Source organism: Hymenobacter sp. BT491 (assembly GCF_014349165.1).
In the GTDB taxonomy this organism is placed as follows: Bacteria; Bacteroidota; Bacteroidia; order Cytophagales; family Hymenobacteraceae; genus Hymenobacter; species Hymenobacter jejuensis.
The window spans coordinates 749,727-807,397 of record NZ_JACSJJ010000002.1 but is presented as its reverse complement, the minus strand read 5'-3'; the positions used below and the strand labels follow the sequence as shown (position 1 = coordinate 807,397).

The following is a 57,671-nucleotide window of genomic DNA, read 5'->3' as shown; positions in this document are numbered from 1 at the left end:
TACTCAGGGCCACCTCTTTACCGTCCGGGGCGGCCAGTTTGATTTCGGGTGCTACCACGCCCAGTGCCGTGCTGCGCAACGGATCGAGGCGGGCAGTTAGCTCTTTAGTATAGCGCGAGTCTGGCAGCGTTTTTTTGAATTGCGTAGCCATCGAATCGGCAAAGACGAACTGCTCGTCGGGGTTCAGCAGGTTACCCACGGCAAACGCCGACACCACCGAATTGGGGTTCTGTCTCACCAGTTGTTTCACAGCGGCCGCGTTGCGGGCCTGGGCGGCAAAGAACTGCTTTTCAATGACTTTCATTGAGTCAGGCCGGTTCGACGACGCGGCTTGCGTGTAGCGCTGCTCCAGCTTCTGCATCTCACCTTTCGACTGTTGCATGGTGCGGCTCAGCTGTTGCAACAGCTCCGAATCCTTAGAACCCTTCACCGTGTAGTTGGTGCCCAGCGAAGTAGCGTCGCCGCTGAGTTCCAGGTTGCTTTTGTTGTCGAGCGCCACCAGCACCTGGTTGGCATCAGTTAGCTTGACTTGGTAGAGGCCGGCTTCGGGCGCGGTGCCCTTGAAGCTGAAGTGGCCTTTCTCGTCGAGGGTGGCCGTATCGCGGGCAATAAACTGGGTAGTACCCAGCTCAGAAAGATACACTTTGCTGCCAGCCGGCGCGTTGGTCAGCTGACCATTTATCTGATAACCAGCACTATCGGAACCGGTAATGCTGGTGGTGGGAGTTGTTGCTTTGTTGCAAGCATTGGCCATACCGAGTACGGCTCCAATCAGCAAAAAACTCTTCATGTTATATTTCATCTCGGGTGACGGACAGGCTACGGGCCTGCAAACCGTTAGGCAAAGAACAGGAATTGGAGCTGCAAGTTGCCAAATTTGGGTGGGAATGGCGAAGTAACGGACATACTTACCGTTTCGTACGCGGTTGGGAATTTCTACTCAAAACCCGAAATCCAGCCATAGGTTCCCGACAAAGGAGCGAAACATCCTATTCAGCAGCCGGCAACAGCGCCGCCAACCTATCCCCTAATTCTTTGGTAGTCAGGTTTTTGGCTACAATTCTACCTTGCTGATCAAGGAGCACGGCGAAGGGAATGGCTTGCACGGAATAGGTCTGGCAGGCTTCGCTTCCAAAGCCTTTTAGGTCGGAAACGTGGTGCCAAGGCAGTTTGTCGGCGGCAATGGCCTTGACCCAGGCCTGCGGCGAATCGTCGAGCGACACACCGTATACGTCAAAACCACGCGCGTGGTACTTGTGATAAAGCCGCAGCACTTCCGGATTTGCCTCCCGGCATGGCCCGCACCACGATGCCCAGAAATCAACCAGCACGTAGTGGCCACGCAACGCCGAAAGAGCCAAACGTGGCCCCGCTGGCGTGGGCAGATTAATCTCCGGAGCCAGGTGCCCGACGGCAGTGGCGCGTTGCTGCTGCAACTGCCGTACGAGCTTTTGGGTGTAGCGCGAAGTCGGGCGCTGCTGCTCAAAATGGCGCGTCATCGAATCAGCGAAGGCAAAATCCTTTTCCTGCGAAAAGTTTGTCAGCACTAGGTATGGGGCTACGTACGAATCGGCGTGCGCACGAATCAGCTGCTTGGTGTCGCGCGGAATTTGGTCGTAAATGGCTTGCGTTTTCTTGGCCGAAGCCGCTTCGGCCGCAGCCGTATCGGCCGACGAGGCCAGATAGCGTTGCAGGTTGGCATTGCGCAAGTTGTCGTACTGGGCGTACCAATTGCGGTATTGCTGCGCAATTTCTGCTTCCGGCGAGCTGCTCAGGTGGGCCGTATTGTAGAAGTGTTCGGCGTCGGCCACAAGGCGCAGGTGGCTGCTGTTGTCGAGCGGCACCTGAATAGTGCCTTGCAACTCCCCGCTGCCCAGCAGATAGACCACCGGCTCCTGCACCCGGCCGTGCAGCGTAAAGTGGCCGCCAGCATCAAGCACGGCCGAGTCGATCTTGGTGTTGGTACCGTTCCAATAATCAAGCAGATACACTTTCGCGCCGGGGAGCGCATGCGTTATCGTCCCGTCCAAGGAATAACCACCGGCATCGGCTTTCGCACTTCCTTCGACGGCCGGAGAAGTGGTCCCCGAATGACAAGCTGCGGCCAGCCAGAGCAACGGAACAAAGACGAAGAAGCGCATTGATATTTTATACATTGAACAACGGCAAAAATGAAAAACCACCGACACAAGAGCCGGTGGTTTTTCTAAACTAACGCAGCAAGCGCATCTTAAGCTTCCAGCTTCTGACGCAGCAACTGATTGGCCAGCTTCGGATCGGCTTTGCCGCCGGTAAGCTTCATCAGTTCGCCCATAAACATGCCGGTCAACGATTTTTTGCCGGCGCGGTATTCCGCTACTTTCACCGGGTTGGCATCCAGCACCTGCTGAATCATGCCTTCCAGTTCACCTGCATCCGAATTTTGCACAAACCCTTGACTTTCAGCTACTTGTGCAGCCGTCATTTCCGGGTGTTCGAGCAGGTACGGGTACAGCTGCTTGGAGGCGACCGAATGGCCCACCTTATTTTCGTCGATAAGCTGGATAATGTCCGCGATGTGCTGGGGGTGCAGCGGGAAATCTTCCATGGTCAGGGCGCGCTCGTTCAAGAACGATTTCACGGGGCCTTGCACCCAGTTGGCGGCAGCTTTGGCGTTGGGCGTGAGACGCGAAAGCTCATCAAAAAACAGCGCAACCTCCTTCTGGTCAGTGAGTACCGTAGCGTCATAGTCCGACAGGCCCAGCTCGCCGGTAAAGCGCGTATAGAGCTGCTGCGGCAACGCCGGCAACTCGGCCTGCACACGGTGCAGCCACTCGTCATCGATGACCAACGGCGGCAAATCGGGCTCCGGGAAGTAGCGGTAATCGTTCATTGTTTCCTTCGAACGCTGGCCGCTAGTGGTACCCGTAGTTGCGTCGAAACCGCGGGTTTCGCTGTCCACGGTGCCGCCAGCTTCCAGAATCGCGATCTGGCGCTCGATTTCGTACTCGATGGCGCGCTGCACGTTGCGGAAGGAGTTCATGTTCTTGACCTCCACCTTCATCCCGAACTTATCGGCGCCTTTCAGCATCACCGACACGTTGGCGTCGCAGCGCAGCGAGCCTTCTTCCATGTTGCCGTCGCAGATGCCCAGGTACACCACCAGCTTCTTGATCTCGCTCAGGTAAGCATAGGCCTCATCTGAGTTGCGAATGTCCGGCTCCGATACAATTTCAATGAGCGGCACGCCGGCACGGTTCAAGTCCACGAGCGTCTCTACTTCGCCTGCCAAGTGCATCGACTTGCCGGCGTCCTCTTCCATGTGAATGCGCGTCACGCCGATTTGGCGCGTCGAGCCATCGGTGAGGCGAATTTCGACGTGCCCCGCGGTGCAGATTGGCGTTTTGTCCTGCGTAATCTGGTAGCCTTTGGGCAGGTCGGGGTAGAAATAGTTTTTGCGCGCAAACAGGTTGTCGCGCCGAATCTGGCAGTTGGTGGCGAGGCCCATTTTCATGGCGTACTCCACTGCCGTCCGGTTCACCCGCGGCAGCGTGCCGGGGTGACCCAACGTAATGACGGACAAGTTATTATTTGGCAACGCACCGTATTCGTTCTCGTCCGACGAGTACATTTTGCTGCGCGTAAGCAGCTGCGCGTGCACTTCCAAACCGATAACGGGCTGGTATTTGGCTTTGATGGTTTCGTCCATGAGTATCTTGAATCAGAGATTTCTGCTTGTAGCGGCAGATTTCACTAGTTTATTCAGGCTAAGGCCAGTTATTGAAAAGCGAAGGTAAAGGGAAGTGTAAACAACACATCCACGGCCTCTGCGTCTAATTTTCCGAGCATTCACCCACGTAAGAAACAAGCTGCTCCCTATAAATACTTCTTTATCGGCAGCATTTTCATTAGGCAGAACGCATTACAACGTCTTGCTTACCAATTCTTCCGCCTTCCCAATGGCCGCATCAAGCCCGGCTACATTCTTGCCACCGGCCGTGGCGAAGAACGGCTGGCCGCCGCCGCCACCCTGAATTTCCTTGGCCAATTCGCGTACCAACGTAGAAGCGTTGAGTTTGCCGCCTTTAGCTAGCTCATCGTCCAGCATTACCGCTAGTTGCGGCTTGCCCTCGATGTCGGCGCCGAGCACAGCCACTAGGTTGTCAACGGTCTGGCGCAGATCGTAGGCGAGCTTTTTCAGGCCATCAGCCGACGAAGCGTTTACCTTAGCAGCCAGGAAGTTGACGCCGTTTAGCGGCTTTACTTGCGAGGCCAGTTGCTGTTTCTGAGCGTTGAGGCTTTGCTGCTCAAACTGCTCGATCTGTTTGCGCAGAGCGGCCGTTTCTTCGCTGAGACGCTGGATGCTGGGCAGCAGGTGCTGCGGATTGCCCAAGGCCTCGCGTACCTGCTGGAGCAAGTCAAGCTGCTGATCCACATAGAGTTCGGCGGCTTCACCCGTTACAGCTTCAATGCGACGGACGCCGGCACCCACGGCGCTCTCCGAGGTGATTTTGAAGAAGCCAATTTCGCCGGTGCCGCGCACGTGCGTGCCGCCGCAGAGTTCTACTGAGTAGTCTTTGTCGAAGGTGATGACGCGTACAAACTCGCCGTACTTTTCACCAAACAACGCCATGGCGCCCAGCGACTTCGCCTCGTTGATGGGCACGTTGCGGCGCTCGTCCAACGGGATTTGCTGCCGAATGCGCTCGTTCACAATGCGCTCAATATCACGTAGTTGCTCATCCGTTACTTTCGTGAAGTGCGAGAAGTCGAAACGGAGTAGCTTTTCATTTACCAATGATCCTTTTTGCGCAACGTGCGAGCCAATTACTTGACGCAGAGCGGCTTGCAGCAAGTGCGTAGCGGTGTGGTTCTTCCGGATCTGCTCGCGGCGGGCGTGGTCGATGCGGCCGAGGAAGTCAGCTTCTAAGTCCTCGGGCAAGTCGAGCACGGTGTGCACAATCAGGTCGTTTTCCTTCTTGGTGTCCAGCACACGCACCTTCGACAGCTCCGATTCGAGGAAGCCCGTGTCTCCTACCTGCCCACCCGACTCGGCGTAGAAAGGCGTCTGGTCGAGCACGATGTGGTACTCGGTTTTGCCTTTTTGCGTGGTTTTGCGGTAACGCAGGATGCGAGCCGGTGCTTCGTCCAGATCGTAGCCCACAAACGCCGGCTGCTCCTCCGACGGCGTCACAATGGTCCAGTCGCTTTGCTCGGTTTCCTGGGCGTTGCGCGAGCGGTTTTTCTGCGCTGCCAATTCCTTCTGAAAACCGGCCTCGTCCACGGTCAGGTCTTTTTCGCGCGCAATCAGCGCCGTTAAGTCCAGCGGAAAGCCGAAGGTATCGGACAATTCAAACGCCGTTTTGCCGTCGATTACGCCGCCTTGCGCTTTCACGGACTCCTCCAGGGCGTCAATGCGGCGCAGGCCGTTCTCCAGCGTTTTCAGGAAGGCAATTTCTTCTTCCTCAATCACCCGCTGTACAAACTGCGTCTGTTGCTTGAGCTCCGGAAATACCCCGGCCATCTGATTGGCGAGTACCGGCACCAGCTTATAGAGGAACGGCTGTTTGAAGCCCAACGACGAAAACGAGTAGCGCACGGCGCGGCGCAGAATACGGCGAATTACGTAGCCGGCCTTCACGTTGGAAGGCAGTTGGCCGTCGGCAATCGTGAAGCTGATGGCGCGGATGTGGTCGGCAATAACGCGAATCGCGATGTCGGTTTTCTCCATCTGGCCGGTGTATGCAACCCCGGCTTCGGCAGCGATAAACTGAATCAGCGGTTGGAAAACGTCGGTGTCGTAGTTCGACTTGACACCCGACACGGCCATCATCAAACGCTCGAAGCCCATGCCCGTATCTACGTGTTGCTGAGGCAGTTTTACGAGCGACCCGTCGGCGCGTCGCTGGAACTCCATGAACACGTTGTTCCAGATTTCCACCACCTGCGGATGGTCGGCATTCACGAGTTCACGGCCCGATTTTGCGGCTACTTCGCTCTCGTCGCGAAGGTCGATGTGAATCTCGGTGCAGGGGCCGCAGGGGCCGGTGTCGCCCATTTCCCAGAAGTTGTCCTTCTTGTTGCCGGGCAAGATGCGGTCGTCGGTGGTGTATTGGCGCCACAGGTTTTGGGTTTCGGTGTCGGCCCCAAGGTTGTCGCCCGTATCGCCTTCAAAATAAGTCACATACAAGCGGTCTTTCGGCAGCTTGTACACTTCCGTCAGCAGCTCCCAAGCCCAGGCAATGGCTTCCGTTTTGAAGTAATCGCCAAACGACCAGTTGCCCAGCATTTCGAACATGGTGTGGTGGTAGGTATCGTAGCCTACTTCTTCCAAGTCGTTGTGCTTGCCCGACACGCGCAGGCACTTTTGGGTGTCGGCGATCCGCTTGAACGGGGCCGGTTTGTTGCCCAAAAAGTAATCTTTAAAGGGTGCCATGCCGCTGTTGATGAAGAGCAGCGTCGGGTCGTCTTTGAGCACCAGCGGCGCCGAGGGCACGATGTGGTGGCCTTTGGAAGCAAAGAAATCCAGGAATTGTTGGCGAACGTGGGCGGCCGTAGGAAGTGACATGGCGGATCGGGTTGCGGCGCGCCCGCAGTTGGCGGCGGCCGGGATTTTGGCTACTTTTTGGCCTTTCCAACTCAACGATCGGGTGTGGAAGGCACTTCCGACAAAGGTAGCCACTTCAACTGTAAGTCGAAACGGCGGTTGATTCACTACTTTGCCTCCTTCACTTTCCTTAATCTGCTTCCCACCATGTCTGGTTTTCATTTCGCACGCTTTGCGCCTTCGTCTTTAGCTACCCAGGCAAGTATCTGGTTTACTGGCATTTGCCTCTTGGGCAGTTTGTCGGCTGTTGGGCAATCCGTCAAAGCAGCGTCCGTTTCTGCTTCAGCGCCCGGTAAAACGGTGGTTAGAAAGATCGACGGGAAGATACTGGGGGCCGACATTTCTTTTTTGCCGCAGTTGGAAGACCGCGGCATCAAGTTTCAGGACAAGGGCGTGCAGAAGGATGCCATCGAGATTCTAAAGGACCACGGCTTCAACTACGTTCGCCTGCGCATCTTCAACAACCCCGCCGCCGACAGCGGCTATTCGCCCAAGCGCGGCTTCTGCGACCTGGAGCACACCAAGCAAATGGCCGCCCGCGCGAAGAAAGCGGGCCTGAAATTGCTGCTCGACTTCCACTACAGCGACACCTGGGCCGATCCGCAGAAGCAGTTTAAGCCGTCGGCGTGGGCCAACCTGAGCGGCGCCCAGCTCAACCAAGCCGTCCACGACTACACCCGCGACGTGCTGCTGGCCCTGAAAGCGCAAGGCACGACGCCTGACATGGTGCAGGTGGGCAACGAAATCAACCACGGCATGATCTGGCCCGACGGCGACGTGCAGCAGGCCGACAGCCTAGCGAAGTTCGACGCGCTGGCCGATTTGCTGAAAGCTGGTATTTCGGCCGTACACGAAGTTGCGCCTAAAACGCTGGTAATGTTGCACATAGCGCTTGGCGGCCAAAATCTGCATTCGGTAACCTGGCTCGACCGCATCCGGGCGCGCAATGTGCCGTTTGATGTGATCGGCGAATCGTACTACCCTAAGTGGCACGGTACCATCCCGGAGCTGCGCAACAACCTGACGGACTTGGCTAAACGCTATCCGCAGGACGTGGTGGTGGTGGAATACTCGGAGCGCAAAGCCGAGGTCAACGACGCCGCTTTCAGCTTGCCCAACAATAAGGGCAAGGGTACTTTTATCTGGGAACCGCTCAACACCTGGGAGGCGATTTTTGACAAGCAAGGCAAGTCCAACGAACGCATCCTGGTCTATGACGAAATCAGTAAAAAGTACAAGATTAAGTAACACTTTACCGCCAAACTAGTTAAAAAGTGCAGTCTAAGCTTTAGCTTGCGTGTTGTTGGCGCGGTTCGAACATTGCCTGCAACCCGCAGCTTCTAAGCCTCCAAAGCGTACGACCATGCCTTATAAAGAGCGCGATATAGAAAAGCAGTATTTCACCATCGGCGAGGTGGCGGCCCAGTTCAAGGTGGCCCCGTCGCTGATTCGCTTTTGGGAAACCGAGTTTGAGGAATTGCGTCCGCGCAAGAGTAAAAAGGGCAACCGCCTCTACACGCATCAGGACGTTGATATTTTCCGCACCATCTATCATTTGGTGAAAGAGCGCGGCTTTACCATTCCCGGCGCCCGCGACCTGCTCAAGCAAAAAGGCCCACAGCTCAAGGAAAAAATCGACGTAATTCAGTCGCTGGAAAAGGTACGCACCTTCCTTACCACCATGCGCAAAGAGCTGGATGCCATCGCCAAATCGCAGGGGTAGGTGGACCCTCATCATAGGAAACACCTAAATGCCTTTGGTGTAGTTGTATCAACAACTGCGTTGGTGCTACTGATTGACATCGTAGCAGCGTTTGTAGCTCTTCTTCCTATAATGGGAGACAAAACCAATGGAGATTATTCGTCCGAAGAAACAGTAAGCAGGTTTATCTTAGCTATTTATCTACTTTGTTTATTAGGATTGGGGGTGCGCTTGCAAGTTAAACATCACCAAACAGCACGCTTTATTGGAGTCTTACTTGGCGCTATACCTATGCTTTGGGTAATGCGAAGGTTTCTTTTTAAATCTTATTCAGAATAATTATCAACAAAGTGCAAGTAATTAATCAGGATCTATTTCACGAGGTTGCTCTTACGCTTTTCCCCGGTATCGGGCCGCAGCTGACGCGGCAATTAATGAGTTATGGCGGCTCGGCCAAAAACGTGCTGATGGCGCCACCCGGCCGGCTGCGCAAAATTCCGGGCGTAGGCCCCGCGATGGTGGCCACGCTCACCGGAGGCGAGCGCACCCTTGCCCTCAACCGCGCCGAAACCATCTTGCGCCAGTCGGAAAAAGATGGCGTACAGCTGCTTTTTTACACGCACAAAGCCTTCCCTGCCCGCCTCAAGCAGATTCCGGATGCGCCGGCGTTGCTGTACTACCAAGGCACCAGCAACCTGAACCATCCCAAAACGGTCGCGCTCGTGGGCACTCGCCAGGCTACCGACTACGGTCGTGAGCAGACCGAGCGCATCGTCAAAGGTATTGCCTCGCATAATCCTTTAGTTATTAGCGGATTAGCCTATGGTATCGACATTGCAGCCCACCGCGCTGCCCTGCAGGAAGGATTGGAAACCATCGGCGTGATGGCCACTGGGCTGGATGTGATCTATCCACCGACGCACCGCAAAACGGCCGAAAAGATGCTCACCCAAGGCGGCCTGCTGACGGAGTTTACGTTCGGCACCAAGCCCGACAAATACAACTTCCCGGCGCGTAACCGCATCATTGCCGGCCTTGCCGACGGCACGGTGGTAGTGGAAGCGGCAAAAAAAGGCGGCGCCCTGATTACGGCCGAAATCGCGCTGGGCTACAACAAGGATGTGCTGGCTGTGCCCGGCAACATCGGGCAGCCCGCGTCTGAGGGCTGCAACGCCCTGATCAAAGACCACAAAGCGGCTCTCTATAGCGAACCCAAAGACTTGGAAGAACTGCTCAATTGGGATGCGGCACTGCATCAGACCGGCAAGTTCAAGCCCACGCCCACCTACCAGGCCGCCGACTTTTCAGAGGAAGAATTCCGCCTCGTGGAGGTGCTGATGGCCGCCAAGGAAGAGCTCATGGACAACCTTAGCTGGAAAACCCAACTACCAGTCAATCAAGTAGCTAGCTTATTGTTGGGGTTGGAGTTTCGCGGGGTGGTCAAATCGCTGCCGGGCAAGAAATACGTTTTAGTATAGCGGAAGCTTTAGCTTGCGCAGGTACCAAGCCCACAATTTATTGCTATGTATCTGCTCCACAACGGCCATTTGGTGCCGGAAGCTACGTTTGCGTTGCCCCTGCCCAACCGCGGGCTGCAATTCAACGACGGGTTTTTCGAAACGCTGATTTGGGACGACTACAAAGTACAGCTTCTACCTTACCACATGGCCCGCATGCGGCAAGCGGCGCAGGCTTTGAGCCTACAGTTGCCCACTGCACTAACCACCGAAACTGATCTGCAGGATATGCTGCGCGCCCTCGTGGAAGCAAAACAGCTTACCACGGCGCGGCTGCGGCTGCAATTCTGGCGGGCCGGCGGCGGGTTATACGCCCCTACAACGGCGGAGGCAGAATTTGTGGTTACGGCGCAGCCCTTTCAGCCCGCTGAATCAGTGGTGAACAAGGCAGATTTTGCGCAGCGTGTGCGCACTGCTTTTTCAACGGTATCTTTTTGCAAAGGGCCCAACGCACTGCAGTACGTGCTGGCGGCACAAGAGCGGCAGCAGCGCGAACTGGACGAATTGATTTTGCTGGACGGTGCTGGCTGCGTGGCCGAGTGCGTGTCGGCCGCAATATTCTGGGTGCGTAACGGCTGTTTGTACACGCCATCCCTCGAAACAGGATGCATAGCGGGCGTACGCCGGGCTTACTTTCTTCAGCGTGCCCGTGAGCTGGCTATTCCGTGTGCAGAAGGACTGTACGAGCCAGAGGCACTTCTACAGGCCGAAGTTGTATTTACAGCTAATATTGCTGGAATACGTATTTTAAAGCAAGTAGGTAAAGTGCTATTTTCAAGCATCAATCATAGTGTACTCAACGCGCTCTTGGCATAATTCTATGCACAGACGTGCGCTAGCTCTTGATTCCGGAACCGCATACGCAACCAGCTTTCCTCAAATTCGAGTAGGTCGGCCTCGGTTACGTTGTTGAGGTGCAATACCTCATCACGCGCTTGAAACGTACCGTCGAGGGCATATAGAGCGATCCAGGCGCGATGTTTCCGCGAAAGAATTGAGTTCAGAGGGGAGGGTTTTTCGGCCGATGACCATTGCATATGGACAAACATAACAGCTAAAATGAATATCCCCTATAGTTGCACTTATTAAAGTTTATTTAATTTTTCAAAGCCACCAATCGTCGTTTATTAATACATATATGAATAATTATTGTACTATTTATCGCTAAAATAATGGAAATATCAATCAACTCAACTATGCAGAATACTATTTTTGATAATGCTGTATAACCTCATCAAATATTTCAAAACCAAGTATACATAACTACTTGAGCAGTAGCCTTTAGCCAATGATTTATGGTACAAGTGACTCTACTGCAACGAAAAATTTGCCATCAATTCTTCTTCGGTAGTCTTGGTGGCGGGCTCAAAGCGTAGCATCTGGAACACCCGTTGTGCCTCTGAGGCAAGCGCTTGCATGGCTGAAGCCGGAACCTTGTTGTCCCACCCTGGCAGCGAGCGTGGCTCCATGGCCACTACCGAAGTACTGCTCACCTCTCCGCTTGGTGCAATTTTCAGCTTGATAATTACTTTGCCTTGGGCACGGGCCTGAATGGCGACGGGCGGGTACTCGCTGTTTTGGGCGAAAAAGACCATTGAAACGCTGTCTTCAGACAACGGACGGTTTTCCCGCATCCGCATGGTGAGTCCGCGCTTAAGCAGCTTCGATTGTTTTACCACCGGCGTTGAAGCAACCGGAGGAGCCGCTGCTAGCGGGGCGGCCGCAGGAGCCGGAGGAGGCGTAATGATTGGAACAGGCGCCGTTTTGGGTGCCGACCGCTGTTTTTTGGCCAAAGGCGTAATGGGTGCGGGAGGGGCAGCCGTCCACTGATTGAAACTGTTCTGCGCCTGCGCTGCGTGGTCTGCCAACATCATGGCCACCCCTATCACAACGATAAACCTCTTTCTCATGCTTTTCGTGAGTTAGCGTTGGTTGTGCTTTGTTCTGCCGGACCAGCTTATGCTGGGGACGCCTCAACAGGACATAGCATCGTTAGAATCAAGCAATTACTGCCTCAACCGCTTCTTGGGGTACTTGGTTGCATTTGCCGGACACAATCGGCGTTTACGCCTTCAGGGTGCGCTACGGTAACACACAGCCCGGCAGCAAGACCAGTTTTCCATCACCCGGAAGGCTGCCCATGCAGACCCACTATTAATCCTGAGCGTTGCAGTCGTGTCGCCGGAAGTTCTTTGGCGATCTGCTTTCGGCTGGTATTCGTAACTTCAACTTTATTTACATAAATACCTTATGATCAAGTATTTATGTAAAATTACTGCAACACATACCGAACTGGTATTTCCTCCTGAGTAGCACCCGAGGCAGGTTCGAAGCGCAGCCGCCACAGCAACTCTTTGGCGCTGCGCTGCATGGCTTCCTTGCCAGCCGCGGCCGAGGCACCTTTGTCAGCCTGGCTTTCCTGCTGAATGCTCGTGCCCGTCACTTCCGAATTGGTTACGTCGCCGGCTGGGCTCACGTTGAGGCGTACCATCACCTGCCCCGCCAGGCCAGCATGTAAGGCCGCCGATGGGTAGTGTAGATGCTGCCACGTAAACATATAATAGGCCGAATCGGCTTTGCTGTAGCGGTTTCGGCGCAACCGCTCGCCTAATCCCCGGCGCAACGTCATCGAATAGCCTTTGGCTACCTGCAACGAATCTTGGGTTTTGCGGCGGGCTTTCGGCAATGCTTGAGCGTTGTTAGGAGCCGTGGCCGCCGCGGGGGCGAATGCCGGAGCGGGCGTAGCCGCGGGAGCAACCAACGGGGCTGCAGCCGGCGCAGCTTTGCGAGCCGGCCGGGCGGCCGGTTCAGGCTTGGTAACGGGCTTGGCTTCCCAGACGTTGAATGAGTTTTGGGCCTGACCGGCATGCGCTGCCAGTAGCAAGGACCCGACCGCCAGCATCCGAGCCGGGTTGCAAATCGCTGTAAGTAAAGATTTTACGTTCATAACCTTCGAATACGTCAACACTGTCCAACGGGCTGGATACGCCCTTTTTACTGTGATAACGCACGAAGGTTGCCGGTCAGTATGTGCGAACCGACCGACTTATACCGCGACTGGCGCCTTGATGGCCGGCCACGGATCGTAATTCTTCAGCTTAAAGTCGTCGTATTTAAACTCAAAAATATCCTTTACCTCGGGGTTCAGATGCATCTGCGGCAAGGGGCGTGGCGTGCGCGTAAGTTGCAAGCGGGCCTGTTCTAAGTGATTAGAATACAGATGCGTATCACCGCCCGTCCAGATAAACTCACCGGGCTGCAAATCCGTGACTTGCGCCATCATCAGCGTCAGCAGCGCGTAGCTGGCAATGTTGAACGGCACGCCCAGAAACACATCGGCTGAGCGCTGATAGAGCTGGCACGAAAGCTTACCGTCGGCCACGTAAAACTGAAACAAGGCATGACACGGCATCAGGGCCATCTGGTCGAGCTCGGCCACGTTCCAGGCCGATACCAAAATGCGGCGCGAATCGGGCGACTGCCGCAGCTGGCGCACCACCTCGCTGATCTGGTCGACGTGGGAACCGTCGGGCCGAGGCCAGTTGCGCCATTGCTTGCCGTACACAGGGCCCAACTCACCGTTGGCGTCGGCCCATTCGTCCCAGATGCTTACGCCGTTCTCCTTGAGGTACTGCGTGTTGGTGTCGCCGCGCAGAAACCACAGCAGCTCGTGAATAATGCTGCGCAGGTGCACTTTTTTGGTGGTTACCAACGGAAAGCCTTGCTGCAAATCAAACCGCATCTGGTACCCAAACACGCTGAGCGTACCCGTGCCGGTTCGGTCAGTTTTCTGGGTGCCGTGGTCGAGGATGTGCCGGATGAGGTCGAGATATTGCTGCATAGTAAGTAGGAACCGGGATCGAGTGGATATGAATCAAAAATAGAAAAAGCAGCCATAACGAAGGCTAATTTTTCTATAGTCCTCTGATAAACAAATACTTATAAAGTACTTGAATGTCAATACTTACCATTAATTCATGCGCTTAAATAGATGTTCACCGTCATCTCCTGAGATAACAAGAATGTCATCACCCCTGAGCTTGAATGAAAAATTTCCGTCAAAATCATCATACTTTATTCTGAGGCTGTCTCCTAAGATAGCGTACGTATAAGATGCTGAATGCTCCGGATAATAGAATGCGTCTTTGGTGATTTCGAAAGACGCATTTTCTGATCCTTCGGCCGCCCAAATACCAAGTAACTTCCTGTTTAAGCTGTCGCCCAGCGTTTTGCTCTTAGACTTAATATTGTGTGATGTAGCCTCTTTACTTGTTGTGGCGGAAGCCACCTTTGACGAGGTACTTGTATTTACTCTATTATTACTGAGATTATTACATGACAATAGAATACCCAATAACGAAATACTGATAAGCTTTTTCATTTGTATCCTTATTTCTAAGCAAGGCACTATATCAATTTTCAATACCTAATAGAACAGCACTAGAACAAATAATGCTGTCAAGAAAAGACCACCTAGTTGGAAGTGGTCTTTTCTTGACAGCATTAAGATTACTGATACTTACAGTGACTTCGCAGCAGCCGTTTCCGTAGTGGCGGCTTTGGCTTTTACCGCGGCTGTTTTGGTGCCTTTCTTCATGCAGCAGGCGTCGGTGCCTTTCATGGCGCAAGATTCCTTTTTGCCTTTTTTGCCGTCTTTGTCGCCGTGGGCGGAAGCGGTGCCAACGAAAGCGAAAAGTGCGAGGGCCAACAGAACGTTTTTCATGGGGAATAATCTAAGGATGAGGAAACAAAAGCCGGCGGGGCGCGGTTGGCTTGACTACGTCTTCGTACCGGTTTTCCGCCGACCCTAAAGTACGAAACGCCCCGCGATTTCAACGCTCGCGGCCCCATCCGTGCGGCTCCTGCCGGGCGGAAGAACCGTTACTTTTTACCCGCGCGAAGCACTGCTTCGCGGTTCCGTGCTCATGCCGCTTCGCAAACTCAGTCATCTTACTCTGCTCGTGCTGGTGCTGCTCACCGGCCTGAGCGTCTATTTTGTGGCGCAACTGCGCTTCAACTACAATTTCAACGATTTCTATCCGGCCGGCGACCCCGATCTGGCCTATTACGAGAAGTATTCGGCGCGCTTCGGCAACGACAACGATTACGTGCTGCTGGGACTGGAAGCGCCGGCGGGCCGCACCGTCTTCGATTCACAATTTCTGACGCGCGTTGATTCGCTCACGCGCTTTATTCAGCAACGGCCACATATTGAGCATGTTACCTCGCCCACCAACGCTACCAATCCGGTAGTGGAAGGGTTGGGCATGTTCAACGTGCCGTACCTCCACCCTGCCGAGCCCGCCCGCCGCGCCGCCGATTCGGCGCTGGTGTACCGCACGCCGGGCCTCGTCGACAACCTCATTGCCCGCGATGCCCGCGCCGTCACGATTTTGTTCCAGACCTCGCCTAACCTCAGCAAGCCGCCCGGCGACTCCATGCTCGCAGCCGTGCGCACCGAGTTGGCGCGGCAGGGCTTCGCGGAGAATCAGTACCACTTGGCCGGCAAGCTGGTTGCCCAGTCCATTTTCGTCGATAGGCTGCAACGCGAGCTGGTGGTGTTTATGTCGCTGTCGGTGGTGCTCGTGACGGTGTTGCTGTGGTTTACTTTTCGTACGTGGTGGGGCGTAGTGTTGCCGCTGGTAGTAGTGCTGGGCGCGATTTTGTGGGGGCTGGGGCTGATGTCGGCATGCGGCGTGAGCATCGATCTGATGACGGCCCTGTTGCCGGTTATGCTGTTCGTGGTAGGCATGTCCGACACCATTCACATCATCACGCGCTACGTAACGGAGCTGGGCTATGGCACGGCCAAGCGCGAAGCCCTGCTGATTACCTTAAAAGAATCGGGGTTTGGCTCGGGGCTTTCGGCTCTGACCACCAGCATCGGCTTTTTCACGCTGATGACCAGCACGATACGTCCGATTTACAACTTTGGCCTGTTTACGGGCATTGCCGTGCTGCTCACGTTTTTGCTGTCGTTTACGCTGCTGCCGGCCATGCTCATGCTCCTGAAAAAGCCGCAATTGCGCGTGCCCCGGTCGCAGGGCCACAGCTGGGATGGCGTGCTGGGGCGCATGTTCCGCACGGTGCTGGCCCGCCGCCGCTTGGTGGTAACGGTAAGTGGCTTAATATTAGCCACTTCCATTGCCTCAGCCATGCAAATCCGGATTAACTCGGCGCTGCTAGATGATCTGTCGAAGAACGACCCGGTGAAGCTGGATTTCCGGTTTTTTGAGCGGCATTTTGCCGGCGTGCGGCCTTTTGAGCTGGATTTACAGCCCGCCGGCGACCGCACCGTGTACGACCTTGCTGTGCTGCGCCAAACCGAGCGCATCGGAACCTATTTGCAGCGCGACTACGGGCTGAACTTCCTGGCCTCGCCGGTTACCATCGTCAAATCGGTGCGGAAGGCGCTCAACGGCGGCTTGGTGGAAGAATACCGGCTACCGGATTCGGAAACGGAGCTGCAGCGTATCGTCAACAAAATCAAGCTATTCCGTAAAAAGCCAGAGTTCCGCGCGCTGGCGCTGCCCGACGGTCACGAGGGTCGCATCACCGGCCGCATGCCCGACGTAGGCAGCATCAAAGCCGATGCGCTCAACGCCAATCTGCGCCGGTTTCTGCGCCAACAAACCGACTCGACCGTCGTGCGCACGCGCCTCACCGGCTCGGCCAACCTCATCGACAAGAACAACGAAAACCTGACCCTGAACATGATCTCGGGCATGAGCATCGACATTGTGATGGTCACGATCATCGTGCTGGCGCTGTTTCGCTCGTTACGCATGACCGCTATCGTGCTCATTCCCAACTTAGTACCCATTCTGATCGTGGCCGGGGTGATGGGCTTGGCGGGCGTAAGCATGAAGGTCAGCACGAGCATCATCTTCACCATCGCCTTTGGCATTGCCGTCGACGATACCATCCACTTTATCAGCAAGTTAAAGCTGACGTTGCAACACGAGCCCAACCTGTTCAAGGCGGTGCGCAAGACTTACCTGATGGCCGGTAAAGCTGTGATTGTTACGTCGTTGATTCTGGTAGGCGGCTTTTCGACGCTGATCTTTTCCTCCTTCGACGGCACATTTTACGTGGGCCTGCTCATCGGCCTGACGCTGCTCTTCGGCGTAGTAGCCGAGCTGACGCTGCTGCCCATCCTGATTATTTATTTCTACAAGCACAAGGTCAAGGAGATGCGCCAACCGGTGCCCGCGCTAGGTGGGTAAGCGGCGATCGCGAGAGGCAGCGATGCCTAGCGCTTGGCAAATTGGATGGTAGCTTGATTTTTTTGTGTCAAATTTGGGGCCCCGACCGTTTGGCTTTCCCCACTCCTATTTTGGCACCCTATGAAACGACTGACCCCGCTGATCCTGCTGGTTTTATGCATTCTGGCTGGTTGTGGAGTCGCGGCGGTGCAGTCGGCGGTGGCACCTCCGGCTTTTGCGGCGGGCGCCGACGAGTTGCCGGTAGAAGGCTTGGCGCAATGGACGTTTGAGCACAAAGTGTCGTTTGGCGACTTCCAGACCGATCAGCTTCGCCGCGGTTGGTCGCCGTCGCGGCCGCTGGGCGGGCCGCAGTTGCGCACGGGCACGGGCGGTTCGCCGGTACTCGATGTACTGGATTTGCCCTACGTGGCGCGGCTGAAAAATGCGCCCAATAAGCTGCAATTCTCCATCCACGACCGCACAACGCACTGGGCGGATTTTTACGGGGCCAAAAACGTCAGCAACCGGGAGCTTCAAACGCTGTCGCCGCTGTGGGGAAAGGATGCAGCCACATTTGCCAGGTCGCACGCCGAAGCCTTCACGGGCGTTATTCTGGGCCCACGCCTGGACTCCACGAACGTCTGGAACATCCTGCTGGGCAGCGACATACCCACTCCCGAAACGGCCACCAGCGTACCGGCCACGGTAGGCCTCGTCGGCGACCAAGACCGCGTGCTGCTGGCCATCCGGCAGGATGTGCGCCGCACGGCCCCGAATCCCCAAACGGGTGCCCCCGAACCTTTGCCCGCTCCGCAGTTTGTGGGTTACGAAATCATCTACCACAACGAGCCCATTGCGCTGGTCGATTTGCAAACGCCACAGGGTAAAATCTGGCTGAAAAGCGGTTTGCAGAGTGATTTGCGCTTTCTTACGGCCAGCACCGCCGCGGCGGTGCTGCTCTGGACGCGCCCGTTCGCGCCGGCCCACAAATAAGGGCTGAAGGCAGCGGCGCGAATTTGCCGCTTCCATTCGTTCGATAGGGCCCCAACGCCCCTTGGTTGCGTGCCACAAGTGCGCGACTAGCCGCTTCCATGTTACTTTGCGTCATGATGCACCGTTTTTTGCCTTTGTTATTCCTGTTTTTCACCGCATTTACCGCGGCGGCCCAGCAGCCCACCCCGCCTACCGAAGACCCCGTGCCGCGCCTGATTCGGGAGCGCGAAGCCCTGGTGCGGCAGTACGAAGAAGCCAATGCCCAGCGCAACAGCCTGTTCGGCAACAAGCCCTCCAAAAAGGATTTGCAGGACGTGGTTGATGCCCTCAAAGGCATCATCCGCAAGGATACCGAAGTGGTGCAGGCCGTGAAGGAAAGCGCCCTGCGCCGCACGGCGGCCATCGTCGCCGAAAAAACACAAGCCGAACAACAGATTTCGGTCGCCCAGGGCGACCAAACCTCCACGCGCCAGCGCTTCTACGACCTGCAAAACCAGATCGACAACCTCAAGGAACGCGATAAACAGCGCGAGGCCAAGCTGCGCGAGGCCCAGGAAACTGCCGCCGAAGCCACCCAGGCCCGCACCAGCCGCGAACTACTGGCCGCGGTGCTGGCGTTGCTGTGTGCGGCCTTGCTGCTGTACGTATACCGCCTGCGCAGCAAACTACCCGCCCGCCGAAATCGCCGGTAGCAGGCACTTCTGCGTTATTACATAAATAATTGACAATCAATTATTTATAAATATACCTAAAAAATGCTCGTCCCGGCTGCCAATTACCTGACTTACGCCGAAGCGGTGGGGCTGTACAATCAACTGCTCGACGCCGAGATCGTGTCGTTGGTCAAGACGTGCGGACCGCCGTCGCTGCCGTTTGGCGACGGGCTGTATTACCAGCTTCTGATTGAAGCCGACGAAACGGTGGCCGCCCAGGAAATACTGGCGGAGTTTGAGCGCAAGCGCACCGAGCCGTTGCCCCAACGTTGCCCCCGCTGCGGCTCGCCCGACGCGTGGCCCGTGCCGCGCACCTCGTGGCTGAAACGCCTTTTTTACGCCGGCACGACCCTCTACCAATGCCGAAATTGCGGCGAGGAGTTCTCGGAATAACCTTTTGCTTCCCCATGGAAAACACTTTCCCTTTCAAAGTTTACCGCCTTCCGGAACACCTGCGCACGGAAGAATTTCTGTGGGGCATCACGGCCGACGTCGAAGCGGATGCGGCGCTGGAAGGGTATTTCTACCTGTTTGAAAAATACGGTTTTGGCGGCAGCGGCTTGTCGTGGGAAGAGCACATCACCACGATGCTGGAGGAAGAAGCACCGGAGCTGCTGGACCACGTAAGCGGCTATTCGACCGCGGCGCGCCTGCTGTTTTTGGCCGATGATGAAAAAACCGTGCAGCACTTTCTTCGCATTGTCGGCCCCGTTTTCGCGGATCTAGGCACGCTGAACAAGTACTTCAGCCAAACGGATTCGAGTGATTTTTTTGAGTAGAAACGTACCCTTCAGGCAGAAATGTACTCATTCTGAGCATTTTGGTGAATGCGTGGCTGGGATTAACTTAAGCTGTTTCAGTTACAATTCGAACCAGAATGCTCAAAAGCCTAGGTTGGTATTTGGCAGTTATGCGCTCAAGTTTCTCGTCTAAGCTCTGCAATGTGTTAGGTTCCCAATAAGTTCTTTCCTGCTCAATAGGAAATTCTTTAATGCGAGAACAATAAGCATTTACAGTTTTCAATTCTTCATCGCTCAGGGGCCTGATATCGTACTGCGCTAACCAGTATAAATTTCTCTCTAACCGCATAATGCCAAGCGGTAAGCTAACCTGCCCCGTAGTGACTGAGCGGGCAGTTGAAACAAATTTTCGTAGTAATCCAATTGATTTGGGCGGATTCATTGGCATAACTTGCTAAGGTTCCAGACGCCTCTGCGCAGAACTCGCTTAGGTAGCCAAAATTAATTTTCTCCTCGACCTTAAGCCACCCTTTTGCCGTTTTCGTTGTTACCAACGAATCCCAACTACTCATTCTTTTGTCCGAAACCACATACACCGACCCTTACGCGCTGGAAAAAGAGCTGCGTAAAGTGCAGGCCTTGCTCAAACTTGAGCAGCAGGAAGACCTGGAGCAGTTCAAGATTCGCAGCGCCAAAACCACCATTGCCGAGCGTCAGCACCGCGGCCTGACGTGGTACCCGGTTACCATCACCAAAGAAGACATTGGCTTCGGGGGCAAGCTCGTCCTCGAACTCGAACGCCCGGCCTCGCAAAGCAGCCTGCACTTGTTTCAGGTAGGCAAAAACGCGGCACTTTTCGGTAATATTCCCAACCGTGCCGGCTCCGACCGCCCCACGCTCAACGGCGTGATTACCAGCGTTAAGCGCAACAAAATTCTGCTCGCCACCAACAAAGAAGATCTGCCCGATTGGGTAGATGAGGGCAAGCTGGGCGTGGACCTGACCTTCGACGAGGTGAGCTACCGCGAGATGGAATACGCCTTGGGCAAGGTGATGGGCGCCTACGAATCGCGCTTGGCGGAGCTGCGCGACGTGCTGCTGGGTGCCCGCCCAGCCCGTTACAAGCCCGCTTCGGAAGCCACGCTGTATTACCCGAGTCCGCTTAATGAGTCTCAGCTGGCGGCGGTGCGGCACGTGCTGGCCGCGCAGGATGTGGCCATTATTCACGGCCCGCCGGGCACGGGCAAAACCACGACGTTGGTGCAGGCTATTCTGGAAACCATCCGGCGCGAGCGCCGCGTGCTGGTGTGCGCGCCCTCGAATACGGCCGTGGATTTGCTGACCGAAAAACTGGCCGAGCGCGGCGTCAACGTCATCCGGATGGGCAACCCGTCGCGGGTGTCGGATTTGCTGCTGCAACACACGCTCGACGCCCAAATTATGTCGCACAAGAGCTACAGTGAGCTGAAGTCGATGCGGCAAACGGCGGAGCAGTACCGCGAAATGGCCAGCAAATACAAGCGTCATTTCGGCTACGAAGAGCGCGAACAGCGCCGCGTGCTCAAGGAACAGGCCCACCAGATGCTACAGGAATCGGATCAACTGGAGCGCTACATCACCGAAAACCTGCTGGATCAGGTGCAAGTCATAACATGCACATTAGTAGGCGCTTCCAACCGCGCGATCCGGCATCTGACGTACGAAACGGTTTTCATCGATGAAGCGGCCCAAGCCCTGGAGCCTGGCTGCTGGATTCCAATTACGAAGGCCAACCGCGTGGTGCTGGCCGGCGACCACTGCCAGCTGCCGCCCACCGTGAAAAGCGAGCAAGCTGCCCGCGATGGCCTGCGCGAAACCTTGTTTGAAAAATGCATTCTGCGCCAGCCCGACGCGTCGCGCATGTTGCAGGTGCAGTACCGCATGCACGAGCAGATCATGGAGTTTAGCTCGGAGCAATTTTACGACGGCAAGCTGGTGGCCGCGCCCAGCGTGGCGCACGCCGACCTGCCCGACTACGACCTGCGCTTCGCCCCCGACCTGGCCGTGGAGTTTCTGGATACGGCCGGCTTTGGCTTCCAGGAACTGGGTATTGCCGAAAGCCGCTCCGTTGCCAACCCTGAGGAGGCCGACTTGCTGTTACGCCGTCTGTCGGAATTGTTGCGCGTGTACGTACCCGAAGATCACCTGGAAGATTTGCTCACGGTGGGCGTCATCGCGCCGTATCGCGCCCAGATTAACTACCTGAAAGACAAAGTGGAAGAGATTCCGGAGCTAGCCGAAATGGTAACGCACCGCCTGCTGTCGGTCGGCACCGTCGATTCGTTTCAGGGCCAGGAGCGCGACATCATCTGCATCACCATGACGCGCAGCAACGACCAAGGCGACATTGGCTTTCTCTCCGACATTCGCCGCATGAACGTCGGCATGACGCGCGCGCGCCGCAAGCTGCTCATCGTCGGCGATTCCGGCACGCTCGGCCGCCACGAGTTCTACAAAAACTTTCTCGACTATGTCGAGAGCATTGGCGCATACCGCACGGCTTGGGAGATGCAGTAGGGTTGCCACTCTATGTTACCCGAACTCGCTCACTATAAGCGATCAATATAACGCATTGACAATCAATTTATTACAAAAAAACCCTAACCAGCAAGGTTAGGGCTTTTTTGTAATCTGATTTTCTGACGACAATCCCTTGCACACTCAGAAACCACCAAAATCTATCGACCTTTAGCTAAGTATCTAAAACTCAACAGGTTGCAGGCCGGCCGTGCTGTTTTGGGCAGACACCCAGCCATTGATATTGTGCAAGTGGCTTAAGTTGTGGAGATGGCCTGTAAGCTCAGTAATCATGTAGCACTGGGCTTAGGCTCCGCCGCTAAATCGGTTTCGGCGGTGGAGGCAGCAGGTGTAAGAGAGCTGCATTGGGTTGAAATCAGCCTTAAACTTGTCAGCAACAGAAAAGTAGTCGAGAATGCACGCATGATAACCGGCCAAACACCTTGCTATAAGTCCGGCAATACTACCGCTTCCGGATAGGCTTTTACTGGAGTTGCAGAAACGTCAGGGCGGCTAGGGCGGCCCCTATCACCGGCCCTACGATGGGAATCCAGGCATACGACCACTCGCTGGAACCCTTGCCACGGATCGGGAGCAGCGCATGCGCCAAGCGCGGCGAAAGGTCGCGGGCGGGGTTGATGGCGTAGCCCGTCGTGCCGCCCAGCCCCAACCCGATCGCCCACACCAGAAACGCCACCGGCAAGGCTCCTACCGAGCCCAGCCCTACGGCCGCATGCGTGGCCGTAAGTTCGGCGCCGGTGATGTACAACACGGTCAGCATCAGCACGAACGTGCCAATTATTTCGCTGATCAGGTTCAGGCGGTGGTTGCGGATGGCTGGGCCGGTACAAAACACGGCCAGTTGCAGGGCCGGCTCGCGGGTGCGGTCGAAGTGATCTTTGTAGAGCAGCCACACCAAGCCGGCTCCCAGCAAACCACCCGCAAATTGCGCCCCGATGTATTGCGGCACCAGCGCCCAGGCAAACTTGCCGGCCACCGCCAGCCCCAGGGTCACGGCCGGGTTGAGGTGGGCGCCGCTGTACGGCCCCGCCACCACCACTCCCACATAAACGGCTAGTGCCCAAGCTGTTGTAATCACGATCCAGCCGCTGTTGTGGCCTTTGGTATCCGTTAGCACGACGTTGGCCACCACGCCGTCGCCAATCAATATCAGGAGAGCAGTGCCCACAAATTCGGCGGCGAAGGGCGTCATTTAGTTTCAGTAAGTACTTGTGAAACAATGGGTTGCGAAGCACCCGACCAGACTTGCAGCGCCTGCACAGCCCGGTGCCAGTTGCTGATGCCTGCCGCAATGCCGTCGCGATCGGCTTTGGGGTTGAAAACGGTGTCGGCCTGGCCGAGCTGCTGGATTTCGTCCGCGTCGCGCCAGTATCCCACGGCTAAGCCCGCGAGGTAAGCGGCACCCAACGCAGTCGTTTCGGTCATCTTGGGGCGCACCACCTGGGTATCGAGCACGTCGGCCTGAAACTGCATCAGCAACTCGTTGACTGTGGCACCCCCATCGACGCGCAACTCCTTGATCGACAGGCCTGAATCGGCTTCCATAGCCTTGAGCACATCCATCGTTTGGTAGGCAATGGCTTCCAGCGCTGCCCGGGCCACGTGGGCGGCTTTGGTGGCGCGCGTCAGGCCGAAGATGGTGCCGCGGGCGTAGGGATCCCAATAAGGAGCGCCCAGGCCGGCAAAGGCGGGCACAAAATATACGCCGTCGGTGCTGCTGACCTGGCGGGCCAGCTTTTCAACTTGTGCCGACGTGCGGATCACGCCCATGTTGTCGCGCAGCCACTGCACCACGGCCCCGGCAATGAAAATGCTGCCCTCCAGCGCATATTGCACTTGCCCGTTGAGCTTCCAGGCCACCGTGGTCAGCAGGTTGTTGCGAGAAGGCTTGGGCTCGTTGCCAATGTTCATCAGCATGAAGCAGCCCGTTCCGTAGGTATTTTTGACCATGCCCGGACTCATGCAATGCTGCCCAAACAGCGCCGCCTGTTGGTCGCCGGCAATGCCCGAAATCGGAATTTTGGAGGCGAAAAGCGTCGTGCTGGTTTCCCCATAAATTTCGCTGGACTGCCGCACTTCGGGCAGCATGCTGCGCGGAATATCAAAAAGGGCCAGCAGCTCGTCGTCCCACTCCAACGTATTGATATTTAACAACATAGTACGCGAGGCATTGGTCACGTCAGTTACGTGCCGCTGGCCTTGCGTCAGGTTCCAGATCAGCCACGTGTCCACGGTACCGAAGAGCAGCTTACCGGCCGCGGCCTTTTTACGGGCCCCTTTCACGTTATCCAAAATCCACCGGACTTTGCTAGCCGAAAAATAAGCGTCGAGCACCAAGCCGGTCTTGGCCCGGATCATTTCTTCGTGGCCATCCGCTTTGAGTTGGTCGCAGTATTCGGCCGTACGGCGGTCTTGCCACACAATGGCGTTGTAGACGGGCTTGCCATCTTTGCGATCCCAGACTACCACTGTTTCGCGCTGGTTGGTGATGCCGATGGCTGCGATGTTGCTGCCGTTGTGCCCGGCTTTCACCGTCGCTTCGGCCGCTACTCCCGCCTGCGTCGACCAGATTTCGCGCGGATCGTGCTCTACCCATCCCGGGCGGGGAAAGATTTGGGTAAACTCTTTCTGGGCCTGCGAAACGATATGCCCTTTTTGGTCGAACAGAATGGCTCGAGAGCTCGTCGTTCCCTGATCCAAAGCCAGGATAAATTGCTGCATACAAAGCGATTGAGAGTGGGAAGCTGCGGAATCGCTAAGGAAGAAGAAAAAGTCGAAAACCCGTGATATGCAGGCAAGAATCTGTTGAAGTTGGCTATAGCCAAGATTGTAAATCAGGGCCACCACCCCTAACCCCTCCTCAGCTGAGGAGGGGTTAGGGGTGGTTGGCAATTATCAGAACGAATTCTAGTTCTAGATTCTAATTCTAACCTTTCAACCACCCCTAACCCCTCCTTAGCTAAGGAGGGGAACTAGCTTGTAGCTCTAGTAAAGCAGATTTTAGTCTTCCACGCCCACCGCTGCAGCTTGTTCCTGCAATACATAGTGGCGGGCTACCTGGGTGAAGGTGTCTACTTGCTGCCGTTGCCACTGCGCATCGTGGCCTAGCTCCTGGGCCAGCAGCGCCGCGACTTCCGGAGCCGCGCGAATAGCTGCCCTGGCATCCAGAAACAGGATGCGCACGCGACGAGCGAGCACATCTTCTACCGTGCGAGCCATTTCGAAGCGGGCCGCCCACACCACTTCCGCCTTTAGAAATTCCAGCGCGGCGTCAATCTTCTCGCCCCATGCCGGCTCATCTGTAATCAATTGTAGCAAAGGCACTTGGTCGCTACCGTATACGGCGAGGTGCGGGCTATGGTCGGCGGTCGGCAGGGCACCGTGAATGGGTAGATGCGCCGTCTGGCTGACAGCAGCGGGCAACTTACCCAAGGCAATGGCTTTGTCGATAGTATCCTGGCCCATGCGGCGGTACGTCGTCCATTTGCCGCCCGTGATGGTGATCAGCCCCGTTTCCGACACCATGATTTTGTGGCTGCGCGAGATTTCTTTCGTCTTCTGCGAGCCGTTTTGGGAGGCCGCCAGCGGCCGCAGCCCGGCGTACATACTCAGCACATCGCTGCGCTTCGGGGCACGAACCAAATAGCGCCCGGCCGTGCGCAGCACAAACTCAATCTCTTCCTCCAATGCCTTGGGCTCCTGGCTGTAGGCGTTGAGCAGCGTATCGGTCGTGCCCAGCACCACCCGATTATGCCACGGCACGGCAAACAGCACCCGGCCATCATCGGTTTTCGGAATCATAAGCGCCTCGTTACCAGGCAGAAACGATTTATCTACTACCAAATGTATCCCCTGGCTAGGGCGTACCAGCTTCGGCGTACCCGGCTGGTCCATCTGCCGGATTTCATCCACGAAAATACCGGTGGCATTCACCACGGCCCGCGCCTGCAATTCGTACGCGGTGCCCGTTTCTTGGTCGGTGGCGGTTACTCCGGTTATCTGGCCCTGCGGGTCTTTCAGCAGACTTTTTACTTCGAAATAATTCAGGAGAGTACCGCCCTGCTCAATGGCCGTTTGGGCGAGGTTGACGGCGAGACGTGCATCGTCAAATTGGCCGTCGTGGTAGAGCACGCCGCCGCGCAGACCCGCCGGCTGCAGCGTACTGAGGCGCTCCAGTGTTTGCTGTCGGCTCAGGTGCACCGAGGCGCCCAAGCTCAAGCGCCCCGCGAGCACGTCGTACATCTTCAGGCCGATGGTATAGAAAGGCCCACCCCACCAATCGTAATTCGGAATTACAAAATCTTGGTTTTTAACCAGATGTGGCGCGTTTTGCAGCAACAGCCCCCGTTCGTAGAGCGCTTCGCGCACCAGCCCTACGTTGCCTTGGGCCAGGTAGCGCACGCCCCCGTGCACGAGTTTGGTGCTGCGGCTGGAGGTACCCTTGGCAAAGTCTACCTGCTCCAACAACAAGGTTTTGTACCCCCGACTGATGCCATCCAACGCGACACCCAAGCCCGTCGCGCCCCCTCCGATTACAATCAAATCCCAACTGGGGGTGCCGACCATTTGCTGCAACAGGGTTTCGCGGGCAAAAGAAAGGGCGGTCGCTTGGTGCTGCATCGGTACAAGGGGTTATAACCTGCTGAAACTTACTTGTTTCAAGATAACAGCTTATCCGTTACCTATCACCTGAACCGTAACCGTCTGCTTTTGTCAGCGCGCAAAGGATTTCCCGGCCGCGTACTCTTGAGGTTACCACAAGTGCATAGAGTCTACACAAACCACAGATATACAGAGGTTTACAGAATAAATGATGAGTATAAGCATTACCCCGTAGTTGCGTCTACTTCTGCACGTCGATGTAGGACATCGTGTGCGGGGCATCGGACTTCTGGTTGACGAACTTCTTTTCGGGCTTGTCAAAATCACTGATATACAAACGGTTGCCCTTCAGCAGCACTTCGGCGGGCTGATCGAGCAAGCCGTTCTGGCCGTCGGTGTCGCCGTTTTGGGCCAGCGTCGTGACGGTGCCATCGGCCAGATTGATGATTTCAATGGCGTTTTCGCGCGAATTGCAGACGTACGCCTTATCGGTTGTGCGGTCGATAATGAGGCCATCGATGCAGGGTATCTTCTTGCCTTTCAGCGCCATAGCTTCCTTTTTGGCGAGGCTGCCATCGGGTTTGAGCGTGACTTTGTAGAAGGTGCCATCGCCGAAGGAGCCGGTGTAGAAGTTGCCTTTGCTGTCGTAGTCGAGGCCGTCGGCGCCGTTGTCCACGCCGGTCTCGTTCACGGCCGTCGTGAAGGTAGTCAGCACGTGCGGGTCCATCATTTTGGGCTTCAGGTGCACGGGGCCTTTGTTCAGTTCGGCGAGCGTGAAACGCAAAATGGCGCTACCCTTGTCGTCGTTGGGCATATCCCATTGACTATCAGTCACATAGATCGTATTACCTTTCCACACCACAGCGTTAGCCAGCGCGAAGTTGTCGACCACGGTTTCTACGGCGCCGGGCTTGCCGTTTTGCACGCGCACGCGCATCAGCCGCGATTTGAAATTCTTGTCGTTTTCGTACTGATTTTCAGCATAATAGAGGTTACCATCGGGCCCAAAAGCCAAGTCCATGGGGGCGGCGTGCTTGGTATCGGGCTGCACGGGCAGGTTGGTCAGATAGGGCTTGATGGTGTCGTCGGTCATTTCGAGCAGCACCGCCGGGTATTTGTTGTCGGCCAGGTTCGGAACGGACAGGATCAGGCTGCCGTTGGGCGCCAGCGCGAGGCCATCGGGCGTGTTGTATTGGTCGGGCAGCGTGTGCAGCAATACCGGCTTGCCCACGCGGGCGGCCGCGTCGGTTGCGGCCACCGCCGAATCGGTAGCGGCGGCCTGGCTGGCTTGTTCGGGGGTGTTTTTCTTTTGCTGGCAGCCGGCCAACAGAGCGCCGCCCAGCAGCAGCGCGGTCAGGGTTTGGTTCATGGGTGTAGCGATTGATACTCTGCGCGTTATAGTAACGCAGCCTAACAGATTGTTAATCAGTTTTAATGTTCTGCTTAACGCAATAGCCGTGAGCCAGTTAGCCAAATGCCAAAATCTTGCGTAGGAAAACGTAAGATTTCCAGGTTCTTATCTAACAAGGACAGGATGCCCACGAATCCGGCGTCATTTCCGTAACTAGCCGCCCGAAACCTTTCTTTCAACCTCTCACCCGGACCGCGGTCCACCCCTATTTATGGCCCAAATCAGCCCCAACAAAGTCGTCACGATCACCTACGACCTGAGCGTGACTGACGAAAACAACCAGAAAGTGCTCGTCGAATCGGCGGAAGCCGACAGTCCCATGGTCTTTTTGTTCGGCCAGAGCGGCTTACCAGAAGAGTTTGAGCATCAACTAGATGGCAAAAGCGACGGCGATGCCTTTAGCTTCTCCCTCACGCCCGAGCAAGCCTACGGCGACTACGACGAGCAAGCCCTAGTAAAAATCCCGAAGCAGGTATTTGAAATCGACGGCCAGATGGACGAGGAAATGCTGCAAGTAGGCAACTACCTGCCCATGGCCGACAACCAAGGCAACCACATGCAGGGCAAAATTGTCGCCATCGGCTCCGACGAAGTGCAGATGGACTTCAACCACCCCCTCGCCGGCATGGTCATGCACTTCGACGGCCAGGTGCAGTCGGTGCGCGAAGCCACGCAGGAAGAGCTAGAGCACGGACACGTGCACGGCGAAGGCGGGCATCACCATTAGAAGTTACTTTCGTGAGTTGAAAAAACGGGGCTATAGGCCCCGTTTTTTATTCAAATTCTCTAGAAGGAATATGACACTAGATGCTGCCGCTGGGAGTCTAAGTATTTACAATATCGTGCTTTCCAAGCACGAAACTTTGCTGTCGCTGACCGATAAACTAAGCGGAAAAGGAGCACTACGCCCGTTAACCCAAAACGGAGAATGGGAAAGACTAGGCTTCGTTCCGACCCCAAACCAAGCAGATGAGAACTTGGTGCTCTCAGCGCTTTTCCGGAGCCACAGCGTGCAGAGTGTCTCCATAATCCTTAACTCAAGTGATTTGGCTACTGGTCCGCCCCGTAGTGAGCAGCATACGCAATTACGTACCATACTGGCTGCAATGGGACTGCAAGCGAAGAACACCTTCGCGTGGGGTGAGGCCACCCTGTACGAAGATCCCAGAAACGACTATTGGTATTTCTTTATCAAATGGGATAAGAATTGATGCATGCAAGAGTATGTATACCCCCATCACTAGCGCGGGTTTAGCGCAATGTTATTCACACAAGAATTCTTGCGATTAAGTAGTTGAACCTCTTAGCTCAACCTCTGCCTGCAATTCCGGGAAAAACTCCCGAAAATCCGCTTCATAGGCTGCGTACTGTCGCTTTAGCTCTTCCACGGCTGTTTCCATGCCGGAGCCCGGCGAAGCGCGGCGGCTCAAGCCACGAAGAGAGGCCGCAATACCTTCAAAATCAGCGTAGTGCAAGAGCCAGTTGTGCTGCACCATGTAGGGCAAAAAATACTGCACCCGCTCAGGCATTTCGGCGGCGCGGCGCGTGAGCAGCGCATACGCGCGCTGGCAAAACTCGGCCAAGGGCACGCGGGAAAATTCGCTGAAGTTGCGAGCCAAAAAATGGTCGAAAAACACGTCGGAAATAACACCGGCGTACTTGCCGTAGCCCGCCTCCCGCAGCCGCAGCGTGGCGCGTCGTACCACTGGGTGCTGGTCGGTGAAGGTGTCGATGTGGCGGTGCAGCCGAATGCCGCGCTGAATGCCGGGCGCATATTTTTCGAGTTGCCGGCCGGGCACTGAGTCAGCAATGAAGTTGCCGAGGAGCAAGTCGGGGTCGTCGGAGCCGGAAAGGTAGAGGTGCGCCAGAAAATTCACGGGTTCAAAGGTACTCTACCGGCGGCGAACCCGCTGAAACAGAACCTTCAGGCAGCAGGGCCGTACTTCTGTGGACTATCCTCCACTACCAAAACACCCCTGTCATGGCCGAAAAAGTTGCTGTCAGCAATGATGTCACGAAATTGATTGAGAGAATCAAAGACATCAAGATTGCGATGCTGACCACCTACGACGAGGACGGCACCCTGCATAGCCGCCCGATGTACACCCAGGAGCCGGAAAAAGACGGCACGCTGTGGTTTTTCACCGAAAAAGACTCCGCCAAGATTTACGAGGTTCGCAAAGAAAACCACGTTAATCTGGGCTATTCCAAACCCGACGATAACCTGTACGTGTCGATTTCCGGCAAGGCCACGGTCACATCCGACAAGGAGCTGATCAAGAAATACTGGTCGGAAGGCCTGCGGGCCTGGTTCCCCAAAGGCCAGGAAGATCCGAACATCGCTTTGCTGCGCATCGACATCGACCGCGGCGAGTATTGGGATCAGCCCAGCAGCCTGTTGGTGCGGGCTTTTGGCTACGTAAAAGCCGTGACTACCGGCGAGCGCTACCAGCCAACCGGCGACGAGCACGCAAAGGTAAATCCATAAGTATTTGATTTATTGATGATTACAAAAGGATCGGAAGCAATTCCGATCCTTTTTTGTTGCATTAGCAGCAAACCGGCTTCGTTTGAGCAGCCCTTGCAAAGACGCGAGTCTGCCTTCCTACATTTGCCTACACTTTGGTATAACGCCCTTCCTTCTTGCCTTCTCCGCTCACCACCCTTACGCTTTTTGGCTTAGCGCCTGGCAACGTCCGTTGGGGATTGGCCCAGATGGGTACTTCGCCGCCGCAGCTGCAACGAGTGCCGGGGCTGCGTTTTTTTAAGCTGTTTGGCAGCGGCAAGGGACAAGGTTTTGGCCTGACGCCCAATTTTCACCGTTACGGGATGATGGCCGTGTGGGAATCGGAGGAAGCCGCCGCCGCTTTTTTCGGCGGCCATGCCCTGTATCAAAAATACGAGCGGCGCTGCCAAGAAATCTGGACGGCGTATCTGGCACCGCTTCGCTCCCACGGCCTCTGGGACGGCGTCAATCCCTTTGAGTATCAAGCAGAAGCAATGGCCAAGGATTCTGCTGACGGGCCCGTTGCGGTCCTGACGCGGGCTTCGATTCGGCTGCTGAAGGCCCCGCGCTTCTGGAAGTTTGTGCCCCAAACGAGCACCGCGCTGGCCGAAGCTTCGGGCCTGTTGGCCTCGATCGGGCTGGGCGAGCTGCCGTTGGTGCGGCAAGCGACGTTTAGCCTCTGGGAATCGGCGGAGGCCATGCAGCAGTATGCCTACCGTGGCCCTTTGCACCGCGAAGTCATTCAGCGCACGCGCGCCGAGCAGTGGTACAAAGAAGAGTTGTTTGCCCGTTTCCGGGTGCTGAAAACGGAAGGCACCTGGAACGGCCAACGGGTGCTGTAAGAGCTTCGGCAGAGCCGCCCTACCACGCTACGGCAATTACCCGTAATTTCGCGATCCATATACGAATGGACAAACCCTAGCCCCATGCCCGCATACCGTCCGGAGGAAATTGAGAAAAAGTGGCAAGCCCACTGGAAAGAACATAATACGTTTAAGGCTGATAATCAATCGGATAAGCCCAAGTACTACGTCCTCGACATGTTCCCGTACCCGTCGGGCGCTGGCCTGCACGTGGGGCACCCGCTGGGCTACATTGCCTCCGATATTGTTACGCGATTCAAGCGCTTGCAGGGCTTTAACGTGCTGCATCCCATGGGTTTCGACTCGTTTGGCCTGCCCGCCGAGCAGTACGCCATCCAGACCGGCCAGCACCCCGAAAAAACGACCCGCGAAAACATTGCCCGTTACATCGAGCAGTTGTCGTCGCTGGGTTTTAGCTATGATTGGAGCCGCGAAGTGCGCACCTCCGACCCCAGCTACTACAAGTGGACGCAGTGGATCTTCCTGAAGCTGTTCAACGCCTGGTACAACCTCGACACCGACCGCGCCGAGCCCATCAAAACGCTGCTCGACAAGTTTGAGCAGAACGGCAGCGCCGGCATCCGCGCCGCTGGCGACGAGGAAGATCGCCACGAGTTTTCGGCCGGCCAGTGGCAGATGATGAGCGAAAAGCAGCGCCTTGCAGCGGTGCATCCGTATCGTCTTGCCTATCAATCGGATACGTATGTAAACTGGTGCGCAGCGCTGGGTACGGTGCTCTCGAACGACGAGGTAAAAGACGGGCTTTCGGAGCGCGGCGGCTATCCCGTCGAGCGGCGCTTGATGCCGCAATGGAACCTGCGCATCACGGCCTACGCCGACCGCCTGTTGCAGGGCCTCGACATGATCGACTGGCCGGACGCGGTGAAGGAAATGCAGCGCAACTGGATTGGCCGCTCAGTGGGCGCGGAAGTGATCTTCCCGCTTCAGAACGACCCAAACCAGAGCATCAAGGTTTATACCACGCGCGTCGATACCATTTATGGCGCCACGTTCATGGTGTTAGCCCCTGAGCATGAGCTAGCTGCACAGCTCACCACGCCCGAACAGCGCGAAGCCGTAGAAGCCTACGTGACGCAGAGCAAGCACCGCTCGGAGCGCGACCGCATGGCCGATACCAAAACCGTTTCGGGCGTATTTACGGGCAGCTACGCCCTGAATCCCGTCAGCGGCGAGCCCGTGCCGGTGTGGCTGGCCGACTACGTGCTGGCCGGCTACGGCACTGGTGCCGTGATGGCCGTTCCTTCCGGCGACCAGCGCGACTACCTGTTTGCCAAGCACTTCGACCTGCCCATCATTCAGGTAACCGACGCCCAGAAAGACATTGAGCACCAGGCCGATCCAACTAAGGAAGGCCGCTACATCAACTCCGGCATTATCAACGGCCTCACCTACAAAGAGGCTACCGACAAGCTGATTAGCTGGCTGGAAGAGCATAACCTCGGCAAAGGCAAAGTTAATTTCCGGTTGCGCGACGCCATTTTTGGCCGCCAGCGCTACTGGGGCGAGCCCATCCCGATCTATTACAAAGACGGCACCGCCTACGGCGTGGCCGAAGCCGATTTGCCGCTTGTGCTGCCCGAAATCGATGAGTACAAGCCTACTGAAACCGGCGAACCCCCATTGGGCCGCGCCAAGGACTGGAAGTACAAAGGCCAATACGATTACGAGCTGAGCACGATGCCCGGCTGGGCTGGCTCATCGTGGTACTACCTCCGCTACATGGACCCGCACAACAACGAGCGTTTCGTGGGCCAAGAAGCAGAACAGTATTGGGGCAATGTCGATTTATATATGGGTGGCGCAGAGCACGCTACGGGTCACTTGCTCTACTCCCGCTTCTGGTATTTGTTCCTGAAGGACCTGGGCCTTGTGAGCGGTAACGAGCCGTTCCAGAAGCTCATCAACCAAGGGATGATTTTGGGCCGCTCGAACTTTGTGTACCGGGTTAACGGCACGAATGAGTTTGTAACGCTTTCCAAGAAAAATCAATACGAAACCACTGCTTTGCATGCTGATGTAAGCTTGGTAGATAGCAACGACGTGCTCGACGTAGAAGCCTTCCGCAAGTGGCGCGAAGACTACGCTGATGCGGTGTTCATCACCGAAGAGGACGGCCGCTATGTTTGTGGCTGGGAAGTCGAGAAGATGTCGAAGTCGAAGCACAACGTAGTCAACCCCGACGACCTCATTGAGCGGTACGGCGCCGACGCGTTGCGTATGTACGAGATGTTCCTCGGCCCGTTGGAGCAGTTCAAGCCGTGGAATACCAGCGGCATGAGCGGCGTTTCGAATTTCCTGAAGAAGCTCTGGCGCTTGTTCCACCCCGAAGACGGTGCTTTGGCTGTAACTGACGAAGCTCCATCCGCCGCCGAGCTGAAGGCCTTGCACAAAGCCATTCGGAAGGCACAGGAGGATATCGAGCGGTTCTCCTTCAACACGTCGGTAAGTACATTCATGATCTGCGTGAACGAGCTCACGGCCCTAAGCACGCACAAACGTGCGATTTTGGAGCCGCTGACCATCATCCTGTCGCCCTATGCGCCGCACTTGGCCGAAGAGCTGTGGCAGGAACTGGGCCACGAAGCAGGCAGCATTAGTACGGCGCAGTTCCCGGTTTTTGAGGAGAAATACCTGGCCGAAGACACGGTGGAATATCCCATTGCGTTCAACGGCAAGATGCGCGGCAAAATGACGTTCGCCGCCTCCGCGCCCGCCAGCGACATCGAGCAGGAAGTACTTGCCTCTGAGGTATTTGAGAAATTCGGCGAGGGCAAAACCCCGAAGAAAGTAATCGTAGTTCCCGGCCGCATGGTAAACGTTGTTCTGTAAGTCATTAATAATCAATAATTTACAATACAAGAACGTCATGCAGAGCGGAAGCGAAGCATCTTTACCGCTTCGTTGAGTTGGTAACCTGATGTCAGCGAGCAAGATGCTTCGCTTCCGCTCTGCATGACCGCCTTTTTGTCTGTTCTGCCGTGATAAGGTCCTTCGCAAGCTCAGGATGACAGGCGGGCGGGTTACAGGACAATGCTCAGCAAGTGAGGTACTGACAATAGAAAAAGCCCGCGGCAGCAATGCCACGGGCTTTTCTATTATTCGGATAATCAACGCTTTATTCCTCGGGGCCGGCGGCGGCTTCGCGCTTGGCCTTGGGCAAGGATTTCAACACCAACTCGTAGGAATGATCAACCCATTCCCGCAACTGGCGGTCGCTGACACCAGTGCCGATGAGGATGGTGTTCCAGTGTTTCTTGTTCATGTGATAACCCGGCAGCACGTAATCGTACTCCTCACGAAGCTGAATGGCACGCTCCGGGTCACACTTCAGATTAACGCTTCCAAATGTGCTAATGTCGGTGAGGGCGAAGATCTTACCGCCGACTTTGAACACGAGCGTGTCCAGGTCGAAGGGGGTATCTTCGACAACACCGGGTTTCAGCAAGCAGTAGTCGCGGAAATCCTCAATGTTCATTGCCAGAGAGACTTAGCGAATAAACCAACGATAAATCAGCACCAAGAAGCCGACCAGGAACATGGCCATGCTCAGCTTGTTGATGAAATGCATCGTGCGCAGGTTGAAGTTGCTATGCCGGTTCGGATCGTTTTTGCGGAAGAAATAACCGAAAACGGGTCCGAGGTTAAAAAGGCCTTTGGTACGCATGGAGTGGGCTTTTGGTATGAATCTATAACACCCCGGAAGGCAGAAAGATTTATGGAAAACTAACAATATTCCGGTGAATATCCGTTTTGCCCGCATGCCCAGGCTAGCCCTTTGCAACCCCAACCCAGCCCGCGTGTCGTTGAGGCCCACCCAGTAAATCGTACGCTGTTCATGATCAAAATCTTACTTTCCGGCCTGCTGCTAACCACGAGCGCCAGCGCGTTCGCCCAGGCAACTTCCGCCGAAACGGCCGCGGTGAAAAAACCGTCACTACCTTCTTCGACGGCATGCGCAAGGGCGACAGCACCTTGGTACGCAGCGCGTTAGCGCCGGGCGCAGTACTGCACACCATCGCCAACCGCAACGGCACCCCGCAACTCCAGGTCGAAAGCCCAAACGAGTTTCTGAAAGCCGTAGACACGCCCCACCCCGACGTGTGGGATGAGCGCATCAGCTTCGATAAAGTGTTGATTGATGCGAACTTAGCCAGTGTGTGGGCTCCTTACGAATTCTATTTGGGCAACAAGTTCAGCCACTGCGGCTACGATTCTTTTCAACTGGTGAAGCTGGCCGGGGGCTGGAAAATCGCCTACATCATTGATACGCGACGTAAGGAGACGTGCAAATAAAACCCTTCCTGTGTATAAGTATTTGATTATTAAATACTTATACACAGGAAGGGATAATGCTCTGGTATCGCGTTTCGGCAGCTAGAGCTGCTTCACCAGCAGCAGGCCGCTGTACGAGTGGCCCTGAGGCGTCAGGCCCTGAATGGGCAGCACGCTCAGGCCGTTGGAGGCCTTTTTGTGCAGCTGCGGCACCAAAATGCCCGCCGTAGCTCCGACCACGTACCCCACAATGTTGTCGGACAGGAAGTGCTTGCCGGCCTCGATGCGGTAATACGCGACGGCCGCCGGCACCAGCGCAGCCGCGCCCCATACAAAGGGTTCGGCAGCCGAACCGGGGTTGAAATCGTGAAAAACCTTAGCGGCGAAAAATGTAGCCGTGGCCGTGTGGGCCGTGTGCCCGGCAAAGAATGAGTTGGTGGAAATCTTGCTGTTGCGGCTGGCATCGCCATCGGGCCCGTACAAAAAAGGCCGATAGCGCGTCACCGAGCCGACCGTGAGGGTAAACACGGCGTCGGTGGCGGTGAGCGTTTGCACGTACAGGCCCAGCACCTGCCCGTAGCGGCTGCGCACATCCGAATTCAGGGCCAGCAGAGCCGGCGCGGCCACCAAGCTCCCGTAGCACAGGAAGTCACTGGCAGTCTGGGCCTTTTGGCTGTAATTGCCCGCCGAAAACCGGTCGAACTTGGGCACGTCGTTCTTATCCAAAGCCGCTAGTTCGGCGTTGGTCAGCCCTTTCTTTTGCTGAATCAGATAAAGGCCCAGCCCACTGGCCGCCCCGAGGCCCACCGTAATGGGCGCGTCCACGGCGAAGCGGGTTTTGTAGGGCGAAGGAGCTTGTTGGGCCGTAGCAGCCGGGCCTGGCGAGGCCCACAAAGCCACGCTCAGAAACAGACAGGAAAAATACTTCATCGGGAAAAAGCGAACGGTGGTTACGAGAATGTCAGAAACCGCCAAACCTTCTTCCAAACGCAGATTTTCTGGAGAAGAAGGCAGTTGGCCCACCGCTTAACGTTGCGCTTCGCCCGAAGGTTAAGGCTTTTCGATCAGCCGCTTATTGGGCGGGTGCCAGCCCCATAATAGTGGCGGCATCGAGCTGGCCGAGGCTGGAGACAACGAGGTCGGCCAGGTGCAGATCCTGGCCCGTGGAGTGCTCGCTGCTGTAGCCGATGCAATACATACCGGCCGCTTTGGCTGCCGCTACGCCATTGGACGAATCCTCGATTACCACGCACTCGGCGGGGGGCGTTTCGGCCAGTTTGGCGGCTTGCAGGAAAATAGCGGGGTTCGGCTTCGACTGCGGAAAATCTTCGCCGCTCACGATGTGGTCGAAATACGGATAGAGCTCGAAGCGCTTGAACACGCGCGCAATGGTCTCTTTCGAAGCCGACGACGCCAGCACCAACGGCACGCCCTGCCGGTACAGCTCTTCGACAAGCGCCCGAGCGCCCGGCAGCAAATCCAGCTCCGTTGAGTGGTCGAAAGCAGCGCCAAATAGCTCCCGTTTGCGGACCATCAGCGCTTCCACGTCCTGCGAAAGCCCAAACTCCCGCTTGATGCGCTGGTACATGTTGCGCGTGGAGGAGCCCAAAAACGTGGCGTATTCCGCATCGGATACCGTGATGCCCAACTCGGCAAAGTGGCGGAAGAAAGCGTCGCGGTGCAGCGGCTCGGTATCAACCAAGACGCCGTCCATATCGAAAATGACAGTACGAATCATGCGGGAAGGCCTGTAGTCGGGCAAAGGTAGCAAATAGCCATTGTGGCTCTGCTGTAACGGATAGGCGGCCCCGTATGATGCGCTGTCAGGCGATTGGAAAAGAAAACAAGCTTTTTTATAACTACTTATTTATCAATTATTTGCAATTGATATGATATCGGGGACTTCCAGTACGGGCTTCGGATATCCTTTCTGTACGACCTTAATCATGGCTTGCCCTACCTCCGCCAGCGTGGAAACGTACTTGGGTGCAAACCGACGCAGCACGGGGTAGAGCCACCCGATAAGGTTGTAGTAGCTCTTCACATGCTTCTGCCCTGGGGTGGCGCGCATAAAAGCAGGCCGGAACATATAGGCTTTCTGAAAGCCCAGTTGCAGCAACTTGTTCTCCGTCTGGCCTTTCACCCGTGCCCACATACTGCGGCCGTGCCCCGAGCTGTCGGTGCCGGCACCGGAAACGTAGCAAAACGTCAGGCCGGGGTTGCGCGGCAGCAGGGTTTCGGCGAAGTGCAGCGTGAGGTCGTAGGTCAGGCGGCGGTATTCGGGCTGCTTCATCCCCACCGACGACACGCCCAAACAGAAAAAGCAGGCGTTGTAACCGGTAAGTTGATCCTGAATAGGTGATAGATCCTGGAAGTTGGCGTGCAGGATTTCTCGCAGCTTCGGGTGCGTCACGCCGGAGGGCTTGCGGCTGACGGACAGCACCTGCTCCACGTCGGGGTGGCTCAGGCATTCGAGTAATACACCCTCACCCACCATGCCGGTTGTGCCGGTAACAATTGCGCGTATTTTCATGATGAGGTAGACGGATGAGCAACCGAAATACTTTAGGTGCCAACTCCCTCCATACCGCCATATCTGGCTACAAGCCGCTTCATTTCCACAATCGTTGCCTGGATATACGATTGATCGGTACGAAAGTCGAACCGTAACTTGTTGTCAAAACCAGTTTGTTCCGAAAATATTCCTTTTATAGAAACATGACCTAGCAGGTCATACTCGGCTGTAAATTCCAAGTCACCTTCGCAAGAGGTATATCGCACTACGCCACTTAACTGCTCGTTACACTTGATTAGCTGAGTGCAAAACTCACTTAATTCTGCTGTTGACGTGTAAAGAGTAGACGAAACTCGAAAGCCTCCTACCTTAATTTTGATGTCTGCGTATGCATCGTACCCTCCCCAAGAGCCAAGTGAGTTAGGGAAGCCATGTACTTCCCTGAGAGTCAAACTAAGAAAATCACCTCCTCCACGAATAGTAAATTCTTCCATCACTAATCGACTAAACTTCGAATTGGGCTCACGTTGGTTTGATAAATAACACCTGTCATGCTGAGCTTGCCGAAGCATCACTATCGCTTTGTTAGAATTAGCAAACGGCAGCCGAAGAGATGCTTCGGCAAGCTCAGCATGACAGGCGAGGAAGGGAAACTACGCTCCCACCGGCTCTTCCAGCCGCACCGGCTCAATCCAGCGGCCATCTTCGCGCATCAGTTCGATCAGCTCATCCACAGCCTGCGCTTCTGGCACTGATTTTTTGATGACGTCCTGACCGCGGTAGAGGGCGATTTTGCCTTTGCCCACGCCCACGTAGCCGTAATCGGCGTCGGCCATTTCGCCGGGGCCGTTCACGATGCAGCCCATGATGCCGATTTTGACGCCCTTGAGGTGGTCGGTGCGCTTTCGGATCATGGCGGTGGTTTCCTGGAGGTCGAACAGGGTGCGGCCGCAGCTGGGGCAGCTGATATACTCTGTCTTGGACATGCGCGTGCGGGCCGCTTGCAAGATGCCGAAGCTCAATTGATTAAGCTGGTCGAGGGTTTGAAGCCACTCGTCTTTCGGGCGCTCGGGCAGTAGCTCGGTGCTGAGCACGACGCCATCGCCCAGGCCGTCGAGCAACAGGCCGCCTACGTCGGTGGCAGCGTAGAGCTGAGTTTGCTCGGCCGTAAGCTCTGGGTACTGGCGGTTGATAATAACCGGGCAAGCCACCCCCGCATTGATCAGCTCGAAGAAGGCACGCCGGATCTCGGGCATGGCGTGGGCATTGTCGGTGTGCAGAATCACAACCGCTGTGCTATCGGCGCGGAGCTGATCGAGTGCCGCGGACGTGAGCGAAGCCAAGTTGTGAAACACAAAATTCAGCTCGGCGTGGCGCGCTCCTGCCACGGCGTATTCGGCCGATGTGTACACGGGAAAGTGTTCCGCGCGCTGGCCGCCATCGAGCCAAGCCGTAAAATCCACGATTTCCTTCAGCCCGTTAGGCAGCATAAACGGCACCGGGCGCTGGCCGCTGTACACGTAATCAGCGCCTAAGTCATTCATCTGAAACTTGTCGAGAAACGCCGAATACAAGTGTCCGGCGCACCGCAAATCGGCGTATTCCAACGAAGGCAGTCGCGACAAATCGACAATGACGCGGGGCACGTTCTGGCCACCTAAGTTGCCGGTTTCGCGGGTGTAGCGACGGAAATATTGAAACGGATCAATCGGAACTTCCCCCACAACAGGGGCAATCGGTTTGGCCTGCTGCGCGCGATGGGTATATCTGTCAATCAGCATTTTAGCTACTGGCGCTTCGGCTTCCGGCGCTTCCGTCAGCGACACGCGCACAGTATCGCCGATGCCGTCTTCCAGCAGCGTCCCGATGCCCACAGCCGACTTGATGCGGCCGTCTTCGGCTTCGCCGGCTTCGGTTACGCCCAAGTGCAGCGGGTAAGGTTGCAGGCCTTCCTCGTCGAGTTTTTGCACCAGCAGGCGGTAGGCCTGCACCATTACCTGCGTATTGCTAGCCTTCATCGAGAGCACTACATCGTAGTACTTCTCTTCTTCACAAAGCCGCAAAAACTCCAGCGCCGACTCCACCATCCCCAGCGGGGTGTCGCCGTAACGGCTTAATATTCTGTCGGATAGCGAACCGTGGTTGGTGCCGATGCGCATGGCCGTGCCGTACTGCTTGCAGATCTGGACCAACGGCCGAAACCGCTCTCTAATGCGCTCTACCTCAGCCTGATACGTAGCATCGGTGTATTCAATAAAGTCAAACTTCTTTTTGTCGGCGTAGTTGCCGGGGTTCACACGCACTTTCTCCACAATGCGCGCGGCCAGCTCGGCGGCGTTGGGCGTGAAGTGAATGTCGGCGATCAGTGGCACGGTGCAGCCGCGTTTGCGCAGCTCCTTCTTGATTTCCAGCAGGTTCTGGGCCTCTTTCACGCTCGGTGCCGTAATGCGCACGTATTCGCAGCCAGCTTCCACCATGCGCAGCGTCTGCTCCACCGAGCCCAGCGTGTCCATCGTATCGACGGTGGTCATGCTCTGCACCCGAATCGGGTTGAGCCCGCCCATTGGCACATCACCAATCTTGACTTCGCGCGACAGGCGGCGTTTATACTCGGTCAGGCTAGGGCAATACGTCTTGTTCATAGGTTGAAAACCAGCGGCGGAAGGCTAAAGTTGCGGTGAAATGCAAAGGTAACAAGGATTGACCGCCGCCCGCCACCGCCGAACCATCAAGCACCTTCGCAGTTAAACCAATAAGTAATAAGCCGTACGGACTTTACAGCCCATCTTACACACCAAAGAATATCCGCTAACGTTCTCTTTTCATGCAATTCCTCAAACCCTTTGTGCTCAGCATCTTCCTCTTCACTGCCGCCATTAGCAGCCACGCTCAACAGGTAGCCGTTATCAAGCTACCGGAGCTGGAAAAGCGCCTGAGCCAGCCGAACGACACCACATACATCGTTAATTTTTGGGCGACGTGGTGCGCACCGTGCATTAAGGAGCTGCCGTCTTTCGAGCAGGTAAATGCCGCGTATGCCAAACAAAAAGTGAAGGTGCTGCTCGTGAGCATGGATTACGCCTCGCAGCTCGACAAGAAAGTAAAGCCCTTCGTGCTGAAGCGCGGCCTGAAATCGGAAGTGGTGCTGCTCAACGAGCCTGACCCCAATTCGTGGATGGACCGAGTAGATAAAAAGTGGTCGGGCGCGCTGCCATTCACGCTCATGCTCAACAACCAGAAAAAGAAGCGCGCCACTTTCGAGCACGAATTTACCCAAGCGGAACTGACAGCGCAACTACAAAAGTTTTTGCAGTAACTTATTGACTGGCTGTGATTTAACAACCTTGAAACTGCTTGCTCTCATGAAAAAGCTTCTCTTCTTCTGTGTAGCGTGCTTGGCGCTGATGGTGCTGGGCAGCTACGTCACCCGATCCGTCTCCCCCGGCTATCAGGTGGGCGACAAAGCCATGGATTTCAAGCTCAAGAACGTCGACGGCAAGCTAGTATCGCTGGCCGACAACAAAGCGGCGAAGGGCTTCATCGTTGTGTTTACCTGCAACACCTGCCCGTACGCGCAGGCGTACGAAAACCGCATTATTCAGCTGCATCGGCAGTTTGCGCCCAAAGGCTACCCAGTGGTGGCCATCAACGCCAACGACCCGGTCGCCTCGCCCGGCGACTCGTTTGCGGCCATGCAAGCGCGCGCCCGCAGCCATACCTATCCCTTCCCGTACCTCCAAGACGAAACCCAGCAGGTAGCCAAAACTTACGGCGCCACGCGCACGCCGCACCTCTACGTGCTCACGCGCCAGGGCACAGACCTAGTAGTGTCATACATCGGCGCCATCGACGACAATTCGGAGGATGCTAAGCTAGTGAAAACCAAGTATGTAGAAAATGCCCTCAACGACATCCTGGCGGGCAAGCCGGCCATGCCCAATACTACCCGCGCCATCGGCTGCTCAATTAAGTGGAAGCGCGCCTAAATACGCAACTTATTACTAGTCAATACATTACAAAAAAGGCTTCTGCACAGTGCAGAAGCCTTTTTTGTGTGGTTTTGGGCTACTTCTGTTACTGCGGGGTCGTGGCTGCCGAACCTTTGGCTTTCATGTCGCCTTTTTTGGCGTTGGTTTTCATCTTGCCACTGTTGCCTTTGGTTTTTTCCTTCTTGCCGTTGGTCTTCATTTTGGCGCCTTTGTCGGGCTGAGTCGTTGTGGTTTGCGCGGGCGTAGTAGTAGTTTGGGTAGTGGTTGTTTGCGCAAACGCGCCCTGGCTTACCCCAAGGGCCATGGCAAAAAGGGCAGCGGCACACAGATACTTTTTCATGAGCTTGTAGATGAGAGGGTTAGAAATAAATTTTCAACCAGTTTAAAAGCTTTACCTGAAGATTTAATGAGTTTATCGGCAAATTACCCAGTGCGTCGTTTTGCGTAAGCGATAGCAGCAGTTTAGCCACGTAAGTAGCTCATCCTTAGGCGATCACCTTATAACTACTAACGCATTATTCCAGAAAAGGTGGTCCCTCCGCGTTGGAATAGTTGGTTTTTAGCACTTTTGCCTCTCTACCTAACCCCACCCCCATGTCCAGACCCGATTTCAGCCGCCGCCACTTTCTAAAATTAGCGGGACTGGGCGTAGCCGCTCTAAACCCGCTGCTTGCCGCCGCCGAGCCCCGGAAAGAGCAGGACTATCTGGTCTATATCGGTACTTACGCGAAGCCTGAGGCTGAAAGTATCTTCCTGTATAGCCTCAACCCGGTTACCGGGGCGCTAGCCCGCGTCAATGGGTTTAAGGCCGGGGAGAACCCCTCTTACCTCACGCTGGCCGCCGACCGGCGCCATCTGTACGCCGTCAACGAAACCACGGAATACGAAGGCGCAAAAAGTGGTGCAGTCAGTGCGTTTGCAATTGATGGCCGCACCGGCGGCCTTACGTTGTTGAACCGTCAGCCTTCGTTGGGCGGCGCGCCCTGCTACATCAGCCTCGATCATACCAATCATACGGCGCTGGTAGCCAACTACGTAGGCGGCAACGTGAGCGCATTTCCGGTGCAGGCCAACGGGCAGCTATCGCCCTCGTCGGCCCTGGACCAGCACCACGGCACGGGCCCACACAAAAACCAGACTTCGCCGCACGCCCACTGCATCCTCCCCGACCCCGCCAACCGCTTTGCTTTCGCAGTCGATTTGGGCACCGACCAAGTAACTGGTTATCAATTAGATGTAAAGCAAGGAAAACTAACGCCCAACCAGACGCCGGCCTTTACGGCCAAGCCGGGCGCGGGGCCGCGTCACCTCACGTTTCACCCCAACAAGCGGTGGGCTTTTCTGATCAATGAGCTTAATTCGAGCGTCACGGCGCTGAACTACAACGCGGCCCAGGGCACGTTTACCGAAATCCAGACGCTTTCGTCGCTGCCAGCTGATTTCAAAGGCGAAAATTCCTGCGCCGACATCCACGTTTCGCCCGACGGCAAGTTTCTGTACGGCTCCAACCGCGGCCACAACAGCATTGTCGTTTTCGCCATCGACGCCAGCGGCCATCTCACGCTGGTGCAACACGCCGATGTGCAAGGCAAAACGCCGCGCAATTTTACCCTCGACCCGACGGGTCGCATACTGCTCGTGGCCAATCAGAACTCCAACAACATCATTTCTTATTTCATTGATAAACAGACGGGTAAGCTAAGGCCTACGGGCAAATCCGTTGAACTTCCTTCGCCGGTTTATCTGCAAATACTGCCGGATTTCAGAAAGGTGTAGTTCTCGGTTTTAAGTAGCCTCGGGCTACATGGTAAGCAAAATCTTACCGGTGTGCTCGCTGCTCACCATCAAGGTTTGGGCCGCCCCGGCTTCGGCCAGCGGAAACGTGCGGTAAATAATCGGGCGAAACTTGCCGGCCGCGAGCAAGGGCCATACGTGCTCTTCCACGGCCGCCACCAAAGCGGCCTTAAAATCGGCGTCGCGGGGGCGCAACATGCTGCCGCTGAGCGTGAGGCGCCGCGTCATAATGTCCATCAGGTTGATCTCGACTTTCGGGCCTTGCATGGCGTTGATGTATTGCAGGCGCCCGCCGGGGCGCAACAGGCGCAGGTTTTTGGCCGTGTAGTCGCCGCCGACCATGTCCAGAATTACGTCTATTCCGGCGTCTTTCAGCGCCGTTTCAAAGTCTTCCTGCTTGTAGTTCACGCACTTGATGGCACCCAATTCCTCGCAGGTTCGGCACTTCTCATCGGAGCCAGCCGTGGCAAACACATTGCTACCTAGCAGCTTAGCCAGCTGAATAGCCGTAATGCCAATGCCGCTGCTGCCGCCGTGCACCAGGAAATTCTCGCCGGGTTTCAGAGCGCCTTTCTGAAATACATTGTGCCACACCGTAAGCACCGTTTCGGGCAACGAAGCCGCCTCTTCCACCGACCAGCCCTGGGGCACGGGCAAGCAGTGCCGGGCATCCACGACAGCATATTCGGCGTAGGCGCCCTCGCTGAGCAGCGCGCACACGGCATCGCCGGGCTGCCACCGTCCGGCCTCGACACCGCTTTGCACAACATGGCCCGCGACCTCCAGACCGGGCACTACGCCCGCCACCGAATTGCCGGCACCGCCGTACTTGCCTTCCCGCAACATCACGTCGGAGCGGTTGAGGCCTGCTGCCTGTACCCGAATCAGTACTTCGTGCGAGTTGGGTACCGGAATGGGGCGCTCCTGGACCTGCAAAACTTCTGGGCCTCCCGGCTGTGTTATCACAACTGCCTGCATATCAATTATTTATAGATTCAGAGGACAACAAGCCCAATCTTCTGCATTGCGCCGATCAAAGCCGTTACATACGCAGCTCAGCACGCCTCGATGAGCTTTGTTTTACTTTTTTCGTACACGGTGCATACCGCCGCAGCGCGGCTTCCATTTCCATGAAAAAACTGACCTTCTCTCCTCTCTTTAGTGCGGCGCGCGCCACGGGTCTGCGGGCCTGGCAAACGGGCCTTTTGTTCCAAAAAGCTGCCCGCACCGCCCTCGATTCCATTCAGGAAGTGCTGCGCGCCGAAGTGGCCAAGGGCAATGTGCAGTTGGTCACGGATTTTCTGAGCGACAAGGCGCTGCCCGCCGCCAAGGCGTTGCTGCTCGAGCGCATGGCCGCTCGTCTGCTCCTGCGCATCGGGCTACGCGGCGCGCTGGCTACCAATGTGGTAGGTTGGGTATTGCCCTTCGTGCTCGAAAAAATGGTGCGCGTGGGTGTAAAAACCGGGTTTTTCGAAAAAGTCAAAAGCAATCCGTCTGTTTCAGAAGCTTTGCATCGCCTCGACGAGCTAAAACGCGCTGCTTGGAAAACCATCGCTCCTGATGCCGGCAGCGGTGTCGAGTTCCTCGACGATGATGCTGAGCTTCCGGCGGCCTTGCCTCCACACAAGGAATAATATTTTAACTAATTGATTAGCAAATGCTTGCATATTCGCTAGAAGGTTGTTCTTTTTTCCTGTAACCCATATTTCCAGGTTTTATTCCTCTCATAAGGATGCAGCAAGGAACACGTTGATTCTGTTATAGTTTGCTATCGATGCAACGGAAGAAATCGCGTTCTTTACCCTCTCTACAGGGCTAGGTATACGCTAGTTGCAGCGCGCTATGAAAACAGAAATTACGAACGCCTTCGGGAAAGTTTACCTGACCATTGAATACGACCAGGCCAAGCACTGGGTGTATAACAACTGGATCGGGTACCAAACCCATGCCGGCATCGTGGCCGGCGCCGACGCGTGCTTGGTTATTCTGAGTCAGCAGCACTGTCCGTATCTGCTCAACGACAACACGTTGGTCGTCGGGCCGTGGGACCACGCCGTGGAGTGGATTGCTACCGACTGGACGCCGCGCGCCATTGCCCAGGGCCTGACCCATTTTGCCCACGTTGTCAGCCCCGAATCTTTCGCGGCCTTGTCGGCCGAAGCCATGCACAACAGCATCGGCGAGTATTTCCAAATGCAGATTTTCGGCAGTGTCGCGGCGGCTCAGGAGTGGTTACAGCAAGCCCGAAAAGCGTTGGCAGCGAGTCAGCAATAAATCTTTATCCTAATCATTATCAGCTGCATAGCGTTTTGTTGGCTGTATAAAATGCGAAAGCCCCACCCGCTTTGCTACAGGTGAGGCTTTCGTGAGGCGGGCAACTTATCACCCCTTTTAGTAGGTGATATTGGTAAAGGTGCCGGTTATTGTTCTGCTGAGCGGCGATGTGCCAACAGCGCTAACGGCCCCCATGTTTTTGAGGGTGAAGGTGCAGGTCAGGCGGCGCGGCGACGTACTGACCGCGGTAATTAGGAGGCTGGCGCTAGGGGTGGCATTGTTTGGACCTGGCTGCGAGTCATACTCCACACCATCGGGACCGACGTAGTGAGCATGTTGGGTGCTGGTAGTCAGGTTGTAATTGCCCACCTTCGGCTCCGGGCTATCGAGAAAGAACGTCAGGGTGTGGCCATCGGGGGTAGTCAAGCAATCGATTCTAATGCCCTCCGGCGTCGCCGTTGTCCGGAAAGAAGTGGGCGTAACGTCAGTCCTGGTCACGGTATAAGTAGCAGCCGGGGCGGCCTCCACGGCCGTAACGGTACCCGCGCTCGTCCCACTCGCCTGCAACACCACGGTTACGTTGGCTGGGGCTACGTAGCTGGGAGTCGGGGTAAAGGACAACGTATACGTGCCCACTGCCAACTGAGGGAAGGAATACCGACCGATGGCGTCGGGCGTAGCCTGCACAGATTGGCCACCCGCGGAGGTAGCGGTCACAAGCGTAACTGCCGTTGCCGGCTGGATTTGGCCCGTCAACGTGGCTTGCTGCGATTGTACCTGCGGGTCTTTCGTTTTGTCTCCGCAAGAAGAAGTTATAGCCGCAACACTGGTAAGAAAACTAAAAGCGAGTAGACGTAAAGAGCTTTTCATATAAAGGATAAGAATCAAGCCCAAAAATAGGATTAATATTATCAAGTCGGCGCCCAAAAGCATCCGACAATTCCAGCAAAGGGCCGATACGGGCACAAAAAAAGGCGCCCCACCCGGAACGCCCTTTTCCTGAATCGAGACCAGCGAAAATTCCCACCCAACGCTGATCCGACTCTGGCTGCTGAAGCTTAGTGTCGGAACAAAAGTTCGCGATACTTTACCAGCGGCCAGTCCTCATCGGCCACCATCAGCTCCAGTTTATCCACGGAGCGGCGAATGGTGTCGAAATGTCCTTTTACCGTGTCGCAGTACGCAATGGCACGCTCACGGGTATCTTCAATTTTGTTGGCCACCTTGCGGCTATTCACCATTTGATCTACCTCGGTTTTGATGGTAGCGATGTGGCGCGAAATGGCTTTAATGGTATCGATGGTCACTTGCGTGTGCTCGTCGTCGAGACCGAGTTCGCGCAGACCGCACACGTTGTTGATGAGCTTGGTTTGGTAAGCAACGGCCGTCGGGATGATGTGGTTGATGGCCAAATCGCCCATCGTGCGGCCTTCAATCTGAATTTTCTTGATGTATTCTTCCAGCAAGATGTCGTGGCGGGCGTGCAGTTCGACGTGCGAGAAAATGCGGTGACGCTCAAACAGATCGGCCGACTCCTGGCTCACCAACGCGTCCAGCGCCAACGGGGTAGTTGGGATGTTCGACAGACCGCGCGTGGCAGCCTCTGCTTTCCACTCGTCCGAATAGCCATTGCCTTCGAAACGAATGTTTTTGGAGCTGATCACGTAGTCGCGCAGTACGTCTACGATGGCGACTTCCTTCTTTTTGCCTTGCTCAATAAGCTTGTCAACTGATTGCTTGAACTGCACCAGTTGCTCAGCCACAATCGTGTTGAGCGTGGTCATGGCCGAGGAGCAGTTGGCCGAGGAGCCCACGGCGCGGAACTCGAACTTGTTGCCCGTGAAGGCGAAGGGCGAGGTGCGGTTGCGGTCGGTGTTGTCGAGCAGGATGGCCGGGATCTTGTCGATGCCCAGCTTGAGGTAGATGTTGTCGCCCTTGTCCAGGGGCAGCTTGGCCGTGCGCTCCAGCTCGTCCAGGACCGAGTCCAGCATCGAACCCACGAACACGCTCATGATGGCCGGCGGCGCTTCGTTGGCCCCCAGGCGGTGGTCGTTCGAGGCCGACGCGATGCTGGCCCGCAGCAAGTCGCCGTGAGTGTGTACCGCTTTGATCACGTTGACGAAGAACGCCAAGAATTGCAGGTTTTCCTTGGGCCGACGGCCGGGAGCCAACAGGTTGACGCCCGTGTCGGTGCTCATGGCCCAGTTGTTATGCTTGCCCGAACCGTTGACACCCGCAAACGGCTTCTCGTGCAAGAGCACTTTGAAGTTGTGGTGCTCCGCAGCGCGCTCCATGATGTCCATCAGGAGCTGGTTGTGGTCGACGGCCAGGTTGGCGTCTTCGAAAGTCGGGGCGCACTCAAACTGGTTGGGCGCCACTTCGTTGTGGCGCGTGCGCAGCGGAATGCCGAGACGGTTGGCCTCCTCTTCAAACTCCAGCATGAAACCATGCACCCGGCTCGGAATAGAGCCAAAGTAGTGATCCTCAAGCTGTTGTCCTTTAGCAGGAGCATGCCCAAACAGCGTGCGGCCGGTCATGACCAAATCGGGGCGGGCGTCGTAGAGGGCTTTGTCCACGAGGAAGTATTCCTGCTCGATGCCCAGCGTGGTGTGCACGCGCTGCACGTCTTTGTCGAAGTACTGGCACACGTCCACGGCAGACTTTTCCAAAGCAGCCAGCGACTTGAGCAGCGGCGCTTTGTAGTCGAGCGCTTCGCCGGTGTAAGCCACGAAAATCGTGGGAATGCACAGCGTTTTGGCGCCGGCTGTTTCGATGAGGAAAGCGGGCGAAGTTGGGTCCCAGGCCGTGTAGCCGCGGGCCTCGAAGGTGTTGCGGATGCCGCCGTTGGGAAACGACGAAGCGTCGGGCTCTTGCTGCACCAGTGCCGAACCTTTGAAGTTTTCAATCGGACGACCGTCCGAGTTCAGGTCGAAAAACGAGTCGTGCTTTTCAGCAGTCGCCCCCGTCAGTGGCTGGAACCAGTGCGTGTAGTGCGTGGCGCCTTTCGCCATAGCCCAGGTTTTCATGGCCGAAGCGACAGCGTCGGCTACGCTGCGCTCAACAGGCGCGCCTTGCTTAATAGCGGATTGCAGCTTTTTGAAATATTCCCCTGGCATCGTGGCTCGCATCGCGTCGAGGTTGAACACGTTTTTGCCGAAACTATCGGAACGACGCTCACCGGAAGACACGATGGGTAGCGGCTGGCGCTGGTCCACAAGTTCAAGAGCTTTAAAGCGAAGAATTGCCATGCTGAGTTAAAAGTGACGGTTGCTTTGTATGTAAGCAAAGGTAGAGGGAGCTAATTCAAATTTCCAAACACCCCATAGATTTTAAGGGGTATTTTTCAAAAATCTACCACTTTATCCACCAAATACCCTCAAAACAAGGGTACTTTCTCTACACATACCCATCGAAAGGAAGTTCTTTCCCAATTTTCTTGAAAAGGGACTTACAATTTGTCCATACCAATTAAAAGGGGACGCGCTCTGCTCCTGCCGCCAATCCGGACGGTTTCGCGCTACCTTTGCAGCGTGAGATCCCGTTTTGCATTTCAGCCGCGCTACTTCCTGTTCTGGCTGATCTATTTCGTAGCCGCCAAAGCGGTTTTTTTACTTTACCACCTTCCCAAAACGACGGCCCTCCCTTCAGGCACGGTGCCACGCATCTTTGGCTATGGCTTGCGATTGGATGCTTCGAGCGCGGCGTATTTGTCGCTGCTACCGTTTCTGCTGTTTAGCCTGAGTAGCTTAGTAGGCGCCCGCTTTCCTACCGACCGTCTGTTGCGCTTTTACACCGCCGTAGCGGGAATTGTAGTGGCATTTTTTACCACTGCCGATCTGGAGTTGTACCGGGCCTGGGGCTTTCGCCTCGATGCCACGCCGCTGCAATACCTCGATACGCCCGGTGAAATGGCAGCTTCAGCCGGCAGCGCGCCAGTGGCCTTGCTGGTGGCCGTATTTGCGGGGCTGCTGCTAATGGGCTGGCTACTATACAAAGCGGTTGTTGGCCGATTGGCACCGCTTCCGGCGGATTTTGGCCGGGGCCGGGCAGCAGTAGTGGGCTTGTTGTATACGTTACTATTAGCAATACCTCTGCGCGGAGGCTTGCAGCAAATACCTGTTAATCAGAGCGATGTATATTTCTCTGATCAGCCTTTTGCCAATCATGCGGCCATCAACGTGCCCTGGAATGTGGCCAACTCATTGTTTCTGCAGAATGCCGGCCCCAACCCCTACCACTTTATGGCCGACACCACGGCCCAGCGGCTAGTGCAGCAACTTTACGCTTCGCCTGCGGATACGGCCGTTACCCGGCTGCTGCGCGTAAAGCGCCCCAACGTGCTCTTTATCATCCTGGAAAGCTTCACGGCTAAGCTGGTGGGCAGTACCGGCGGGGAAAAGAACGTTACGCCTACCCTAGATAGCCTGGCGCGCACCGGGGTGCTGTTTTCCAACATTTACGCCGCCGGCGACCGCAGTCAGAAGGGCCTCGTGGCGCTGCTCAGCGGTTACCCCAATCAGCCCACTACCAGCATTATCAAGTACCCGCGCAAAACGGAGCAGCTACCGCATCTGTGCCGCTCGCTCGAAGAGGCCGGGTATCATTCGCATTATTATTATGGCGGTGAACTGGCGTTTGCCAACATGAAAAGCTACTTGGTAACGGCTGGCTACGAGCAGTTTACGGAGCGGGCCGATTTCAGCCGCGCCGAACAAAACTCAAAATGGGGTGCCCACGACCACATCCTATTCGATCGCATGCTGCGCGATCTGCAAGGGCAGGCGCAGCCGTTTTTCGTGACGGCGTTTACGCTCAGCAGTCACGAGCCATTTGATATTCCTATTCCCCGCAAGTTTTCAGGCACGAGCGAAGCAGCGCTGTTTCGCAACTCCGTATACTACACCGATTGGGCATTGGGTCGCTTTCTGCGGGTGGCGCGTACGCAGCCGTGGTGGGCCAATACGCTCGTGGTACTCGTCGCGGATCACGGCCACCCCTTACCAGGCAACGATTCCAACGAAAGCCCGACCAAATTTCACATTCCGCTGGTGCTGGCCGGCGGGGCGTTGCGACCCGAAGCGCGCGGCCGGGTCATTTCGGCCGTGGGCTCACAGACGGACGTAGCCGCCACCTTGCTCGCGCAGCTTGGGGTATCGGCAAAAAGCTACGTCTGGAGCCGCGATCTGCTACGACCTGTGCCAAAGCCATTTGCCTTTTACAGCTTCACCGATGGCTTCGGTATGGTGACCCCACAAGGCGTGGTGACGTACGATAACGTAGCCAAGCGACCAATTACGCGCGGCAGCCAAGTGCCCGATCTGCAAGTCCGGCAAGGCCAGGCGTACGAGCAGACGTCCTTCGCTGATTTTTTGCGGAAGTAAAAGGTTGATGCGAAAACCTCAAAACCATTACTTTTTAAGCATTTGACAATCAAATACTTATATAGATGACTCAGCAGCTGCTTTTCGTCTATAACGCCGACTCCGGACTGGCGAACGGCTTGCTGGACACGTTTCACAAGATTCTCTCGCCCCGCACGTATCCCTGCTCTCTGTGCGGCATCACCTACGGCACCGTCGGCATGCGGACCGATTGGAAGCAGTATCTCCAGGCGTTACCTGTTAAAACGCAGTTTCTGCACCGCGATGAGTTTCTGAAGGCTTTTCCGCAGTTGCGATATCACCCCCTGCCCGCAGTCTTCAGCCAAACATCGCCTCAAGACTGGGAGCTCTTCTTATCTAAAACCGAGCTTGACCAGCTAACCTTACCCAGCTTGATGCAGCGCGTAACCGAGCGCCTGCAACTGCCGGCGGCGTAATTTTCATACGCGCATTTTGGTAAAAGCAAAGGGATGCTTACGGTGCACTTGGTTTCCCCGCTTTATCCGGCCGACTTGGAAACTTTTAAACTCCGTGAAGCTGTATCTTTGCGGTCTTGCTTATGGAAACCAAATCAGTTGCCTTTTACACCCTGGGCTGCAAGCTCAACTTCTCCGAAACGTCGGCTATTGGTCGGCAGTTTGAAGAGCGCGGCTTTCAAAAAGTAGCCTTCGAGGACGCAGCCGACATCTACGTCATCAATACCTGCTCCGTCACCGACCACGCCGATCGCAAATGCCGCAAAGTGGTGAAGGAAGCCCTGAAGCACAACCCCGAGGCTTTTGTGACCATTGTGGGCTGCTACGCTCAGCTAAAACCCCAGGAGATTGCCGAGATTCCCGGTGTGCACGCCGTGTTGGGCGCCGCCGAGAAATTTCAGCTGGTCGATATTCTGGCCGGTTTTGAAAAACCCGAGAAAGGCCAGGTGTATGCCAGCCCCATCAGCGAAGCCACTGAGTTTCATCCGGCCCATTCCTTCGGCGACCGCACGCGCACGTTTCTCAAGGTGCAGGACGGCTGCGACTATTCATGCTCCTTCTGCACCATTCCGCTAGCCCGTGGCAAGAGCCGCTCGGGTAGCGTGGCGAGCGTAGTGGAACGGGTAGAGAAACTGGCCGAAACCGGCGTTAAGGAGATCGTGCTGACCGGCGTCAACCTCGGCGACTTTGGGCTACAGGGCCCGGAGCGCGAGCGGCTGGAGAACTTTTACGATCTGGTGCAGGCTCTGGACAATGTGGAAGGCATCAACCGCTTCCGCATCAGCAGTTGCGAACCCAATCTGCTCACCGACGATATTATTCGTTTTGTGGCACAGTCACGGCGCTTTATGCCGCACTTTCACATCCCGTTGCAGAGTGGTTCCGACAAGATTCTGGGTTTGATGCGCCGCCGATACCGCCGTGCTCTGTACGCCGAGCGCGTCGCGCTGATCAAGGAAGTGATGCCCCACGCCTGCATCGGGGTAGATGTGATCGTGGGCTTCCCCGGCGAAACAGAAGAGGATTTCCTGGAAACCTATCGTTTCCTCAACGATTTGGATATCAGTTACTTACACGTATTCCCTTATTCTGAGCGGAGCAATACGCTGGCGCCCACCCTGCCCGGCCGCGTGCACGACGGCGAGCGCCATCGCCGTACCACCATGCTGCGTTCGCTTTCAGAAAAGAAAAAGCGCTATTTCTACGAGCAGCACGCGGGCCTCGAAACAGAAGTGCTGTTCGAAGACGATGTAACAAATGGTCAAATGGAAGGCTTCACCCCCAACTACATCCGCGTAGCCGCCAAATACGATCCGCTGCTGGTAGGTGAGGTGAAGCGCCTACGCCTCACCTCCGTGAACCCCCAGAGCCTTATGGAAGCGGAGGAAATGGGCATGGAAGTATTTCAGCACTAGGCAGTTACTAAACTAAGCAACTGTATACCCAAAAGGGCTCACTGCATGTACAGTGGGCCCTTTTGGGTATATTCCAACATCATTCTTGCTTAATTCGGTTACTTAGAAAGCTGACGCTGCATGAGGTCCAGCATTTGTTGCATCAATCGCTGCTGATCCAAGAGGTGCTGATTGCGCATCTCGGCCAAAGCCAGTTGATGTGAAAGCTGCTGAGCATATAGGGCTGCTTGCAAACTGGTGTCGGCCGCAGGGGTAGGTGCCGGAACACTTGCAATTGGTAAAGTGGGTGCTGTTGTGCTACGCTGAGCGTCTGAAAGATCTGGCGCTGTACTAGGTGTAGGTGGCGTAGCATTTATTGGCGCCACAGCCGGAAGTGTAGCCTCCGGTTTCGGTATCTCACGATTTTCTATAGTCGTGGGCACACTTTGTTCTTGCTGTGGCAGTGGTGTCAAAGGCCTATTAGTGACTGTGGACAGAGTCTTTGCTTCTGCATCATTTGGATAATCATTCAAATGATAAACATACGGTTCGCCAACCCCAAGCAACAACCAATCCTTAGAAACATTTGGATAAACTGTGAACAAAACTTCCAGTAGATCAAATCCTGGCTTATTTCGCCCATCAATGAGGTGCTGAATGACCGTTGCCGTGCGTCCTAGTGATTTTGCAAAAGCGTTCTTTGAGATACCAAGATCCTGAACCAAAATGGCAAAGCGATCAGCTACTGTAGCAGGCATAATTACCTAATGTTTAATTTCAAATGTTTTATATGCAAATGTATACTATTATCATGATTTTTAGGGTAATGAAATTCCTATGCTAAATCATTCATAGGCAAAGGGCCTGCTTAAATTTCCTCGTTGGGATAAAACGATCTTGTAAATCGAACAGGGAAAACAAGAAAATGAATTCTGAGAGCGAGCAACTGCAAGTCTGCATCAAATTCGAGGCGGAGTACTTCCCTACTCCAGTTTGGCTAAAAGTTGGCATGAAAGTGTCAGGCAGGGAAATATGCCTATTCATGGTCTTCGAATGCAACTGGAGGGAGAAATATCCGGCTGGTATATTTGGGCGGGCGAGGAGGTTTCAACTCGGGAAGACTTTTTTGCTCCTCTGCACATTGCGCACATTCCGGAGTGGAGCCCACTGGTATTAAGGTATCTGGGCTTGCCTCCCGGCTGGCGATTTTTGATTGCGCCAGGCTACGAGGATGTCTGGCAGGACACGGTGCTGCTTAACTTAGAGTAGCTTTTAGTCCGGTTCTTCGGAAGGCAAACACCGGAGTGCTGACGGCAAAGGCTCTGACTCTGTTCCGTTGGAGTGGTTGTAGAACGCGGCGCTAAAGTGATGCAATTCTTAACCTGCCGCGCCGTTGCGCCCATCTGCCATCCTGAGCTGTGCGAAGGACCTTGTCCCGTTGTATGACCGACCGACGCCCCTATTTTCAAGCGGGAGAAGATCCTTCGCACAGCTCGGGATGACAGACTAAAAGGGTTGTAATGGCGCACGATGCTGGGGCGCGCCCGGACGAACCCATTGTTCCAAACGTTCATCGACACTCTTGGATGCCAGTACGTGGTAGAGATGCAATACTGGCGGCGTGTGTGCGAACAACAGAAATATGCTCCTACAGCAGCATAAATGACGAGGCGTATGCACGCGTCTTTAGACGCCTCCCCTTTACTCAACTCAAGCGTTACTCGTAGCGCAGCGATTCGATTGGGTCGAGTTGGGCGGCTTTGCTGGCTGGATAATACCCCGACGCCAAGCCCACGGACACGCAGATGATTAAGCCCAGCGACATCCAGAGCCACGGCACATAAAAGCTACTGCTGCCCACAAACAGCGATACGCTGTTGCCAATGCCTACCCCTAGCATTATGCCGAGCAGGCCGCCTAACACGCAGATCACGATGGCTTCGATCAGAAACTGCTGCCGGATTTGCACCGACGTTGCGCCCAGTGCCTTCCGAATTCCGATCTCACGGGTGCGCTCCGTTACCGATACCAGCATGATGTTCATCAGGGCGATGCTGGCCCCGAGCAGCGTGATGAACGCAATCAAGCCGCCACCGAGCTTGAAATTCCCCGACAGCGAATCGAGCTTCGAAGAGAGCGAGTCGCTGCTTTCCACTTCGAAGGAGTCTTCCTGGCCCAGCACATCGTGGCGCACGGCGCGCATGATGCCCGTTGCCTGGCCCATCACAAAAGCCATGTTTTCCGGCTTGCTGACGGCCGTCTTGATATCAAAGGTGAGGGCCCGCTGCCGAGGCATCTGGTTGCCGGTTTCCAACGGAATCAGAATCAGCCGATCGGCCCCGCCGCCGCCCATGGTGCTACCGCTTTTTTCAAGCAGTCCTACCACTTGAAAACGCCGACCCAATAAGTAGATGTATTTATCAACGGGGTCGAGGCCGGGAAACAGCTTGTCCTTAATCTCGCTCCCGACAATGGCTACGTTGGCGCCGTTGTCCAGTTCTGCCGGCGAAAACGCGCGCCCCGACGACAGGTTGTAGTTCTGGATACGCAGGTAGTTCTCGTCGCCGGCCACTACGCTCATATTTGGGTTGGTTTTCTTCTCGTTGGCCTTTACCTCCACGGCCCCCGAAATAAAGGCTGACAGGCCTACTTCGGCCTCGTCGCCGAGCTGCCGCTTGTATTGTTTGGCCTGCAAATACGTGATTGCCGGATACACTTTCCCCCGTACCCCGCCTCTTCGGAACTGGTTGGTATACCCTTTGGCCTTCATTTCGAAGGAGTTAGCGCCGAGGCTGGCAAATGTCTCGTTGAGCGTGTACTTCATCGCGTCAATGGCCGTCAGGATGCCCACCAGCGCCGTGATGCCGAGGGCGATGATCAGGCCCGTGAGCACGGTACGCAGTAGGTTGCTTTTGATGGAACGGAAAGCCTCCTTAATGTTTTCTAGCAAGTGCATGGCGGGGGGTGGCAGCGCTCTACCGTTGGCAAGACGCTGGGCCGGGCAAATCACCTCGTTAGCAACAGCGACTAATGACGCAAGGTAGCCGGTTTCCCGAAAACTCCCGTGCTGTTTCGCTACATTTGTTTAGCCCGCTTACGCAGCTTCGCAAGAGCAGGAAGTGCCTACTCACTTTGTCTCTGCCGGCTCCGATTTATTCACTTTCAATTGCAGAACCTGATGGCCCCGAAGCGACTTCTGCTTTTCCTTTTGCTGCTCGCCGCCTGCTTCGGTGCGCCCGCAGCAGCTTTCGCCAACCACGTTCTCATTCCGATGGATGAGACGCAAAAAGAAAGCCTCAAAGCCTACGGCATTGCTTACTGGCTGTTGGGCAAACAGGTCGAAGTCGACTGGCTGTTGAATTACCGGGGCGGTTCTTTCGCCTTTGAGGTGGTGTCGGGGGCCGAAAATGAGTTGGCCGTGCGCGGCGTCACGTACCAGGTAATATCGGAAGCGCAGTACGGCGCCATTCTGGCGGAAATCGCGGACCCAAATGCCAACATGGACGTGATGAAGTTGGAGAAAGTGCCCAAAATTGCGGTTTACACGCCCAAAGGCAAGCAGCCCTGGGACGACGCCGTGACGATGGTGCTGACGTATGCCGAGATCCCGTACACCCAAATCTACGACGACGAAGTGCTGCGCGGCGACCTGCCTAAGTACGACTGGCTGCACTTGCACCACGAGGATTTTACGGGCGAATACGGCAAGTTTTACGCCTCCTACCGCAACCGCCCTTGGTACCAGCAGCAGCAGCGCGATGCCGAAGCCGCCGCCAAGCGCAACGGCTTTACGAAGGTGTCGCAGATGAAAGGTGCCGTGACTGTGAAGATGCAGGAGTTCATCGCAGGCGGCGGCTTTATGTTTGCAATGTGCTCAGCAACAGATAGTTATGACATAGCTTTGGCCGGCTTAGGCGTGGACATGGTCGAGAGCATGTACGACGGCGACCCCTCCGACCCGCAGGCGCAGCAGAAGCTGAATTTCAACCGTACGCTGGCGTTTAAGGATTTTTTGCTCGTGCGCGACCCCTATCAGTACGAGTATTCCAACATCGACATGCAGCCCTACGAGCGCGGCGTGTACGAGGAAAACGATTATTTCCAGCTCTTTACGTTCTCGGCTAAGTACGATCCGGTGCC

General features: G+C 55.8%; 53 protein-coding genes (2 of these 53 cut by a window edge). 24 read left to right on the top strand and 29 right to left on the bottom strand.

Going from position 1 to position 57,671, the window contains the following annotated elements; genetic code table 11:
• The 4 genes from H9I52_RS09180 to alaS form a co-directional block, all read right to left on the bottom strand.
• On the bottom strand, positions 1-790 hold the 5' portion of the coding sequence (locus H9I52_RS09180) for a TlpA disulfide reductase family protein (protein ID WP_187453614.1). 362 nt of this gene lie to the left of the window's left edge; the window shows 790 of its 1,152 coding nt (coding positions 1-790); the start codon lies at positions 788-790; the stop codon falls past the left edge of the window.
• Between the two features lie 199 nt (positions 791-989).
• Complete coding sequence (locus tag H9I52_RS09175) at positions 990-2,156, bottom strand: TlpA disulfide reductase family protein (protein ID WP_187453613.1); 1,167 nt, start codon at positions 2,154-2,156, stop codon at positions 990-992.
• Between the two features lie 74 nt (positions 2,157-2,230).
• Positions 2,231-3,688, bottom strand: coding sequence for an Asp-tRNA(Asn)/Glu-tRNA(Gln) amidotransferase subunit GatB (gatB, locus tag H9I52_RS09170; protein WP_187453612.1), 1,458 nt, complete (start codon positions 3,686-3,688; stop codon positions 2,231-2,233).
• A 213-nt stretch (positions 3,689-3,901) separates the two neighbouring features.
• On the bottom strand, positions 3,902-6,547 hold the full coding sequence (alaS, locus tag H9I52_RS09165; protein ID WP_187453611.1) for an alanine--tRNA ligase: 2,646 nt from the start codon (positions 6,545-6,547) through the stop codon (positions 3,902-3,904).
• A gap of 186 nt (positions 6,548-6,733) precedes the next feature.
• Here alaS and H9I52_RS09160 point away from each other — a divergent pair, with 186 nt between their 5' ends.
• From H9I52_RS09160 to H9I52_RS09145, 4 genes are all read left to right on the top strand, one after another.
• On the top strand, positions 6,734-7,834 hold the full coding sequence (locus H9I52_RS09160; protein ID WP_187453610.1) for an arabinogalactan endo-beta-1,4-galactanase: 1,101 nt from the start codon (positions 6,734-6,736) through the stop codon (positions 7,832-7,834).
• 115 nt (positions 7,835-7,949) lie between these two features.
• Entirely contained in the window at positions 7,950-8,309 is a 360-nt protein-coding gene (locus tag H9I52_RS09155; RefSeq protein ID WP_139517079.1) for a MerR family transcriptional regulator, read from the top strand.
• 329 nt (positions 8,310-8,638) lie between these two features.
• On the top strand, positions 8,639-9,766 hold the full coding sequence (gene dprA, locus H9I52_RS09150) for a DNA-processing protein DprA (RefSeq protein WP_316248019.1): 1,128 nt from the start codon (positions 8,639-8,641) through the stop codon (positions 9,764-9,766).
• A gap of 45 nt (positions 9,767-9,811) precedes the next feature.
• Positions 9,812-10,621: an aminotransferase class IV gene (locus H9I52_RS09145; protein ID WP_187453609.1), complete on the top strand. Its 810-nt coding sequence runs from the start codon at positions 9,812-9,814 to the stop codon at positions 10,619-10,621.
• Between the two features lie 2 nt (positions 10,622-10,623).
• On the opposite strand, the gene H9I52_RS09140 is transcribed toward H9I52_RS09145, so the two are convergent.
• From H9I52_RS09140 to H9I52_RS09115, 6 genes are all read right to left on the bottom strand, one after another.
• Complete coding sequence (locus H9I52_RS09140; RefSeq protein ID WP_187453608.1) at positions 10,624-10,842, bottom strand: hypothetical protein; 219 nt, start codon at positions 10,840-10,842, stop codon at positions 10,624-10,626.
• Positions 10,843-11,115: 273 nt separating this feature from the next.
• Complete coding sequence (locus H9I52_RS09135; RefSeq protein ID WP_187453607.1) at positions 11,116-11,715, bottom strand: energy transducer TonB; 600 nt, start codon at positions 11,713-11,715, stop codon at positions 11,116-11,118.
• A gap of 362 nt (positions 11,716-12,077) precedes the next feature.
• Entirely contained in the window at positions 12,078-12,752 is a 675-nt protein-coding gene (locus H9I52_RS09130; protein WP_187453606.1) for a TonB family protein, read from the bottom strand.
• A gap of 99 nt (positions 12,753-12,851) precedes the next feature.
• Positions 12,852-13,646, bottom strand: a complete 795-nt coding sequence (locus tag H9I52_RS09125) for a thymidylate synthase (protein WP_187453605.1) — start codon at positions 13,644-13,646, stop codon at positions 12,852-12,854.
• 129 nt (positions 13,647-13,775) lie between these two features.
• Positions 13,776-14,093 carry a hypothetical protein gene (locus tag H9I52_RS09120; protein ID WP_187453604.1) on the bottom strand — a complete coding sequence of 106 codons (318 nt, stop codon included), beginning with the start codon at positions 14,091-14,093 and terminating at the stop codon, positions 13,776-13,778.
• Between the two features lie 231 nt (positions 14,094-14,324).
• Complete coding sequence (locus tag H9I52_RS09115) at positions 14,325-14,528, bottom strand: hypothetical protein (RefSeq protein WP_187453603.1); 204 nt, start codon at positions 14,526-14,528, stop codon at positions 14,325-14,327.
• A gap of 202 nt (positions 14,529-14,730) precedes the next feature.
• Here H9I52_RS09115 and H9I52_RS09110 point away from each other — a divergent pair, with 202 nt between their 5' ends.
• The 5 genes from H9I52_RS09110 to H9I52_RS09090 all read left to right on the top strand — a co-directional run bounded on the left by H9I52_RS09110 (position 14,731) and on the right by H9I52_RS09090 (position 19,495).
• The gene (locus H9I52_RS09110) at positions 14,731-17,031 is read left to right on the top strand and encodes an efflux RND transporter permease subunit (protein ID WP_187453602.1); all 2,301 of its coding nucleotides are present in this window, start codon (positions 14,731-14,733) and stop codon (positions 17,029-17,031) included.
• Positions 17,032-17,151: 120 nt separating this feature from the next.
• Positions 17,152-18,003, top strand: a complete 852-nt coding sequence (locus H9I52_RS09105; protein ID WP_187453601.1) for a hypothetical protein — start codon at positions 17,152-17,154, stop codon at positions 18,001-18,003.
• Positions 18,004-18,116: 113 nt separating this feature from the next.
• Positions 18,117-18,695, top strand: coding sequence for a hypothetical protein (locus H9I52_RS09100; RefSeq protein WP_187453600.1), 579 nt, complete (start codon positions 18,117-18,119; stop codon positions 18,693-18,695).
• 63 nt (positions 18,696-18,758) lie between these two features.
• Complete coding sequence (locus H9I52_RS09095) at positions 18,759-19,109, top strand: hypothetical protein (protein WP_187453599.1); 351 nt, start codon at positions 18,759-18,761, stop codon at positions 19,107-19,109.
• A gap of 14 nt (positions 19,110-19,123) precedes the next feature.
• On the top strand, positions 19,124-19,495 hold the full coding sequence (locus tag H9I52_RS09090; RefSeq protein ID WP_187453598.1) for a hypothetical protein: 372 nt from the start codon (positions 19,124-19,126) through the stop codon (positions 19,493-19,495).
• A gap of 67 nt (positions 19,496-19,562) precedes the next feature.
• On the opposite strand, the gene H9I52_RS09085 is transcribed toward H9I52_RS09090, so the two are convergent.
• Positions 19,563-19,904, bottom strand: a complete 342-nt coding sequence (locus H9I52_RS09085; protein WP_187453597.1) for a hypothetical protein — start codon at positions 19,902-19,904, stop codon at positions 19,563-19,565.
• A gap of 128 nt (positions 19,905-20,032) precedes the next feature.
• On the opposite strand from H9I52_RS09085, the gene H9I52_RS09080 reads away from it, so the two are divergent.
• Positions 20,033-22,012: an AAA domain-containing protein gene (locus H9I52_RS09080; RefSeq protein WP_222940442.1), complete on the top strand. Its 1,980-nt coding sequence runs from the start codon at positions 20,033-20,035 to the stop codon at positions 22,010-22,012.
• Between the two features lie 484 nt (positions 22,013-22,496).
• Here the strand turns inward: H9I52_RS09080 and H9I52_RS09075 are convergent, their stop codons facing one another.
• From H9I52_RS09075 to H9I52_RS09060, 4 genes are all read right to left on the bottom strand, one after another.
• Positions 22,497-23,225, bottom strand: a complete 729-nt coding sequence (locus tag H9I52_RS09075; RefSeq protein WP_139517055.1) for an MIP/aquaporin family protein — start codon at positions 23,223-23,225, stop codon at positions 22,497-22,499.
• The gene (gene glpK, locus H9I52_RS09070) at positions 23,222-24,754 is read right to left on the bottom strand and encodes a glycerol kinase GlpK (RefSeq protein ID WP_187453596.1); all 1,533 of its coding nucleotides are present in this window, start codon (positions 24,752-24,754) and stop codon (positions 23,222-23,224) included. The genes H9I52_RS09075 and glpK overlap by 4 nt, the downstream gene beginning before the upstream one ends.
• 279 nt (positions 24,755-25,033) lie before the next feature.
• Complete coding sequence (locus H9I52_RS09065) at positions 25,034-26,653, bottom strand: glycerol-3-phosphate dehydrogenase/oxidase (RefSeq protein ID WP_316248018.1); 1,620 nt, start codon at positions 26,651-26,653, stop codon at positions 25,034-25,036.
• 223 nt (positions 26,654-26,876) lie between these two features.
• A complete protein-coding gene (locus H9I52_RS09060; RefSeq protein ID WP_187453595.1) occupies positions 26,877-28,004 on the bottom strand; it encodes an SMP-30/gluconolactonase/LRE family protein in 1,128 nt (375 codons plus the stop codon).
• Positions 28,005-28,257: 253 nt separating this feature from the next.
• Between H9I52_RS09060 and H9I52_RS09055 the strand changes: the two genes are divergently transcribed.
• On the top strand, positions 28,258-28,773 hold the full coding sequence (locus tag H9I52_RS09055; protein ID WP_187453594.1) for a peptidylprolyl isomerase: 516 nt from the start codon (positions 28,258-28,260) through the stop codon (positions 28,771-28,773).
• Between the two features lie 559 nt (positions 28,774-29,332).
• On the opposite strand, the gene H9I52_RS09050 is transcribed toward H9I52_RS09055, so the two are convergent.
• Positions 29,333-29,923, bottom strand: a complete 591-nt coding sequence (locus tag H9I52_RS09050) for an ACP phosphodiesterase (RefSeq protein ID WP_187453593.1) — start codon at positions 29,921-29,923, stop codon at positions 29,333-29,335.
• 104 nt (positions 29,924-30,027) lie between these two features.
• On the opposite strand from H9I52_RS09050, the gene H9I52_RS09045 reads away from it, so the two are divergent.
• The 3 genes from H9I52_RS09045 to leuS all read left to right on the top strand — a co-directional run bounded on the left by H9I52_RS09045 (position 30,028) and on the right by leuS (position 34,265).
• On the top strand, positions 30,028-30,534 hold the full coding sequence (locus H9I52_RS09045) for a pyridoxamine 5'-phosphate oxidase family protein (protein ID WP_187453592.1): 507 nt from the start codon (positions 30,028-30,030) through the stop codon (positions 30,532-30,534).
• Positions 30,535-30,689: 155 nt separating this feature from the next.
• Positions 30,690-31,394, top strand: coding sequence for a spheroidene monooxygenase (locus H9I52_RS09040; RefSeq protein WP_187453591.1), 705 nt, complete (start codon positions 30,690-30,692; stop codon positions 31,392-31,394).
• Between the two features lie 84 nt (positions 31,395-31,478).
• Positions 31,479-34,265, top strand: a complete 2,787-nt coding sequence (leuS, locus tag H9I52_RS09035) for a leucine--tRNA ligase (protein WP_187453590.1) — start codon at positions 31,479-31,481, stop codon at positions 34,263-34,265.
• Between the two features lie 286 nt (positions 34,266-34,551).
• Here the strand turns inward: leuS and H9I52_RS09030 are convergent, their stop codons facing one another.
• Together H9I52_RS09030 and H9I52_RS09025 are read right to left on the bottom strand one after the other, a co-directional pair.
• Positions 34,552-34,911 carry an MmcQ/YjbR family DNA-binding protein gene (locus H9I52_RS09030; RefSeq protein WP_139517047.1) on the bottom strand — a complete coding sequence of 120 codons (360 nt, stop codon included), beginning with the start codon at positions 34,909-34,911 and terminating at the stop codon, positions 34,552-34,554.
• Positions 34,912-34,923: 12 nt separating this feature from the next.
• Positions 34,924-35,100, bottom strand: coding sequence for a DUF6728 family protein (locus H9I52_RS09025; protein ID WP_165699446.1), 177 nt, complete (start codon positions 35,098-35,100; stop codon positions 34,924-34,926).
• A 287-nt stretch (positions 35,101-35,387) separates the two neighbouring features.
• Here H9I52_RS09025 and H9I52_RS09020 point away from each other — a divergent pair, with 287 nt between their 5' ends.
• Positions 35,388-35,729, top strand: a complete 342-nt coding sequence (locus tag H9I52_RS09020) for a hypothetical protein (RefSeq protein ID WP_187453589.1) — start codon at positions 35,388-35,390, stop codon at positions 35,727-35,729.
• 81 nt (positions 35,730-35,810) lie between these two features.
• On the opposite strand, the gene H9I52_RS09015 is transcribed toward H9I52_RS09020, so the two are convergent.
• The 5 genes from H9I52_RS09015 to ispG all read right to left on the bottom strand — a co-directional run bounded on the left by H9I52_RS09015 (position 35,811) and on the right by ispG (position 40,865).
• Entirely contained in the window at positions 35,811-36,638 is an 828-nt protein-coding gene (locus H9I52_RS09015) for a phosphatase PAP2 family protein (RefSeq protein ID WP_187453588.1), read from the bottom strand.
• 142 nt (positions 36,639-36,780) lie between these two features.
• Positions 36,781-37,446, bottom strand: coding sequence for an HAD family hydrolase (locus H9I52_RS09010; RefSeq protein WP_187453587.1), 666 nt, complete (start codon positions 37,444-37,446; stop codon positions 36,781-36,783).
• Positions 37,447-37,578: 132 nt separating this feature from the next.
• Positions 37,579-38,241, bottom strand: coding sequence for an epimerase (locus tag H9I52_RS09005; protein WP_187453586.1), 663 nt, complete (start codon positions 38,239-38,241; stop codon positions 37,579-37,581).
• A 32-nt stretch (positions 38,242-38,273) separates the two neighbouring features.
• Entirely contained in the window at positions 38,274-38,717 is a 444-nt protein-coding gene (locus H9I52_RS09000; RefSeq protein ID WP_187453585.1) for a hypothetical protein, read from the bottom strand.
• 159 nt (positions 38,718-38,876) lie between these two features.
• Positions 38,877-40,865 (bottom strand): (E)-4-hydroxy-3-methylbut-2-enyl-diphosphate synthase, encoded by a 1,989-nt coding sequence (gene ispG / locus H9I52_RS08995; RefSeq protein ID WP_187453584.1) that lies wholly within the window; start codon positions 40,863-40,865, stop codon positions 38,877-38,879.
• Between the two features lie 182 nt (positions 40,866-41,047).
• Between ispG and H9I52_RS08990 the strand changes: the two genes are divergently transcribed.
• Complete coding sequence (locus H9I52_RS08990; RefSeq protein WP_187453583.1) at positions 41,048-41,539, top strand: TlpA disulfide reductase family protein; 492 nt, start codon at positions 41,048-41,050, stop codon at positions 41,537-41,539.
• A 46-nt stretch (positions 41,540-41,585) separates the two neighbouring features.
• Positions 41,586-42,209, top strand: a complete 624-nt coding sequence (locus H9I52_RS08985) for a thioredoxin family protein (protein ID WP_187453582.1) — start codon at positions 41,586-41,588, stop codon at positions 42,207-42,209.
• Positions 42,210-42,297: 88 nt separating this feature from the next.
• Here H9I52_RS08985 and H9I52_RS08980 read toward each other — a convergent pair whose 3' ends face one another.
• Positions 42,298-42,552, bottom strand: a complete 255-nt coding sequence (locus H9I52_RS08980) for a hypothetical protein (protein WP_139517039.1) — start codon at positions 42,550-42,552, stop codon at positions 42,298-42,300.
• 254 nt (positions 42,553-42,806) lie between these two features.
• On the opposite strand from H9I52_RS08980, the gene H9I52_RS08975 reads away from it, so the two are divergent.
• The gene (locus H9I52_RS08975) at positions 42,807-43,988 is read left to right on the top strand and encodes a lactonase family protein (RefSeq protein ID WP_187453581.1); all 1,182 of its coding nucleotides are present in this window, start codon (positions 42,807-42,809) and stop codon (positions 43,986-43,988) included.
• 24 nt (positions 43,989-44,012) lie between these two features.
• Here H9I52_RS08975 and H9I52_RS08970 read toward each other — a convergent pair whose 3' ends face one another.
• A complete protein-coding gene (locus tag H9I52_RS08970; RefSeq protein WP_316248017.1) occupies positions 44,013-44,972 on the bottom strand; it encodes an NAD(P)H-quinone oxidoreductase in 960 nt (319 codons plus the stop codon).
• 164 nt (positions 44,973-45,136) lie between these two features.
• On the opposite strand from H9I52_RS08970, the gene H9I52_RS08965 reads away from it, so the two are divergent.
• Together H9I52_RS08965 and H9I52_RS08960 are read left to right on the top strand one after the other, a co-directional pair.
• Entirely contained in the window at positions 45,137-45,640 is a 504-nt protein-coding gene (locus tag H9I52_RS08965) for a hypothetical protein (protein WP_187453579.1), read from the top strand.
• A 208-nt stretch (positions 45,641-45,848) separates the two neighbouring features.
• On the top strand, positions 45,849-46,280 hold the full coding sequence (locus H9I52_RS08960) for an STAS/SEC14 domain-containing protein (protein WP_187453578.1): 432 nt from the start codon (positions 45,849-45,851) through the stop codon (positions 46,278-46,280).
• A gap of 117 nt (positions 46,281-46,397) precedes the next feature.
• Here the strand turns inward: H9I52_RS08960 and H9I52_RS08955 are convergent, their stop codons facing one another.
• Complete coding sequence (locus H9I52_RS08955) at positions 46,398-46,997, bottom strand: hypothetical protein (protein ID WP_187453577.1); 600 nt, start codon at positions 46,995-46,997, stop codon at positions 46,398-46,400.
• 341 nt (positions 46,998-47,338) lie between these two features.
• Positions 47,339-49,528 (bottom strand): glutamine synthetase III, encoded by a 2,190-nt coding sequence (locus H9I52_RS08950; RefSeq protein WP_139517033.1) that lies wholly within the window; start codon positions 49,526-49,528, stop codon positions 47,339-47,341.
• A 282-nt stretch (positions 49,529-49,810) separates the two neighbouring features.
• Between H9I52_RS08950 and H9I52_RS23230 the strand changes: the two genes are divergently transcribed.
• The 3 genes from H9I52_RS23230 (at position 49,811) to mtaB (ending at position 53,552) form a co-directional block, all read left to right on the top strand.
• A complete protein-coding gene (locus H9I52_RS23230; protein ID WP_187453576.1) occupies positions 49,811-51,661 on the top strand; it encodes an LTA synthase family protein in 1,851 nt (616 codons plus the stop codon).
• A 65-nt stretch (positions 51,662-51,726) separates the two neighbouring features.
• The gene (locus tag H9I52_RS08940; RefSeq protein WP_187453575.1) at positions 51,727-52,098 is read left to right on the top strand and encodes a hypothetical protein; all 372 of its coding nucleotides are present in this window, start codon (positions 51,727-51,729) and stop codon (positions 52,096-52,098) included.
• Between the two features lie 122 nt (positions 52,099-52,220).
• Positions 52,221-53,552, top strand: coding sequence for a tRNA (N(6)-L-threonylcarbamoyladenosine(37)-C(2))-methylthiotransferase MtaB (gene mtaB, locus H9I52_RS08935; RefSeq protein WP_187453574.1), 1,332 nt, complete (start codon positions 52,221-52,223; stop codon positions 53,550-53,552).
• A 98-nt stretch (positions 53,553-53,650) separates the two neighbouring features.
• Here the strand turns inward: mtaB and H9I52_RS08930 are convergent, their stop codons facing one another.
• Both H9I52_RS08930 and H9I52_RS08925 read right to left on the bottom strand, forming a co-directional pair.
• A complete protein-coding gene (locus H9I52_RS08930; RefSeq protein ID WP_187453573.1) occupies positions 53,651-54,289 on the bottom strand; it encodes a hypothetical protein in 639 nt (212 codons plus the stop codon).
• 959 nt (positions 54,290-55,248) lie between these two features.
• Entirely contained in the window at positions 55,249-56,487 is a 1,239-nt protein-coding gene (locus H9I52_RS08925) for an ABC transporter permease (protein ID WP_187453572.1), read from the bottom strand.
• A gap of 222 nt (positions 56,488-56,709) precedes the next feature.
• Here H9I52_RS08925 and H9I52_RS08920 point away from each other — a divergent pair, with 222 nt between their 5' ends.
• On the top strand, positions 56,710-57,671 hold the 5' portion of the coding sequence (locus H9I52_RS08920; protein ID WP_139517027.1) for an asparagine synthetase B. 316 nt of this gene lie beyond the right edge of the window; 962 of the gene's 1,278 nt are visible here — the first part of the coding sequence; its start codon is at positions 56,710-56,712; its stop codon lies off the right edge, out of view.

Coding starts and splice junctions, on each gene's coding strand:
- H9I52_RS09175 (WP_187453613.1), bottom strand. CDS start 2,156: ATGTATAAAATATCAATGCGCTTCTTCGTCTTTGTTCCGTTGCTCTGG.
- gatB (WP_187453612.1), bottom strand. CDS start 3,688: ATGGACGAAACCATCAAAGCCAAATACCAGCCCGTTATCGGTTTGGAA.
- alaS (WP_187453611.1), bottom strand. CDS start 6,547: ATGTCACTTCCTACGGCCGCCCACGTTCGCCAACAATTCCTGGATTTC.
- H9I52_RS09160 (WP_187453610.1), top strand. CDS start 6,734: ATGTCTGGTTTTCATTTCGCACGCTTTGCGCCTTCGTCTTTAGCTACC.
- H9I52_RS09155 (WP_139517079.1), top strand. CDS start 7,950: ATGCCTTATAAAGAGCGCGATATAGAAAAGCAGTATTTCACCATCGGC.
- H9I52_RS09145 (WP_187453609.1), top strand. CDS start 9,812: ATGTATCTGCTCCACAACGGCCATTTGGTGCCGGAAGCTACGTTTGCG.
- H9I52_RS09140 (WP_187453608.1), bottom strand. CDS start 10,842: ATGCAATGGTCATCGGCCGAAAAACCCTCCCCTCTGAACTCAATTCTT.
- H9I52_RS09135 (WP_187453607.1), bottom strand. CDS start 11,715: ATGAGAAAGAGGTTTATCGTTGTGATAGGGGTGGCCATGATGTTGGCA.
- H9I52_RS09130 (WP_187453606.1), bottom strand. CDS start 12,752: ATGAACGTAAAATCTTTACTTACAGCGATTTGCAACCCGGCTCGGATG.
- H9I52_RS09125 (WP_187453605.1), bottom strand. CDS start 13,646: ATGCAGCAATATCTCGACCTCATCCGGCACATCCTCGACCACGGCACC.
- H9I52_RS09115 (WP_187453603.1), bottom strand. CDS start 14,528: ATGAAAAACGTTCTGTTGGCCCTCGCACTTTTCGCTTTCGTTGGCACC.
- H9I52_RS09110 (WP_187453602.1), top strand. CDS start 14,731: ATGCCGCTTCGCAAACTCAGTCATCTTACTCTGCTCGTGCTGGTGCTG.
- H9I52_RS09105 (WP_187453601.1), top strand. CDS start 17,152: ATGAAACGACTGACCCCGCTGATCCTGCTGGTTTTATGCATTCTGGCT.
- H9I52_RS09100 (WP_187453600.1), top strand. CDS start 18,117: ATGATGCACCGTTTTTTGCCTTTGTTATTCCTGTTTTTCACCGCATTT.
- H9I52_RS09095 (WP_187453599.1), top strand. CDS start 18,759: ATGCTCGTCCCGGCTGCCAATTACCTGACTTACGCCGAAGCGGTGGGG.
- H9I52_RS09090 (WP_187453598.1), top strand. CDS start 19,124: ATGGAAAACACTTTCCCTTTCAAAGTTTACCGCCTTCCGGAACACCTG.
- H9I52_RS09085 (WP_187453597.1), bottom strand. CDS start 19,904: ATGCCAATGAATCCGCCCAAATCAATTGGATTACTACGAAAATTTGTT.
- H9I52_RS09075 (WP_139517055.1), bottom strand. CDS start 23,225: ATGACGCCCTTCGCCGCCGAATTTGTGGGCACTGCTCTCCTGATATTG.
- glpK (WP_187453596.1), bottom strand. CDS start 24,754: ATGCAGCAATTTATCCTGGCTTTGGATCAGGGAACGACGAGCTCTCGA.
- H9I52_RS09065 (WP_316248018.1), bottom strand. CDS start 26,653: ATGCAGCACCAAGCGACCGCCCTTTCTTTTGCCCGCGAAACCCTGTTG.
- H9I52_RS09060 (WP_187453595.1), bottom strand. CDS start 28,004: ATGAACCAAACCCTGACCGCGCTGCTGCTGGGCGGCGCTCTGTTGGCC.
- H9I52_RS09055 (WP_187453594.1), top strand. CDS start 28,258: ATGGCCCAAATCAGCCCCAACAAAGTCGTCACGATCACCTACGACCTG.
- H9I52_RS09045 (WP_187453592.1), top strand. CDS start 30,028: ATGGCCGAAAAAGTTGCTGTCAGCAATGATGTCACGAAATTGATTGAG.
- leuS (WP_187453590.1), top strand. CDS start 31,479: ATGCCCGCATACCGTCCGGAGGAAATTGAGAAAAAGTGGCAAGCCCAC.
- H9I52_RS09030 (WP_139517047.1), bottom strand. CDS start 34,911: ATGAACATTGAGGATTTCCGCGACTACTGCTTGCTGAAACCCGGTGTT.
- H9I52_RS09025 (WP_165699446.1), bottom strand. CDS start 35,100: ATGCGTACCAAAGGCCTTTTTAACCTCGGACCCGTTTTCGGTTATTTC.
- H9I52_RS09020 (WP_187453589.1), top strand. CDS start 35,388: ATGCGCAAGGGCGACAGCACCTTGGTACGCAGCGCGTTAGCGCCGGGC.
- H9I52_RS09015 (WP_187453588.1), bottom strand. CDS start 36,638: ATGAAGTATTTTTCCTGTCTGTTTCTGAGCGTGGCTTTGTGGGCCTCG.
- H9I52_RS09010 (WP_187453587.1), bottom strand. CDS start 37,446: ATGATTCGTACTGTCATTTTCGATATGGACGGCGTCTTGGTTGATACC.
- H9I52_RS09005 (WP_187453586.1), bottom strand. CDS start 38,241: ATGAAAATACGCGCAATTGTTACCGGCACAACCGGCATGGTGGGTGAG.
- H9I52_RS09000 (WP_187453585.1), bottom strand. CDS start 38,717: ATGGAAGAATTTACTATTCGTGGAGGAGGTGATTTTCTTAGTTTGACT.
- ispG (WP_187453584.1), bottom strand. CDS start 40,865: ATGAACAAGACGTATTGCCCTAGCCTGACCGAGTATAAACGCCGCCTG.
- H9I52_RS08990 (WP_187453583.1), top strand. CDS start 41,048: ATGCAATTCCTCAAACCCTTTGTGCTCAGCATCTTCCTCTTCACTGCC.
- H9I52_RS08985 (WP_187453582.1), top strand. CDS start 41,586: ATGAAAAAGCTTCTCTTCTTCTGTGTAGCGTGCTTGGCGCTGATGGTG.
- H9I52_RS08980 (WP_139517039.1), bottom strand. CDS start 42,552: ATGAAAAAGTATCTGTGTGCCGCTGCCCTTTTTGCCATGGCCCTTGGG.
- H9I52_RS08975 (WP_187453581.1), top strand. CDS start 42,807: ATGTCCAGACCCGATTTCAGCCGCCGCCACTTTCTAAAATTAGCGGGA.
- H9I52_RS08965 (WP_187453579.1), top strand. CDS start 45,137: ATGAAAAAACTGACCTTCTCTCCTCTCTTTAGTGCGGCGCGCGCCACG.
- H9I52_RS08960 (WP_187453578.1), top strand. CDS start 45,849: ATGAAAACAGAAATTACGAACGCCTTCGGGAAAGTTTACCTGACCATT.
- H9I52_RS08950 (WP_139517033.1), bottom strand. CDS start 49,528: ATGGCAATTCTTCGCTTTAAAGCTCTTGAACTTGTGGACCAGCGCCAG.
- H9I52_RS08940 (WP_187453575.1), top strand. CDS start 51,727: ATGACTCAGCAGCTGCTTTTCGTCTATAACGCCGACTCCGGACTGGCG.
- mtaB (WP_187453574.1), top strand. CDS start 52,221: ATGGAAACCAAATCAGTTGCCTTTTACACCCTGGGCTGCAAGCTCAAC.
- H9I52_RS08930 (WP_187453573.1), bottom strand. CDS start 54,289: ATGCCTGCTACAGTAGCTGATCGCTTTGCCATTTTGGTTCAGGATCTT.
- H9I52_RS08925 (WP_187453572.1), bottom strand. CDS start 56,487: ATGCACTTGCTAGAAAACATTAAGGAGGCTTTCCGTTCCATCAAAAGC.